The 57,671-nt window shown below is 41.0% G+C and carries 57 protein-coding genes (1 of these 57 only partly in view); 43 read left to right on the forward strand and 14 right to left on the reverse strand.

Going from position 1 to position 57,671, the window contains the following annotated elements; translation table 11 throughout:
- Positions 1 to 129: 129 nt before the first annotated feature.
- Entirely contained in the window at positions 130 to 1,641 is a 1,512-nt protein-coding gene (gene exaC, locus ACY3FQ_RS07155; protein WP_279740929.1) for an acetaldehyde dehydrogenase ExaC, read from the reverse strand.
- Positions 1,642 to 1,839: 198 nt separating this feature from the next.
- Between exaC and ACY3FQ_RS07160 the strand changes: the two genes are divergently transcribed.
- A complete protein-coding gene (locus ACY3FQ_RS07160) occupies positions 1,840 to 3,015 on the forward strand; it encodes a helix-turn-helix domain-containing protein (protein ID WP_489773763.1) in 1,176 nt (391 codons plus the stop codon).
- 29 nt (positions 3,016 to 3,044) lie between these two features.
- On the opposite strand, the gene ACY3FQ_RS07165 is transcribed toward ACY3FQ_RS07160, so the two are convergent.
- Positions 3,045 to 4,016, reverse strand: a complete 972-nt coding sequence (locus ACY3FQ_RS07165) for an alpha/beta hydrolase (protein WP_279740928.1) — start codon at positions 4,014 to 4,016, stop codon at positions 3,045 to 3,047.
- Between the two features lie 191 nt (positions 4,017 to 4,207).
- Positions 4,208 to 5,419: an iron-dependent methanol dehydrogenase gene (mdh, locus tag ACY3FQ_RS07170; RefSeq protein WP_279740925.1), complete on the reverse strand. Its 1,212-nt coding sequence runs from the start codon at positions 5,417 to 5,419 to the stop codon at positions 4,208 to 4,210.
- Between the two features lie 239 nt (positions 5,420 to 5,658).
- Between mdh and ACY3FQ_RS07175 the strand changes: the two genes are divergently transcribed.
- From ACY3FQ_RS07175 to ACY3FQ_RS07185, 3 genes are all read left to right on the forward strand, one after another.
- Complete coding sequence (locus tag ACY3FQ_RS07175) at positions 5,659 to 7,623, forward strand: hypothetical protein (protein ID WP_489773764.1); 1,965 nt, start codon at positions 5,659 to 5,661, stop codon at positions 7,621 to 7,623.
- Between the two features lie 129 nt (positions 7,624 to 7,752).
- On the forward strand, positions 7,753 to 9,468 hold the full coding sequence (locus ACY3FQ_RS07180) for an AAA family ATPase (protein WP_489773765.1): 1,716 nt from the start codon (positions 7,753 to 7,755) through the stop codon (positions 9,466 to 9,468).
- A gap of 101 nt (positions 9,469 to 9,569) precedes the next feature.
- Positions 9,570 to 10,553: an ion transporter gene (locus ACY3FQ_RS07185; RefSeq protein ID WP_062032884.1), complete on the forward strand. Its 984-nt coding sequence runs from the start codon at positions 9,570 to 9,572 to the stop codon at positions 10,551 to 10,553.
- Positions 10,554 to 10,765: 212 nt separating this feature from the next.
- Here the strand turns inward: ACY3FQ_RS07185 and ACY3FQ_RS07190 are convergent, their stop codons facing one another.
- Both ACY3FQ_RS07190 and ACY3FQ_RS07195 read right to left on the reverse strand, forming a co-directional pair.
- Entirely contained in the window at positions 10,766 to 11,986 is a 1,221-nt protein-coding gene (locus ACY3FQ_RS07190) for an MFS transporter (protein ID WP_159152502.1), read from the reverse strand.
- A 247-nt stretch (positions 11,987 to 12,233) separates the two neighbouring features.
- Complete coding sequence (locus tag ACY3FQ_RS07195) at positions 12,234 to 12,692, reverse strand: DUF441 domain-containing protein (protein ID WP_004696797.1); 459 nt, start codon at positions 12,690 to 12,692, stop codon at positions 12,234 to 12,236.
- Between the two features lie 136 nt (positions 12,693 to 12,828).
- Here ACY3FQ_RS07195 and ACY3FQ_RS07200 point away from each other — a divergent pair, with 136 nt between their 5' ends.
- Complete coding sequence (locus tag ACY3FQ_RS07200) at positions 12,829 to 13,548, forward strand: pseudouridine synthase (protein ID WP_489773766.1); 720 nt, start codon at positions 12,829 to 12,831, stop codon at positions 13,546 to 13,548.
- A gap of 29 nt (positions 13,549 to 13,577) precedes the next feature.
- Here the strand turns inward: ACY3FQ_RS07200 and ACY3FQ_RS07205 are convergent, their stop codons facing one another.
- The 3 genes from ACY3FQ_RS07205 to ACY3FQ_RS07215 all read right to left on the reverse strand — a co-directional run bounded on the left by ACY3FQ_RS07205 (position 13,578) and on the right by ACY3FQ_RS07215 (position 15,474).
- Complete coding sequence (locus tag ACY3FQ_RS07205; RefSeq protein WP_004696801.1) at positions 13,578 to 14,018, reverse strand: GNAT family N-acetyltransferase; 441 nt, start codon at positions 14,016 to 14,018, stop codon at positions 13,578 to 13,580.
- A gap of 93 nt (positions 14,019 to 14,111) precedes the next feature.
- A complete protein-coding gene (locus ACY3FQ_RS07210) occupies positions 14,112 to 14,447 on the reverse strand; it encodes a type II toxin-antitoxin system RelB/DinJ family antitoxin (protein WP_004984882.1) in 336 nt (111 codons plus the stop codon).
- Between the two features lie 112 nt (positions 14,448 to 14,559).
- Positions 14,560 to 15,474, reverse strand: a complete 915-nt coding sequence (locus ACY3FQ_RS07215) for a pseudouridine synthase (protein ID WP_348960241.1) — start codon at positions 15,472 to 15,474, stop codon at positions 14,560 to 14,562.
- A 121-nt stretch (positions 15,475 to 15,595) separates the two neighbouring features.
- Here ACY3FQ_RS07215 and tsaE point away from each other — a divergent pair, with 121 nt between their 5' ends.
- The 4 genes from tsaE (at position 15,596) to hfq (ending at position 19,565) form a co-directional block, all read left to right on the forward strand.
- Complete coding sequence (gene tsaE / locus ACY3FQ_RS07220) at positions 15,596 to 16,072, forward strand: tRNA (adenosine(37)-N6)-threonylcarbamoyltransferase complex ATPase subunit type 1 TsaE (RefSeq protein ID WP_279665940.1); 477 nt, start codon at positions 15,596 to 15,598, stop codon at positions 16,070 to 16,072.
- Entirely contained in the window at positions 16,065 to 18,005 is a 1,941-nt protein-coding gene (gene mutL / locus ACY3FQ_RS07225) for a DNA mismatch repair endonuclease MutL (protein WP_348960242.1), read from the forward strand. Before tsaE ends, mutL begins: the two co-directional genes overlap by 8 nt.
- Positions 18,006 to 18,011: 6 nt before the next feature.
- On the forward strand, positions 18,012 to 18,956 hold the full coding sequence (gene miaA, locus ACY3FQ_RS07230; protein WP_489773767.1) for a tRNA (adenosine(37)-N6)-dimethylallyltransferase MiaA: 945 nt from the start codon (positions 18,012 to 18,014) through the stop codon (positions 18,954 to 18,956).
- Between the two features lie 93 nt (positions 18,957 to 19,049).
- Positions 19,050 to 19,565 carry an RNA chaperone Hfq gene (hfq, locus tag ACY3FQ_RS07235; protein ID WP_004984873.1) on the forward strand — a complete coding sequence of 172 codons (516 nt, stop codon included), beginning with the start codon at positions 19,050 to 19,052 and terminating at the stop codon, positions 19,563 to 19,565.
- A gap of 112 nt (positions 19,566 to 19,677) precedes the next feature.
- On the opposite strand, the gene ACY3FQ_RS07240 is transcribed toward hfq, so the two are convergent.
- Together ACY3FQ_RS07240 and ACY3FQ_RS07245 are read right to left on the reverse strand one after the other, a co-directional pair.
- On the reverse strand, positions 19,678 to 20,982 hold the full coding sequence (locus ACY3FQ_RS07240; RefSeq protein ID WP_279681878.1) for a peptidylprolyl isomerase: 1,305 nt from the start codon (positions 20,980 to 20,982) through the stop codon (positions 19,678 to 19,680).
- Positions 20,982 to 23,441, reverse strand: coding sequence for an LPS-assembly protein LptD (locus ACY3FQ_RS07245; protein WP_279681880.1), 2,460 nt, complete (start codon positions 23,439 to 23,441; stop codon positions 20,982 to 20,984). Before ACY3FQ_RS07245 ends, ACY3FQ_RS07240 begins: the two co-directional genes overlap by 1 nt.
- Positions 23,442 to 23,562: 121 nt before the next feature.
- Here ACY3FQ_RS07245 and ACY3FQ_RS07250 point away from each other — a divergent pair, with 121 nt between their 5' ends.
- The 28 genes from ACY3FQ_RS07250 (at position 23,563) to pyrF (ending at position 45,648) form a co-directional block, all read left to right on the forward strand.
- Positions 23,563 to 24,579: an aminoglycoside phosphotransferase family protein gene (locus ACY3FQ_RS07250; protein WP_078425015.1), complete on the forward strand. Its 1,017-nt coding sequence runs from the start codon at positions 23,563 to 23,565 to the stop codon at positions 24,577 to 24,579.
- Positions 24,576 to 25,265, forward strand: coding sequence for an N-acetylmuramate alpha-1-phosphate uridylyltransferase MurU (gene murU / locus ACY3FQ_RS07255; protein ID WP_078425016.1), 690 nt, complete (start codon positions 24,576 to 24,578; stop codon positions 25,263 to 25,265). Before ACY3FQ_RS07250 ends, murU begins: the two co-directional genes overlap by 4 nt.
- 84 nt (positions 25,266 to 25,349) lie before the next feature.
- Positions 25,350 to 25,982 (forward strand): 16S rRNA (guanine(527)-N(7))-methyltransferase RsmG, encoded by a 633-nt coding sequence (rsmG, locus tag ACY3FQ_RS07260; protein WP_004984861.1) that lies wholly within the window; start codon positions 25,350 to 25,352, stop codon positions 25,980 to 25,982.
- A 25-nt stretch (positions 25,983 to 26,007) separates the two neighbouring features.
- Positions 26,008 to 26,790, forward strand: coding sequence for a ParA family protein (locus tag ACY3FQ_RS07265; protein WP_004696827.1), 783 nt, complete (start codon positions 26,008 to 26,010; stop codon positions 26,788 to 26,790).
- A complete protein-coding gene (locus ACY3FQ_RS07270) occupies positions 26,787 to 27,674 on the forward strand; it encodes a ParB/RepB/Spo0J family partition protein (protein ID WP_058869745.1) in 888 nt (295 codons plus the stop codon). Before ACY3FQ_RS07265 ends, ACY3FQ_RS07270 begins: the two co-directional genes overlap by 4 nt.
- 36 nt (positions 27,675 to 27,710) lie before the next feature.
- On the forward strand, positions 27,711 to 28,364 hold the full coding sequence (locus ACY3FQ_RS07275) for a MotA/TolQ/ExbB proton channel family protein (RefSeq protein WP_489773768.1): 654 nt from the start codon (positions 27,711 to 27,713) through the stop codon (positions 28,362 to 28,364).
- Between the two features lie 8 nt (positions 28,365 to 28,372).
- The gene (locus ACY3FQ_RS07280; RefSeq protein WP_004696832.1) at positions 28,373 to 28,795 is read left to right on the forward strand and encodes an ExbD/TolR family protein; all 423 of its coding nucleotides are present in this window, start codon (positions 28,373 to 28,375) and stop codon (positions 28,793 to 28,795) included.
- A complete protein-coding gene (msbA, locus tag ACY3FQ_RS07285; RefSeq protein ID WP_279740902.1) occupies positions 28,795 to 30,522 on the forward strand; it encodes a lipid A export permease/ATP-binding protein MsbA in 1,728 nt (575 codons plus the stop codon). The genes ACY3FQ_RS07280 and msbA overlap by 1 nt, the downstream gene beginning before the upstream one ends.
- 3 nt (positions 30,523 to 30,525) lie before the next feature.
- Positions 30,526 to 31,530, forward strand: a complete 1,005-nt coding sequence (gene lpxK, locus ACY3FQ_RS07290; RefSeq protein ID WP_279740900.1) for a tetraacyldisaccharide 4'-kinase — start codon at positions 30,526 to 30,528, stop codon at positions 31,528 to 31,530.
- An 8-nt stretch (positions 31,531 to 31,538) separates the two neighbouring features.
- Positions 31,539 to 32,300 carry a 3-deoxy-manno-octulosonate cytidylyltransferase gene (gene kdsB, locus ACY3FQ_RS07295; protein ID WP_279740897.1) on the forward strand — a complete coding sequence of 254 codons (762 nt, stop codon included), beginning with the start codon at positions 31,539 to 31,541 and terminating at the stop codon, positions 32,298 to 32,300.
- A 19-nt stretch (positions 32,301 to 32,319) separates the two neighbouring features.
- Positions 32,320 to 33,303, forward strand: coding sequence for a DNA polymerase III subunit delta' (locus ACY3FQ_RS07300; protein WP_279740895.1), 984 nt, complete (start codon positions 32,320 to 32,322; stop codon positions 33,301 to 33,303).
- Positions 33,304 to 33,317: 14 nt separating this feature from the next.
- A complete protein-coding gene (locus ACY3FQ_RS07305) occupies positions 33,318 to 33,659 on the forward strand; it encodes a PilZ domain-containing protein (RefSeq protein WP_058869739.1) in 342 nt (113 codons plus the stop codon).
- A gap of 26 nt (positions 33,660 to 33,685) precedes the next feature.
- Complete coding sequence (locus tag ACY3FQ_RS07310; RefSeq protein ID WP_279740891.1) at positions 33,686 to 34,459, forward strand: TatD family hydrolase; 774 nt, start codon at positions 33,686 to 33,688, stop codon at positions 34,457 to 34,459.
- A gap of 45 nt (positions 34,460 to 34,504) precedes the next feature.
- On the forward strand, positions 34,505 to 35,119 hold the full coding sequence (locus ACY3FQ_RS07315; RefSeq protein WP_004696845.1) for a TetR/AcrR family transcriptional regulator: 615 nt from the start codon (positions 34,505 to 34,507) through the stop codon (positions 35,117 to 35,119).
- 12 nt (positions 35,120 to 35,131) lie between these two features.
- The gene (locus ACY3FQ_RS07320) at positions 35,132 to 35,701 is read left to right on the forward strand and encodes a type IV pilin protein (RefSeq protein WP_489773769.1); all 570 of its coding nucleotides are present in this window, start codon (positions 35,132 to 35,134) and stop codon (positions 35,699 to 35,701) included.
- 34 nt (positions 35,702 to 35,735) lie between these two features.
- Complete coding sequence (gene gspI, locus ACY3FQ_RS07325; RefSeq protein ID WP_058952512.1) at positions 35,736 to 36,137, forward strand: type II secretion system minor pseudopilin GspI; 402 nt, start codon at positions 35,736 to 35,738, stop codon at positions 36,135 to 36,137.
- On the forward strand, positions 36,134 to 36,754 hold the full coding sequence (gspJ, locus tag ACY3FQ_RS07330; protein WP_279740885.1) for a type II secretion system minor pseudopilin GspJ: 621 nt from the start codon (positions 36,134 to 36,136) through the stop codon (positions 36,752 to 36,754). The genes gspI and gspJ overlap by 4 nt, the downstream gene beginning before the upstream one ends.
- A 78-nt stretch (positions 36,755 to 36,832) precedes the next feature.
- On the forward strand, positions 36,833 to 37,783 hold the full coding sequence (gspK, locus tag ACY3FQ_RS07335) for a type II secretion system minor pseudopilin GspK (protein WP_489773770.1): 951 nt from the start codon (positions 36,833 to 36,835) through the stop codon (positions 37,781 to 37,783).
- A 122-nt stretch (positions 37,784 to 37,905) separates the two neighbouring features.
- Complete coding sequence (locus ACY3FQ_RS07340; protein WP_004984830.1) at positions 37,906 to 38,502, forward strand: 6-pyruvoyl trahydropterin synthase family protein; 597 nt, start codon at positions 37,906 to 37,908, stop codon at positions 38,500 to 38,502.
- 41 nt (positions 38,503 to 38,543) lie between these two features.
- Positions 38,544 to 39,257 carry a uracil-DNA glycosylase gene (ung, locus tag ACY3FQ_RS07345; RefSeq protein WP_004696856.1) on the forward strand — a complete coding sequence of 238 codons (714 nt, stop codon included), beginning with the start codon at positions 38,544 to 38,546 and terminating at the stop codon, positions 39,255 to 39,257.
- Positions 39,254 to 40,375 carry an enoyl-CoA hydratase/isomerase family protein gene (locus ACY3FQ_RS07350; RefSeq protein ID WP_004984828.1) on the forward strand — a complete coding sequence of 374 codons (1,122 nt, stop codon included), beginning with the start codon at positions 39,254 to 39,256 and terminating at the stop codon, positions 40,373 to 40,375. Before ung ends, ACY3FQ_RS07350 begins: the two co-directional genes overlap by 4 nt.
- 5 nt (positions 40,376 to 40,380) lie before the next feature.
- Positions 40,381 to 40,881: a tRNA adenosine(34) deaminase TadA gene (tadA, locus tag ACY3FQ_RS07355; RefSeq protein WP_004984825.1), complete on the forward strand. Its 501-nt coding sequence runs from the start codon at positions 40,381 to 40,383 to the stop codon at positions 40,879 to 40,881.
- A 75-nt stretch (positions 40,882 to 40,956) separates the two neighbouring features.
- Positions 40,957 to 41,388: an SRPBCC family protein gene (locus tag ACY3FQ_RS07360; protein WP_004696860.1), complete on the forward strand. Its 432-nt coding sequence runs from the start codon at positions 40,957 to 40,959 to the stop codon at positions 41,386 to 41,388.
- Positions 41,389 to 41,405: 17 nt separating this feature from the next.
- The gene (cmk, locus tag ACY3FQ_RS07365; protein ID WP_236769399.1) at positions 41,406 to 42,089 is read left to right on the forward strand and encodes a (d)CMP kinase; all 684 of its coding nucleotides are present in this window, start codon (positions 41,406 to 41,408) and stop codon (positions 42,087 to 42,089) included.
- Positions 42,090 to 42,202: 113 nt separating this feature from the next.
- Positions 42,203 to 43,879 (forward strand): 30S ribosomal protein S1, encoded by a 1,677-nt coding sequence (gene rpsA / locus ACY3FQ_RS07370; protein ID WP_489773771.1) that lies wholly within the window; start codon positions 42,203 to 42,205, stop codon positions 43,877 to 43,879.
- A gap of 161 nt (positions 43,880 to 44,040) precedes the next feature.
- On the forward strand, positions 44,041 to 44,346 hold the full coding sequence (locus ACY3FQ_RS07375; protein WP_004696865.1) for an integration host factor subunit beta: 306 nt from the start codon (positions 44,041 to 44,043) through the stop codon (positions 44,344 to 44,346).
- Between the two features lie 17 nt (positions 44,347 to 44,363).
- The gene (locus ACY3FQ_RS07380; RefSeq protein ID WP_236769400.1) at positions 44,364 to 44,729 is read left to right on the forward strand and encodes a lipopolysaccharide assembly protein LapA domain-containing protein; all 366 of its coding nucleotides are present in this window, start codon (positions 44,364 to 44,366) and stop codon (positions 44,727 to 44,729) included.
- A gap of 238 nt (positions 44,730 to 44,967) precedes the next feature.
- The gene (gene pyrF / locus ACY3FQ_RS07385; RefSeq protein WP_004696869.1) at positions 44,968 to 45,648 is read left to right on the forward strand and encodes an orotidine-5'-phosphate decarboxylase; all 681 of its coding nucleotides are present in this window, start codon (positions 44,968 to 44,970) and stop codon (positions 45,646 to 45,648) included.
- A gap of 128 nt (positions 45,649 to 45,776) precedes the next feature.
- Here the strand turns inward: pyrF and ACY3FQ_RS07390 are convergent, their stop codons facing one another.
- Both ACY3FQ_RS07390 and ACY3FQ_RS07395 read right to left on the reverse strand, forming a co-directional pair.
- The gene (locus ACY3FQ_RS07390; RefSeq protein WP_489773772.1) at positions 45,777 to 46,685 is read right to left on the reverse strand and encodes a LysO family transporter; all 909 of its coding nucleotides are present in this window, start codon (positions 46,683 to 46,685) and stop codon (positions 45,777 to 45,779) included.
- Positions 46,686 to 46,730: 45 nt separating this feature from the next.
- Complete coding sequence (locus tag ACY3FQ_RS07395) at positions 46,731 to 48,236, reverse strand: flavin-containing monooxygenase (protein WP_489773773.1); 1,506 nt, start codon at positions 48,234 to 48,236, stop codon at positions 46,731 to 46,733.
- 148 nt (positions 48,237 to 48,384) lie between these two features.
- On the opposite strand from ACY3FQ_RS07395, the gene ACY3FQ_RS07400 reads away from it, so the two are divergent.
- The 4 genes from ACY3FQ_RS07400 to ACY3FQ_RS07415 all read left to right on the forward strand — a co-directional run bounded on the left by ACY3FQ_RS07400 (position 48,385) and on the right by ACY3FQ_RS07415 (position 54,077).
- On the forward strand, positions 48,385 to 49,392 hold the full coding sequence (locus ACY3FQ_RS07400; RefSeq protein ID WP_348960561.1) for an AraC family transcriptional regulator: 1,008 nt from the start codon (positions 48,385 to 48,387) through the stop codon (positions 49,390 to 49,392).
- A gap of 85 nt (positions 49,393 to 49,477) precedes the next feature.
- Positions 49,478 to 50,629, forward strand: a complete 1,152-nt coding sequence (zapE, locus tag ACY3FQ_RS07405) for a cell division protein ZapE (protein WP_279687201.1) — start codon at positions 49,478 to 49,480, stop codon at positions 50,627 to 50,629.
- 362 nt (positions 50,630 to 50,991) lie between these two features.
- Positions 50,992 to 53,154, forward strand: a complete 2,163-nt coding sequence (locus ACY3FQ_RS07410) for a malate synthase G (protein ID WP_489773774.1) — start codon at positions 50,992 to 50,994, stop codon at positions 53,152 to 53,154.
- A gap of 260 nt (positions 53,155 to 53,414) precedes the next feature.
- The gene (locus tag ACY3FQ_RS07415) at positions 53,415 to 54,077 is read left to right on the forward strand and encodes an SOS response-associated peptidase family protein (protein ID WP_236769404.1); all 663 of its coding nucleotides are present in this window, start codon (positions 53,415 to 53,417) and stop codon (positions 54,075 to 54,077) included.
- Positions 54,078 to 54,082: 5 nt separating this feature from the next.
- Here the strand turns inward: ACY3FQ_RS07415 and ACY3FQ_RS07420 are convergent, their stop codons facing one another.
- A complete protein-coding gene (locus ACY3FQ_RS07420; RefSeq protein ID WP_004696885.1) occupies positions 54,083 to 54,547 on the reverse strand; it encodes a MarR family winged helix-turn-helix transcriptional regulator in 465 nt (154 codons plus the stop codon).
- Between the two features lie 153 nt (positions 54,548 to 54,700).
- A complete protein-coding gene (locus ACY3FQ_RS07425) occupies positions 54,701 to 54,976 on the reverse strand; it encodes a hypothetical protein (RefSeq protein WP_236769405.1) in 276 nt (91 codons plus the stop codon).
- 581 nt (positions 54,977 to 55,557) lie between these two features.
- Between ACY3FQ_RS07425 and ACY3FQ_RS07430 the strand changes: the two genes are divergently transcribed.
- On the forward strand, positions 55,558 to 57,084 hold the full coding sequence (locus ACY3FQ_RS07430) for a TerC family protein (RefSeq protein WP_489773775.1): 1,527 nt from the start codon (positions 55,558 to 55,560) through the stop codon (positions 57,082 to 57,084).
- Between the two features lie 242 nt (positions 57,085 to 57,326).
- Positions 57,327 to 57,671: the 5' portion of a hypothetical protein gene (locus ACY3FQ_RS07435; protein ID WP_489773776.1), read on the forward strand. 387 nt of this gene lie beyond the right edge of the window; only the first 345 of its 732 coding nucleotides appear in the window; its start codon is at positions 57,327 to 57,329; its stop codon lies off the right edge, out of view.

The raw sequence follows: 57,671 nt of genomic DNA on the forward strand, positions 1-57,671 counted from the left end.
TTTGATGTTTGATGTTTGATGTTTGATGTTTGATGTTTGATGTTTGATGTTTGATGTTTGATCGAGAAATGTTTAGGGTAACGAATCACCCTAAACACATAGAGAACAGAATACGAATAAGCTAAGTACTTAGAAGAAGCCCATAGGCTTGGTTGCATAGCTCACAAGTAAGTTTTTAGTTTGTTGGTAATGATCAAGCATCATTTTATGGTTTTCACGACCAATCCCTGACTTTTTATAGCCACCGAAAGCGGCATGTGCAGGGTAGATGTGGTAACAGTTGGTCCAAACGCGACCCGATTGAATTGCACGACCTGCGCGGTAAGAGGTATGTGCTGAACGTGACCATACACCAGCGCCTAAACCATAAATGGTGTCGTTGGCAATTTTAATCGCATCGTCAAAGTCTTTGAATGTTGCCACTGAAAGTACAGGCCCAAAAATTTCTTCTTGGAAAATTTTCATGTCATTGGTGCCTTTGAAAATGGTTGGTTCAATATAGAAACCAGAACCCACTTCATTACGCTCACTACCACCTGTTAGTACTTGCGCACCTTCACCGCGACCTGTTGCGATACAACCCAAGATTTTCTCTTGTTGTTCAAGTGAAGCTTGCGCACCAATCATCGTTTCTGTATCGAGCGGATGACCCGTTTTAATGCGTTTTACACGTTCAACTGCCATTTCAAGGAATTTATCCGCAATGCTTTCTTGAACTAAAGCGCGCGATGGGCACGTACAGATTTCACCTTGGTTAAGCGCAAACATAGCAAAGCCTTCTAGTGCTTTGTCTAAGAACTCATCGTCTTGATCCATAATGTCTTCAAAGAAGATGTTTGGAGACTTACCACCTAATTCTAAAGTCACAGGAATGATGTTTTCAGTGGCATATTGCATGATCATTTGACCCACAGCAGTAGAGCCAGTGAATGCAATTTTAGCAATACGTGGATTGGTTGCGAGTGGACGACCCACTTCAACACCATAACCGTTGACGATGTTTAAAATACCGGGTGGGAGTAAGTCTTGAATGAGTTCAATTAAAACCAAAATGCTCGCAGGGGTTTGTTCTGCAGGTTTAAGTACAATACAGTTACCCGCAGCCAAAGCAGGAGCAATTTTCCATGTTGCCATCAAAATTGGGAAGTTCCATGGAATGATTTGTCCTACCACGCCTAATGGTTCATGGAAGTGATAGGCAATGGTATCTTCATCAATTTCAGAAATGCCACCTTCTTGCGCACGGATACAACCTGCGAAATAGCGGAAATGGTCAATGGCTAAAGGAATGTCCGCTGCAAGTGTTTCACGAATCGGTTTACCGTTATCCCATGTTTCAGCCACAGCCAATTTTTCTAGATTTTGTTCTAGACGATCTGCAATTTTAAGGAGTAAATTTGAACGTGTAGTAGGAGAAGATTTGTTCCATTGTTCTTTGGCTTTATGCGCAGCATCAAGTGCAAGTTCGATGTCTTCTACAGATGAGCGAGGGACTTTTGTAAAAACTTTACCGTCGACAGGAGAGATATTTTCAAAGTATTCACCTTTTACTGGAGCAACCCACTCGCCACCAATAAAGTTGTCATACTGTGCTTTAAATTCTACTTTAGAACCAGATTGGTTAGGGTCTACATAGCGCATATTGAAGTTCCTTTGCTTATTGATTTTTTAAAAGCATCTACAGCTTTGGTATAAGGTACATCTGTACAATATTTAAGTAGCATAACTAATATAAGGTTGGAAAAAGGTTGGAAGGAAGGAGGTTTACACGGCTTTGACAAATGTTTACAACCAAGTAATACAGTGGACGTATATCAGGAATTGTTTTGAGTATAAGGAATGATGGCAATGCAACATTTAATACAGAAAAGACAAGAAATAGAAAAGCTTAGAACCAGTAGCAGTATTTCGACGGTACAAGCTGAACAATTGGGAAAAAGTATTGCAAGTTCATGGCAGCGCTCTAACTCCGCAGAAATTCCAAAAGATCGCTTTGCTGCGCCCATTTCTGAGGGTTCCATGTCACAAGGTTCAGCGTTGCAACATGCTTTGAGTTATTGCGCAGATGAACTGAGACATATTGCACAACAGTCGTCTATGGTGGTGGCTGTAGGCGATATTGGTAGTACCATTATTTGGAGTGCGTCCAGTAGACAAATGCGTAATGCGGCAGAAAGTGTACATTTTGTTGAAGGTGGACAGTGGCGAGAGGAATTGGTGGGGACCAATGCATTGGCCTTGTCCTTAAAAACTCAACAGTCCAGTTGTGTCTTTTCAAATGAACACTATATGAGTTCCATTCATGATTGGGTTTGTTATGCTGCACCAATCATTGACCCTTACTCAAAACACGTCCTTGGGGTGATTGATTTATCCACCACATGGAAAAATCATAATAGCCTTGGTCTACTCGCAGCAGAGCGCTGTGCATCTATCATCCAAACGGCACTGTTAGAATATCAGCGCCAACAATTATATATCCGTGCTTTTGGTGTACCACAAGTACATTTTAATGGCAAAGTGATGGTCCTCACACCGCGACAAATTGAAATTTTGACCATCTTGGCGTTGTGCCCACAGGGTATGACTTTAGATACTTTGCATCAGGCCTTATATGGTGAGCGCAAGGTGAGTGTGGGAACACTTAAGGCCGAAATGTCACAACTGCGTGACTTGCTTGGTGGCATGTTGGGATCTCGTCCCTATCGAATTTTGGTGCATATTGAGGCTGATTTTTTACAAGCTGAGCAGGCCTTAGATGCGGCCTATATTGAGACCGCATTGAAGCTGTGTTCAGGGGTTTTATTACCTAAAACGGAAAGTCCATTTCTATGTGCATGGCGCGATTGTTTGGAGTCACGTTTAAGCAGTGCGATTTTTAAAGCCAATGAAACCGATATGCTGTTTAAACATGTCGCACGTTACCCAGAGGCGATTGATGCCGTTGAGCGACTCATTGAGCTGACACCGAATGGACATCCTGCGCATCAGCTACTCGAGAAATATAAAATTTAAAGATTATGAATTGTGTTAGAAAGGTGTAGTTACACTATTTTTTGCTCGAGCCACTGGAACAGCTCAGCATAGACTTCGGCACGAACTTCAGGTGCGGAGAGGACTAAGTCGTGTAAACCATTATGAATGGTCACGACAGTGACGTCACCTTGTAAATTTTTGGCCTGCTTTTCAATGTCTTTAACATCTAAAATCACATCACTGGTTTGCGCGGCTACGCCCCATTTCTTTGGGTTGAGCGTTTGATGTGAATGCATGATGAGTGTAGGGACAGAGAGCTTTAAACCACCGCGATGAATTTCTTTCTGTGCTTCATGGATTGCACGTACAAAGCTGATCCGAACCATAGAATAGCTTGGTTGTTTCCACTCCAAATCAAAGTTCCATTCACCATGCTCGTTTTGATGTAGGCTCGGTACATACCATTTATTCAGTTCACTTGGAAACTTGAGGTCAGGAAAACGCTTTGCGAGTCGACTGAGCTGCGGCACACCAAGTTTGCGCTTAATGGGATGCATATTAAAATCATAAAAAGGGCTATTGGCCCAAAGTGCTTTGATCAGCGGATGCTTAGGATTGTGTGCAGCGTATAAAGTCGTGATTAAGCCACCCGTAGAGTGTCCTGCAAGCAGCACCGTAGTATGGCCTTCATTGCCAATGATCTCTAAGGCTTGGGTAATTTCAGCATCATATTCGTTGAGATCACGGACGTTATAATATTTTTGATGGCTCAAGTGAGAACGACCATATTTTCTTAAATCGAGCGCATAAAAATCATAACCATGCTGATTAAATTGTTCAGCCATTTCGGTTTGGAAAAAGTAGTCAATAAAACCATGGATATACAGCACAGCTTTTTGAGTATTTTGCGGTGCTTTTTTGCGTACGAGGGTTGCGCATACAGCACCTTCATAATCGTCTGGAAAACTGAGTTTTAATTGTTCATAGCCTTCACCGAGGACATCAGTTGTATACGCAGGATGAGTCTGAGTTGCTGACATAATTTGCTCTGGTTGTTATTGTCATGAGTTTTCTTATCCTTGATGAAGTGCAAAACTTTGTCAACCACAAATAAAAAAGACAATTTAAGTGCACAGGTAAGCAAGGATTAGGCTTACCTGAATGAAACAGTATGGACGTCTGTTTCATTCCACTTAAATTGTCAAAGCAAACAAAAAGTTAAGAAGAGAACTTAGACCGCTGCTTTAAAATCGACCACTGAAGCACTAGATGTGAGTGCAGCTTTGAAGATGTCGACCACTTGAGCATGGTTTGCTTTACGTGGGTTCGTCAGCATGCAGGCATCTTTTTGCGCATTTTCAGACATAACACCCAAATCTTGCTCTTTCACACCCAGTTCAGACAAGCTCGATGGAATACCAATCGATGCAGATAGTTCACGAATTGCGTCAATTGCAGCATATCCAGCTTCTGTCACAGTTAAACCTGTGGTGTTAACTCCCATCAGTTCAGCAATTCGTGCATAACGGTCAGGGCAGGCAATTAAGTTGAACTCACAGACGTGTGGAAGTAGGACTGCATTACATACGCCGTGAGGTAGGTTATAGAAGCCGCCGAGTTGATGTGCCATTGCATGGACATAACCTAGAGATGCATTATTAAATGCCATACCTGCTAAATATTGTGCATAACTCATGGCATCACGTGCTTCTAAGTTTTCGCCGTTCGCAACTGCTGGACTTAACCATTCGCTAATCATTGAAATAGCTTTTTCAGCACAGGCATCAGTGATTGGGTTTGCGGCTGTTGAAACATAAGCTTCTACTGCATGGGTTAAAGCATCCATACCTGTTGCTGCTGTTAAGCTTGCAGGTTTTGCAATCATCAGTTTAGGGTCATCAATTGCAATTAGTGGAGTGCAGCGCCAGTCTACAATTGCCATTTTTACATGGGTATCTGTATTGGTAATAATACAGAAGCGTGTCATTTCTGACGCTGTACCTGCCGTGGTGTTGATGGCAATAAGAGGGGTCATTGGAACCGTACTTTTATCAATTCCTTCGTAGTCACGAATATGACCGCCGCCCGCAGTCACAAGTCCAATACCTTTAGCGCAGTCATGCGAAGAACCACCACCTAAGGACACAATAAAGTCACAACCTTGTTCGTTATACGCAGTCACGCCGTTGTGGACATTGATGTCAGTTGGGTTCGGTTCTGCACCTGGGAAGATGTGGCTATCAACACCTGCATCTTTGAGATATCCTGCAATGGTGTCGGCTACGCCAAATTTAAATAAACCTGCGTCAGTCACAATTAGTGCTTTCTTTGCACCGAGGTTTTGTGCTTTGCCACCAATTTCTTTGGCACAGCCTGGTCCAAAAAGTGAAACACAAGGGATATAAAAACCGTTCGTTTGATCTGCAATATTTTTAAAAGCCATGGTGCGATTCCTTCTACCATTATTTATGTTGTTATCGGTGCTCATTACCGTTTTTAGAGTATTGAATGATTCAAAAAACTTGTGTACCTACCAAATACCTACCATGAGTAAGGGAATGAGGAGAAATGGCTTCAACGAACAAAATGGCTATCGATAAAAGGCATAGCCTGTGGTTCGGGATTTGTTTATATTGGTTTTGAAGTTGTGGTGAAAATAGCCAAATTCAAAGAGGAAAAGCCGTGGAGCAAAACGATAAGCTTAAGCAATATCAAAGTCTTGCTATACAGTTAAGACAAGTTGTTCCGAGTATTCAGCAGCTTTATCACGAGCAGTCCGCTTTTCTCTCCACACTCAATGTGCAAAATGTTTTAAGTGTCGACGTAAAACAACAACGGATTCAAATTTTAAATCATTGTTTTCATATTCAGTTTTATACACCGATGGAACAGGCGGAGCTGTGTGTTCCACAGTTTATCTATCAAGGGCACTATGCAGAAGCACTCGAAGAGTTTTGTTTACACGACATTGTGTTTTTAGTGGGTGATCAGTCCCCACAACATTCTTTGTATTTGCGCAATAAAGTTAAACAGCTGCGTCAGCTAATTCTTCAACAAGTGTTTGTTTTGTTCGATGGACCGAGTCGCGTGCAAACAATTTTGACTGAAATACGAGAAACTCAATCAGAACTCTTTCAACAGTTATGCCAGCAAGTTGAATTCAATACAACTGATCCGACCTCTGAGCGAAGTTTGCTGGCCGAGTTGCATCGCTTATGCAATTTAGATGTAGATCAAGCGGAAGATATTTTACCCTTACAGTCGTTGATGAATAGTTATGATGAGCTGTGTTGCAGTGCCAATCAATTATTAGATCCGTATGTTTATCGCATTGTACAAACGGCATTTCCCGAACGGTTTTCTTTACAAGAGTTGATGGATCATACGCACGACATTCATTTATTGTATCCGCATGCTAAAGAGCAGCCCCATATGCTTGGCTTTGTGCGGCTTATGCATCGGGATTTTTGGACATCGCGTGATTTGTTGTCTAAGCGGCATTTTTTAAAAACTGAGACCAAGACATGGCAAAAGAAGGTCGCCAAACTCCCGATTTTTGATGAAAGCCGTACCGTAAATTGGTTATTCAAACAAAAAGCGGTGGTGACAGACTGGGTTAGTCAAAATATTCAGCACAGTAATATACGCGTTGCCGTAACGGCTTTAAGTTATCTCGATACTCAGTCTTATCATCCTGAGATTATTGTCACGACTTTAAAGTACTTCCAACATGTTGCGGCTCGCTTATTTATACAAAGTTGCTATGAGTATGCCTTACAACAGCACTGGTTTGAGCTGGAGGCTAACCAGCATGTGGTCTTAAAAAATAGACGCCAAGATATGGATGATCAGCGGATAGCGATCAGCCCGTCTATTTTGTATTTAGATGAATGGCTCGAACTGCTACGCCGTGTGGTAGAACAGCAGCCCGAATGGGGGAAACGGGTATACACAAAATTGAGTCGCGTAATGCAGGCCTATATTCAGCATCTAGATAAAATTGCGCAGAAACTCCCAGAAGACTTAGTGATTTATTTTAGCGAAGATAAGCAACAACACCGTGATTTTTATCTTCAATTAAAGCAACATAAACTGCATATTGAAAGCTTTAGACAGTTGTTTTATTTAAATCGGCCGCCTTTACGAGTTTCGGTGTTTGATGCTTATGTGCGCGATTATTTGCCTGAACATTTTGAGACGCAAAAGGAGGTTTTAAAAAATGTCACATGGAAGAGCCTATTTCATCAGGCTGTGCAGTGGCATGATCAATTGCATAGCCAAGAGTTACTCGCTGAACTGAAACGAAAGCTTGGTTGTGTGTCATGGCAACCGATCAGTCATGAAGCTTATTATTTTATTGAGAGTTGGGTGCTTGAGGAGCTCAAAGATATTGATCGTATCATTGCTGAATCACGTCGCTTTCAACATTGCTTAGCAGCCAGTTTTGCTGAGCGAATTATTGTGCGTGAATATGCTGCATTTCATATGAGTCATACCGACGCACAGCGGCACTTGACGCTCGGTTGTCACTATATTGCAGGGCAACTGTTATTTGATCAGCTTGAATATCCAAATAACCAAAAAGCACTACCTGATGATGTTGTCGTCGCTGAACAATTCATTGCCATGCTGAATCAAACCCAATAACCAAACCCTTAAAAAATTAAACAACAATGGACCTAATTTGTCGCACATCATTTACTGTGTGACGAGATCTGCTTAACTTTTTAGCAAAAACTCGGTAGGCTATAGCCGTTCATCAATGGTATAGGTCTTATGAAGCAAGAAACTGCACTCAAACTCTTAAAAGCGGGCGAAAATGTCTTTTTAACCGGTTCCGCTGGTGCAGGAAAAACCTATACGCTGAACCAATATATTAACTATTTAAAAGCCCGCAAAGTGCCTGTGGCGATTACCGCTTCTACAGGTATTGCCGCAACGCATATGAATGGCATGACTATTCATACTTGGGCTGGCATTGGAATTAAGGATGCGTTGGGGGAAGATGAACTCAAACGCATGAAAGAACGTAAATACTTAAAAGAGCATTTAGAAAATGCCCAAGTTTTAATCATCGATGAAATTTCGATGTTACATGCCAAGCAACTCAATTTGGTCAATAAAGTCCTTAAGTTCTTTAAAGAAAGTGAAGAGCCATTTGGCGGGATTCAAGTGATTGTTGCAGGTGATTTCTTCCAGTTACCGCCAGTCGGTAAAAATGAAGAGCGCAACCGCGATAAATTCTGTTTTATGTCTGATGCTTGGGTGGAAGCTCAATTCCGCGTGTGTTATTTGACCGAGCAGCACCGTCAGGGCAATGATTATCTCAATGATATTTTAAATGCCATTCGCAGTCAGAGTATTAACTCTGAGCACTTGCAGGCTTTGCAAGCTACACGTCAGCAAGATATTGGGGAAATCTTTACACGTTTATATACGCATAATATGGACGTGGACACCATCAACTTCAAACATTTGAATGAAATTGAGAATGAAGGTCGACAGTTTGAAGCAGTGTGTGATGGCAATGACAAGCTTATTGAAACGTTAAAGTCTTCTGTGCGTGCACCTGAAAATTTAACCCTCAAGAAAAATGCCAAAGTGATGTTTGTAAAGAACAACTTCGATGTGGGCTATATCAACGGTAGCTTAGGCGAAGTAGTGGGCTTTGAAGAAGATGATGACTTTGGGATCTTGCCGAAGGTCAAACTGACTGATGGTACGGTACTGGTGGTTGAGCCTGAAACTTGGTCAGTGGACAATGATGCAGGCAAAACCATTGCCAGTTTTCAGCAAATTCCATTGCGTTTGGCATGGGCCATTACTATTCATAAGTCGCAAGGGATGACTTTAGCGGCAGCGGAAATTAACCTCAGCCATACTTTTGAAAAAGGACAGGGCTATGTGGCTTTGTCGCGCTTAAAGACTTTGGATGGTTTAAGGCTACTGGGTTTTAATGAACAAGCGTTGGAGTTAGATAGTCTTGCCATTAAGGCAGACCGCCGCTTCCAAGAACTCTCCGATGAAGCCGAAACACATTTTGAGGCCATTGATCTTGAGCCACAGCACAAGGCCTTTATTCGTCACTGTGGTGGAACGCTCAATGAAATTGAGATTGAGCGTAATGAAAAGAAAATTGCCCGTAATGCAGGTAAAGCCAACTATGCTTCTGCAACACTTGATGAAACACGTGAGTTGTTTGAAGGTGGTTATGAAATTGCAGATATCGCACAAGAGCGCGGTTTGACAGCTGCAACCATTATCAACCATTTGGCAAAGTTGCATAAAGAGCAAGGCTTAGATATTTCCGTGGCACATCCTGGAGAAGAAGTAGTTGAGCAAGTGCGGAAAATTTATAAACGTTTAATGAAGCGTCAGCAAACAGAACATTTTAGTGAGGATGGTGCGATTAAGCTTCGTCCTATTGTGGAACTGACAAATCCACGTATGGGCTATGACCAAGTTCGTTTAGCGCTGTTATATATTGAATAGCCTCTTAAAACTAGGGCATTTCGCGCAGAAATTTCTTACTTACTTTGCCCGGAACTTCAGTTAAACTGAATTTTAAGGGATAAGAATAACTTAGAATCGTAATGAAATTGACAGCTTGGTACACGCTTCGCAAATTTGTTTATAACAATTTGCATAATGAGGATTATGAGACGCCCTTAAGTCGAGGGTTGAACTATTTTCTCATTGCACTGATTATGAGTAATGCAGCTGCGGTTTTGCTGGAGTCTGTACAAAAGTACTATGTGTCGTACCAAGACTTTTTCTATTATTTTGAAATCTTTTCTATTATCGTTTTTAGCGTCGAATATCTCTTACGTTTTTGGTCAATTGCTGAATCTAATAGTTTTGAGTCGGATTGGAAAAACCGTCTAAATTGGGTCAAAAGTGGTGGGGCGATTATCGACCTTTTGGCTATTCTACCTGCGTATTTAAACTTCTTTGTTCAGTTCGACTTACGATTCTTAAGAATTGTTCGTTTGCTTCGACTTCTCAAGCTCACCCGTTACTTTGTCTCTCTACAAATTTTATTACGTGTCATTGAGCGCGAAAAAGGCTCATTTCAAGCGGTTATTTTCATCTTAATGATTATGATCATTATGGCGGCTGCAGGGGTGTATTTGATTGAAAGTCAGGCACAACCTGAAGTTTTCAGCTCCATTCCAGCTTCAATGTGGTGGGCCGTGGTTACACTGACCACCGTCGGTTATGGTGATGTGACACCTATTACGCCGTTAGGACGCTTTCTTGGAGCGATTATTACCATCTTAGGGGTAGGTTTAGCGGCATTACCTGCGGGTATTTTGGCGAATGGTTTGGCCAATGAACTTGAGCAGCGTAAAGAAAAACTTGAGCTTAGATTTCGAGAATTAATCCAAAATAGTGATATTGATTTTGTCTTAGAAACAGAAAAAATTGAAGAAGTTCGTAAAGAAGTTGGGCTGACCAAAGAGCAAACACAGGATATTATTTTACAGCTCATTCGTGAACAAAAAGAAGAATCTTTAAGGCAAGAGCGTGAGCAATATGCCTATTGTCCACACTGTGGGAAGAAACTACCTGAATGATTATGCCAGTCAGTTAAGGAGTTTCGTATTTAACTTCTTAATGCGGATGACGTTATCGCGTATCGAATAAAACCTAGAGTTTAAAAAAATGCCAGTAAGATTCTTAACGGCCTGATATTAATCTGAATGATGGATTGTAAAAGCGTGCATAACAATACGATTGAATTTTTATGCACGCTTATTGTTTTTAGATAAAAGTCATTTATAGGGGGTTAACAAGCCTGATTTGCATCATTTTTACATGCGGATATCGACTTTTTCTCATGCTGAAAAGCCAACAATAAAATAATCAGCCCACCTAAACTTAGTAAAACTCCGACCCAGATTGGAGCTAGCCAACCTAAACCTTGGCTAATTAACCAGCCGCCCAGAAAAGCACCAAAAGCATTGGCAATATTAAATGCAGAATGATTCAGCGAAGCTGCTAAGCCTTGTGCATTACCAGCGACATCCATTAAGCGGGTTTGGAGTAAAGGCCCCAAGCCTGCAATACTGAAGCTGACTAAGAAGAGTGCAATAAAAGCAGTGGCAAGGTGATCCATAGATAAAGCACAAAGTACATAAGAGCAGGCATTGGAAACTAAGACCCAAATAATCGCCTTGTTTAAGTTTTTATCGGCAAAGTGTCCTGCGACAACACCGCCGACGACCAACCCGAGCCCAATACATGCCAGTGCAAACGGAATGACTTGAATGCTAGCATGGGTATATTCAGTCAAAATAGGCGATACATAACTATAGACAGAAAACAGCCCACCAAATCCAATTGCACCGACAGCAAGCGTTAGCCACATTTGTGTATTTTTAAGTCCACGCAGTTCATTTTGAATGCTGGCTGTGTGATCCAGCTGCATTTTAGGTAAGCCAAAACAAATTGCGACCACGGTCAAAAATGCGATAGATGCAGAAAATTCAAAACCTGCACGCCAACCATACAGCTGACCCAGCCATGTCGCAAAAGGCACACCAATCACGGTCGCGACATTAAGCCCCATCATGAGCATGGCGACTGCCGAAGCACGTTTTTGTTTTCCAGCAAACTCTGCAACCACCAAAGCGGCAATACCAAAGTAAGCGCCGTGAGGGAAACCTGCAATAAAACGTGAGACCAACATAGACTCATAGCTGTTTGCGAGAGCTGTACTGGCATTGGCGATACCATAAAATAGCATGAGACCAATTAAAAGCGTTTTACGCGGAACCTTTGCGGCCAAAATGGCAATCACAGGTGCGCCAATAGTCACACCTAAAGCATAGGCACTAATAAAATGCCCTGTGACAGGAATGCTGAGATTGAAACTTTGTGAGATCTCTTGGATGAGTCCCATGGCAACGAACTCAGTAGTCCCAATACAAAAACCACCGAGTGCCAATGCCAAAATAATGACAGATAAGTTGCGGGTTGGCGGGATGCTATTTTCTTGAGAGGACATAAATAGAGGAGTAAATGAAAAGTATTATACTTTCTTTATCACATGAAAATTTGGTTGTTCAAAAAAGTTATAAGTGAACGAAGCAATCGTAATATTCATATGAACTCTGAAGATTCTGCACGATGAATATTTATTCATAGCGCTATATTGAGTGGACATTCTATAAAAAGAAGTCAAATTTAAAGGCAGCAAATACAGATTAATTCGACCTAGCTTGAGAATTTGGATTGGTTTTGTATTCGTTGGGCTAGGGCTGTCCTGTACCAATGATTAGGGTAAGTAACCCAGCCGCAATGAGTGGGCCGACTGGAACGCCACGTAGTAAAGCTACCCCTGCAACGGTTCCAACCAGCAAGCCTGCAACAACATCGGGCTGGTTTGACATCAGTTTCACACCACGACCACCTAGCCATGCAACCAAAACACCAATGGCGATAGCAAGTAACGATTTAACACTTAAAAAAGATTTAAAAATACTTTCACCGCTAATTCTGCCACTTGCAATAGGCACTAAAACTGCAATGGTTAAAATGATGATCCCGATATTTAATCCATGTTGTTGGATGAGTGGAAAGTATTCACTCAGTGGTGTCATCCGCAAAATAATGAGTACTGCAGCAGCAATGGTTACCGCAGAGTTGTGACTGAAAATACCGCAAGCCAGTAGGATCAGGAGGACGATCAAGTTCAAATCTAAGTTCGGCATAGGGGGCGAGACTGGTCAAAAAAACATGTGCATTGTAACGTTTTTTTAGCCACTCTGCCGTATGAACCGAGTCCTTTGATTGATGTTCCTGTATTTCAGTATAAAATGAGCCTTTATTTAAAAATGTGGTGTGCTAATGCTGTTGGAAAAAATGTTGCAGTCGCAAGGATTTGGTTCGCGAAAGCATTGCCAACAGTTGATTAAAAATGCAGCCATTGAAATTGATGGGAAGATCATTACTGACCCTAAACATAAACTCAAATTGGATGCGCTGCACTACAAGGTACATGGCGAGAGCTTTGAATACCGTGAAAAAGTCTATATCGCCTTAAATAAACCTCAAGGCTATGAATGTTCACATCAGGCGACACATCATTTTAGTGTTTTTGATTTGTTTGACGATGAGCTCTTAAATCGTGGTATTCAGTGTGTAGGTCGTCTAGATCAAGACACCACAGGTTTATTGTTACTCACCGATGATGGTCAGTTTTTACAAGCGATGACACACCCTAAAAAGCATGTGGCAAAGGTGTATCGCATGCAAACGACCGACCCTGTTACAGATGAACAAGTTCAACAGCTGGAGCAAGGAGTGGAGCTGCGAAATGAAAAAGGAAGTTTTGCTGCAACGGATGTAAAACGCTTAGCTGAATGTGAATTGCAAATGACTGTGCATCAGGGGGTATATCATCAAGTGAAACGTATGCTTGCGGCAGTTGGAAATAAAGTTGAGAGCTTGCATCGTCAGCAAATAGGGGCGCTCGACTTAACGGGTATGCCAGATTTAGTCGAAGGGCATTGGATCTATTTAAATGCCGAACAAGTGGCTTTAGCCAAGACACGTAATGGATCTTGAGAGTAAAGGTAGTCTTTAGACGCTGAATACTATAGAAAGCAATGATAGGTCTTAAACTCATTATCCGCTACAAAGCCCATGGCTTCATATAAGCTGTGGGATTGATAATTATTCTTTTGAGTTTCAAGCGTAATACGAATGGCTTTTTCGTGTCGCGCAAACAAAATAGCGGTATCAATCAATTGTTTTGCTGAGCCATGGCGACGATGCGGTGGAGAAACGTAAACATCATCTAAAATATAGTAAGTTGCGCAGGCTACAGAAGAAAAACCTAAATACAGCAGCACAAAACCTGTAATCACATCGTCTTTGACATGAATGAAGATGACGCTTTGTTCGTTTTCAAGGCGAAGTTTAAGGAACTTTTGGGAAAGCGCTAGGTTGGAAGATGCACCATAAAATTGGCGATATTCATCAAATAATACAGCAAGTTTTTCTAAGTCTTCTAAAGTGGCACGTCTAACGATCATGTATTACTCCATGCTGTATTTATAGTATTTACATGAAGCATACCTAAGTTTTGAAAGAGATATTTCTAAAATTTGTTTAGAAATGCAACACTGTTAAGTTTTGTCACTTTCTCCCAAGATTGCAGCTAATTCTTCAAAAAGATCAATATGTTCATCGTCTGCAAATAAATCATTGGTTGCTGTTGAGTCTGCGCTAGTGATGTGTTCAACCGCTTTCTGTTCTTGCTTGAGCTTACGTAGTTTAATCAGCTGTTCAATATTGATGTTCTGGTTTTCGATTGAGAAAGGGATGGATTTGGTTAAAACCACTTGTTTGAAGAACAAACGAACGGCTTGCGCAGGCGTAATTCCCAGTTGTTTAAACACCGCAAAAGCTTGTTTCTTTTCTTGGGAATCGAGTCGAATTTGATAGACTTCTGTTTTTCTCATGATTTTTTAAATAATTTGAACGACTTAAGGGTAGAAGTTATTTTAATCAATTTCATTGTAATTTCAATATTCATACAATGGAATTTTAAATTATTTTGTAATGACAAGCAGATTACAATGTCAATTCAAAATTGGAACTAAACTGCATAAGCTGTTGAGTTATTGGGTCTTTAAATGAAAGATGCTTAGCTAAGAGCTGTAAAGGCTGACTAAGATCATCGTCGGTTTTATGTACAACTTTAGGATAGAACGGATCATTTTTAATCGGAAGACCTAAGAAGTTGAGGTGTACACGGAGTTGATGTTGCTTCCCTGTCTCGGGTTTAAGCTCATATTTTGCCCATGTTTCATCATGCTCTAAAAGCAAGATCTCAGTTTCACTGTTCGGTGCTTCGTCTAGGACTTGCATGGTGTAGAACGGTTCACCTTTTTGCATATGCAGTTTTACTATGCGTGGAAATTTGAGTTCGCGGTTAAAAGGTGCAATCGCATGATAGGTTTTTTGAACCTGTCGATCTGCAAACATTTGCTGATACAGCCCTCGACTGTGAATACATTTGGAAAACATCACTAAGCCAGCGGTTTCACGGTCAAGGCGGTGGATGGGCGTTAAATGCTCAATGCCTGTTTGTTTTTTCAGCCGCACCAATAGGGTTTGTTGAACATATTGCCCCGTGGGACTGATGGTCAGAAAGTGCGGTTTATCCACCACTAAGAAATGATCGTTTTCAAATAAAATCTCATGCTGAAATGGAACTTCAATTTCATGCGCTAAAAAACGGTAATAAAACACATGCTGATTTTCAAGATATGCCGAATCTGTATGGAGTACATTACCTTCAGCGTCATAGACCAAGCCATCATGAAAACGTTGCTGCCACTCAGATGCTTTAATATGCGGAAATTGGTCAGATAAATAAGCCAATACGGTGTGTGGTGTTGGATTTAATTTAGGCAAGAACACTTTGCTTGCGCTCACGCCATTGAGCATGGGTGGACAAAATTCAGCAGTTTTTATGTTGAGCATGATGTACAGGCAATATCTAATCGGTTGGCGCAGTTAAATACGAGATTTCAAGCTTGTAGCTTGGGCATTTTGTGAGTCCAGTGCTATCATAATTGTTCTTTTGTCACTTGTCGTGAGTATTATGCAGTATTCATTTAATTTAACGCTCAATAATGAACAAGATACCCAAAATTTAGCGCAAATTTTGGCACAGCATTTTACGACGGGTGTGGTGTATTTAATTGGGGATTTGGGTGCGGGTAAAACTACGCTAACACGCCATTATTTACAGCATTTAGGCCATCAAGGTTCCGTGAAAAGCCCAACTTATACCTTAGTTGAGCCGTATCAAGTTCAAGGGCATGATATTTTCCATTTTGACTTGTATCGTTTAAACGATCCGTATGAGCTGGAGTTAATGGGTATCCGTGACTATTTGGAAACGCCCAATGCATTGTTTTTGTTTGAATGGCCGTCTAAAGGGGGCGATGAGATCCCTGAGGCGGACTTAATTATTGATATCCAAAAATCGGAAGATGAACTGACGCGGTCTGCTACCTTAAGTTTCCATTCAGTAGCATTATTACAAGCATTAGAGAGCCAATTAAACAATGCGTGATGATTTAAAGATACGTCGTATTCATACTTTGAATCCTGCTTTAGCCAACCAAATTGCAGCAGGTGAAGTCATTGAGCGTCCAGCGTCTGTGGTCAAAGAGTTACTTGAAAACTCGATTGACGCAGGTGCGACAGAGCTGATTATTCGGGTAGAGCAAGGCGGCAGTACTTTAATTGAAATCATGGACAATGGTCGAGGGATTCACGCTGAAGATCTCCCTTTGGCGGTGATGCGCCATGCGACCAGTAAAATCCAAACCGCTGAAGATTTACATGCAATTGTCAGTTTAGGCTTTCGCGGAGAGGCATTGGCTTCTATTGCAGCGGTGTCGCGTTTAACCTTGACCAGTAGTCAAGCGGATGATGGAATTGGCTATCAAGTTGAAGTCAATGGAACTGCATTTGACCGTCAAGAGATTCAGGCTGTAGCTGCGCCGAAAGGTACGCATATTCGGGTACAAGATTTATTTTTTAATGTGCCTGCGCGTCGAAAATTTCTCAAAAAGCCTGGCACAGAGTTTGGTCATATTGAGGAAATTGTCCGACGTTTAGCGCTGACGCATTTCGATATTCGTTTTGTGCTTGAACATAATCAAAGCATCAAACTAAACTTGCCGATTGCAGATAGTGGGGAGCTACGTTTTCAGCGCGTACAGCAGTTGCTAGGGCGCGCATTTACTGAAAATGCTTATTGGATGGATGCAGATAGCATCAACATGCGTTTAACAGGTTGGTTGGGACATCCCTCCGATGCGCGGGCTCAGGCTGACTTGCAGTATGTTTATGTGAATGGTCGAATTGTTAAAGATAAAACCATCTCTCATGCGCTGCGTATGGCTTATGATGGTATTTTGCATGGACATCAGCATGCGGGTTATTTGCTTTTTCTGGAAGTAGACCCTGAAAATATTGATGTCAATGTACATCCGACCAAACATGAAATTCGCTTTTTGAATCAACGTGAAGTACATGAATTTGTACGTCATTATGCCAAAGAGACTTTATCGCAGTTTCAAACGGCAACCGCAGATTTATCTGATGCAATAAAGGTTGCAGAAAATCAAGCTTTGATGTCTGTGCAGCCTCGCTATCAAGAGCCTTTGCAGTTGCATCGTCATGTTGAGTCTGCACAAACTGGTGAGCAAGCTCCATCGGATGTGCTTACTGACTTTAGTTCGAATCAACCGCAAGGCGTCCATTATTCGGCGCAACCTTCACGCTATCAGGGCTCACAACAGCTCAATAATGCTTTGCAAAGCTATTTAGCACCTCTACGTGATACATCATCTGCTGTTGATCAAGCTCAGCCTTTGGCTGATTTTACAGTGCAAAGCCCTAAAGTCGATGAACATCCATTGGGAATTGCAATTGCACAATTGCATGGTATTTATGTGCTGGCTCAAAATACAGAAGGGCTGATTATTGTTGATATGCATGCAGCGCATGAGCGTATTCTGCTACAGCAAATGAAGTCAGCGTGGGATAAACCAGAGTTTTGGACTTCTCAGCAGTTACTTATTCCCAAAGTGATTAATATCACGCGAATGCAAGCTACGCGAGTGGAAGAGCTCAAAGATCAATTGGCGCGTTTAGGTCTTGAAATTGATCAGTATGGCGATGAGCAGGTCATTGTTCGTGGTGTGCCTGCGATTTTACATAAAGCCAACTTTGAAGCGCTGGTACCTGAATTACTGAACGATTTGGATCCAAATGATGAAGCGCAGGGCTTACTGCAAAAGCGTGATCAAATTCTAGCGGGTATGGCCTGTCATGGTGCTGTTCGCGCGCATCGTATTTTAGGTCTTTCTGAAATGAATGCTTTGCTTCGTCAAATGGAACAAACTGAATTTGCCAGCCAATGTAACCATGGTCGCCCAACTTGGCGCACGTTTCCATTGGCTCAACTAGATAAGCTTTTTGCTCGAGGAGAGTAGTTGTACATGTCAACTCAATTGCCGGTCATCAATTTAATGGGGCCAACTGCAAGTGGTAAAACTGCTTTGGCATGTCAGCTCTATGAGCAAGGAAATTTTGAACTGATATCTGTAGATTCAGCATTGGTCTTTAAAGATATGGATATTGGTACAGCAAAGCCGACCAAAGAAGAGTTACTGCAATATCCACATCACCTTATCGATATTATTAGCCCATTAGAAGTCTACTCGGCTGCAAACTTTGTTGAAGATGCATGTGTTCTAATTGATGATATGCATGCACGAGGTAAAACCCCGATTTTGGTGGGTGGAACCATGCTCTATTTCAAGGCACTTTTAGAAGGTCTTTCAAGCAATTTACCGAGCGCAGATTATGCTGTTCGTGCTGAAATAGAAGCCAAAGGTGAAACGGAGGGTTGGTCTGCGGTCTATGCTGAATTATGTAGTGTGGATCCACTGGCGGGCGAAAAATTTAAAGTGAGTGATAAACAACGGATTATTCGCGCTTTAGAAGTTTACAAATTGACAGGGCAGCCTATTACTAAACTTCAAGCTGAACAACCTAAAAACGTGCCTTATCGCTATAATTTTCATAATTATGCTTTGATGCCAGACCGTGCCGAATTGCACCAAAGAATTGCACAACGCTTGAAAATTATGTGGGACATCGGATTTTTGAATGAAGTGGAAGCACTTATGAAAAAATACGATTTAGATGAAAATTTACCGGCTATGCGCTCAGTTGGGTATCGACAAGCACTCGAATTTTTACAGAAAGGAGATAAAACTGTCGAAAAACAACGTGAAATGGAGGATAAAGCACTTTTTGCGACACGACAACTTGCTAAACGTCAATACACTTGGTTAAGATCTTTGCAAGAGGCACATAAATTTACAACGTATTCTACTATCACGCAGGCACAAGAAGACTTGCGAAACTGCTACGGATAAAGCAAAATTTAGCTACTATCTTTTTTATAATTTTTAATTGAAAAATAAAGATAGTTTTTTGCGCTGATTTTTAAATTTTTTTGGAGTTATAACATGTCTAAAGGTCAAACTTTGCAAGATCCGTTCTTAAATTCTCTCCGTAAAGAACGTATTCCTGTCTCTATCTTCCTTGTAAACGGTATTAAGTTACAAGGTCATATTGAATCTTTCGACCAATATGTTGTTTTATTAAAAAATACAGTAAGCCAAATGGTTTACAAGCATGCAATTTCTACAGTTGTTCCTGCACGTAACCCACGTCCTGCTGGTGCACCTGCTGGTGCTGGTCAACAAGGTAGCTTTGGCGGTCAACAAGGCGGCTTTGGCGGTCAACAAGGCGGCTTCGGCGGTCAACAAGGCGGCTTCGGTGGTCAACAAGGCGGCTTTGGTGGTCAACAAGGTGGCTTCGGTGGTCAAGGTGGCTTCGGTGGTCAAGGTGGTTTCGGTGGTCAAGGTGGCTTCGGTAGTCAAGGTGGCTTCGGTGGTCAAGGTGGCTTCAGTGGCCAATCGACTGGTTTTGATGGCGAATCAAAATTTGAAGACACTCAAGATGACGAAAATAATCGTTAATTGATTGTTAAAAAAGCCTCTCACATGAGAGGCTTTTTTTATGCCAAATTTTTAGTTTTCGTCCAAGCGAAAAAAGACCAGCATGAATGCTGGTCTTTTTATGTGTTCAAACTTATGACTTGTTGTTCTTACGGTCTAAGTTAGGATCTTTAATTTCGACATAAGCTCTGTTGCGTGTTTCGCGTAACCAGCTATCAAGCTCTGCATCAAATTGACGCTCACCTAAAATTTGACGTGCCATACGTTCTTGGTATTCAGCAGTCATGTCTTGTTGACGTGTTTCAGTCACTTGAAGAATATGCCAGCCAAACTGAGTTTGAAAAGGTTTACTGGTTTGACCTACCGGTGTATTTTTCATGGTTTCTTCAAACTGAGGAACCATCACACCTGGGCTGACCCAACCCAAACTCCCGCCATCACGTGCTGAACCTGTGTCATTGGAGTAGGTGGAAGCCAAAACGGCAAAGTCTTCACCTTTTTGTACGCGGTTATACAAGCTTTCGATCATTTGTTTAGCATTTTCAGGGCTAACCACTTCAGACGGTTGGATCAAAATATGGCGTGCTTTGTATTGAGGTACAATCGCTTTTTGCTCAGCTCCTTTGCGTTCAACTAATTTTAAAAGATGTACACCATCACGCACTGTAATTAAATCTGTGGTTTGTCCCACTTGGAGTGGACTCACACGTGCTGCAAGCTCGCTAGGGATGTCAGAAAGTGCTCTAAAGCCCATATCTGCACCTTCAACTTTGGTGCCAGCAGTACTGAACTTTTTAGCAATTGCAGCGACGTCATTGTCGTGTGCTAGAACAGTTTTGACTTGCTTCGCCACAGCGTCAGCATTGTCACCTGAAACACGCACATGTAGCACATGTACTTGATTGCCAAGTGCTGCTTGACCTTGTGGGGTATTTAAGAAGTTTTTAACGTCTTGGTCTGAAATCTGGATACGAGAGGTAACGATTTGCTGGCGTAAACGATTGATGGCTAAATCTTCAGCAACGCGACTACGCAAAGAAGCATAGGTTCCGGGTGCCATTTTATCGAGCTTTTGTTGGAATGCTTCTAGGCTTGTGCTACCGGATTGTTTTGCAACATTTAAAACCGCTTCATTCAAGCTTTTTTCATCAGGTTGAATGTTGTAACGTTTCACTTGCTCAAGCTGAGTCTGACGAATAATCAGTTGCTCTAATGCTTGTTGTGCCAAATATTGCTCTGGTGGAACTTGTTTTTTTTGGCTCTCAAGTTGATGTTTGAGCTCAGCCATACTTGCTTCTAAGTCACTCTTCAAAATGACACTGTTATCGACAACAGCAACAACTTCATCCGACGCATGTACAAAAGTTGGAATAGCGGTTGCGAGAGCTAAAGCCAAAGCACTCGCTTTAAAAAATTGTTTGAACTGTTTTGTCTTCATTAACGGTCTGTCCAAGTCTGATTAATATTGTTAAAGCCTAGAATACGATTTTCTAGTAATGATGAAAGTTTACTGTTGAGTCCGCCTAAGCCTTTAAGTGTAATTTCGGCCATAATTGCACGTTTAGGTTCTACACCTGCAGCATTGACGTCATCCAAGTCGTTATAGTACTCGCGACCATAAACGGAGATCCCCCAACAGCAAGACTCGTAATTGACACCAAGGAGGTATTCACGAGCGACATTGTTGTCTAAGTCATATTGAGCATGGCCCATAATACGCCAGTTGTTATGGATCGGTTGTACGAAAGATGCAACCACTTGGTCGTAATGTTCTTGACGGTCTGCAATTTCTTTACGGTAGAAATAGCCAACGTTATAGAGATTGCCTTTATCGCCCGTAAAGTAAAGTTGTAAGTCGCGTTGCGCATTATCACCATTTGCCATCCATGCTGAGTTTGCACCGAGGGTAAAGTTTTGTGAGAGCTGACTAGATACGCTGACAATCGGACCAGAGTGATTTTCTCTGTCAAAGACGTCTGCTGTTTGGTCAAGCGTTACGCGGCGGTCTTCGAAATAATAGCTTTGGCCTACACTGGCTTTTAAGCGCTCTAGACCCACCGTATCAAATAAGCTATAGCTTAAGCCCAGTGACAAGAAGTTATTGTCTTCTAGACGGTCATGGCCATAGAAGCGATTTGCACTAAATAACTGATCATAGTTGATCGATGCTGTTGCAGAGTCAAAGTTTGGTGCGCCATCTTGATTTTTATAGGGTGCGTAGGCATAGAACATGCGTGGGCTTAACGTCTGTAAGAAAGTGCCTTCTTTTTCAAAAGTTAAACCTGCATCAAAAGTCACCTGTGGCACGACATAAGATTTGTCGTTCGATGAGCGGTTGGTGTTGTCAAACTCATTGATGGTATCTTGATCGTAGAATGTGTTTACATTACGAATAGATACTTCAGGAATGGCGAAAGCCCACGGTGTACGGTAGTTATAGCGTACAGAAAAGTCATTATAGACACGGGTGCCGCTTGGTTCAAAGCTATCGTTGGTATCGCCATCGATAGTCCCAAAGTCCTTTTTAAAGTAAGCCGTATCGTTGTTGAACTCGTATTCTAAGCCCAGTGCATTACCCGCCTTATAGTTGAGTAAGAACTGTGGTAAACGCGCATACGGACGGTCAACGTAGGGTGTGGTTTCGTCTAGTGTTTGGAAGTCTTCAACTTTCAGTTGGGCTTTTAGACCAGGAATTCCATTTTTATAGTTTAACTCCCACGCACGACGCAGGTTTAAGTCTGTTTTGGTGTTTGGGTTGTTACTTAGGTCAGTAAAGTAGTCTTTGTCTGATGCATAGTTATATTCAAGGTTGGTTGAGAACTGTTCATTGATTTGCCAGTTATGTAAAAAGTGCAAATCTTTACGGTCTTCATCGTCATATTTTCGATCACCAGCTAAGTACCCCCCCCAAATTTGACCTGAACCAAAGTTTTCGGTTAGATAGCGAAACTCACCCTCAAACATTGGGCCGCGGTCGCTGATATAGCGTGGCGTAACGGTCACATCGTAGTTCGGCGCTAAGTTGAGATAAACAGGTACTGCAATCTCGACACCACCATCATTGGTGAAGCCAAAACTTGGCGTCAAAATACCGGTAGTACGACGGTCATCAATCGGGAAGTTAAAATAAGGAACAGCTAGAACGGGTATATCTTTGACATAAAGTTTTGTACCGCGTGTTTCACCACGGCCAGTTTCTTGATTTAACTTAATTTCGTCTGCTTGGATTTTCCACGTTGGCGATTGCTCTGGTGGACATGTGCTATAAGTTGCATTTTTTAGGGTGGTGGTTGTTTGTGACTCACGTAAGATTTGGTCGGCCCGCCCATGTGCATGTTGTTCTTCTGAAATATAGAAACTGTTTTTCAGATCGCCTTGCTGAGTTTTTAGGTTGTAATTAATTTGGTCGCTTTGCGCTAATAAACCACTTTGCGCCATTTGCACGCGTCCTTCAGCATTGGCAAAAGTCTGGGTCTGGTCAATGGTGATTTTATCGGCGCGGATTTGACGACCTTCTTGATCAATCAGGACATTACCTTCAAGAACAGAGTCACCTTGTGGGTTGTAGTGACCATAGTCCGCTGTAATCGTGGATGTCGCATTGGCTGCGTCAGCAGCTTTGGTTTCAGGACTTACAGGGGTTAACCATGTGCCTTGGCAATACGCGGAGCTTAAGTAACGACCTTGGCGCTGTTGAGCTTCAGGAGATGACTTATCAACGTAGTATTGTTCGAAAAACTTTTGCCCAGGATAGCTTTCTTGTAGTGCTTGTTTTAGCGATTGTTGTTCGTCTGAAATAGACGTGGTTGGTGTTGCAGCATAGCTTGTGATTGAGCTACCACAAAGAAGGGTAAATATCGCAGTCGCTAAAGGATTAAATTTAAACTGATGCTTCATGTGTCTCATTTACCAAGTATGCTTAAAACGCAATTAATTATTGTCGCATCATAGAGAAAAAGTTGATAAGTGGCTACACTTAGCACTTTAAAAACTCAGCCTGTATTAGAATTTATCGCAAATGAATACACAACGTGAACAATTGATACAAACATGGATTTCATCTGTACTTGGTTCAGATCAATTTGAAATTAACTTTTTAGCAGGCGATGCAAGTTTCCGTCGTTATGCACGAATCAAGTTGAATAATAAAACATTTATGCTGATGGATGCACCACCAGAAAAAGAAGATTGTGTGCCTTTTGTGACGATTGATGAATTTTTTGATACGAACGGTGTTCGTGTACCACATATTGTGGCGAAAGATTTGGAGCAAGGCTTCTTATTGCTTGAGGATTTTGGCGATGTGCTACTGTCTACACAGCTCGATGATAAGACTGTCGATGCGCATTATGAGCAAAGTTTTAAGCAGTTGATTCAATTGCAATCTATTGATGGTGAAGGTCATTTCCCGGCTTATTCTTATGAAAAGTTAATCACTGAAATGTCGCTATTGACAGATTGGTTATTGCCAAGTTTACAGATTCAACCCACTGATGATGAGTCTGCGCTGATTAAACGTACATTTGCAATTTTAGCCAATGCTGCTTTGGCTCAACCTCAAGTGATTGTACATCGTGATTTCCATAGTCGTAATCTCATGCTTTTGGCAGATGAGCAAGAGCAGGGGGTGATTGACTTTCAGGATGCTGTGATTGGTGCAGATACTTATGATCTGATCTCAATTACACGTGATGCGTATGTGCAATGGAATCCTGAGCGCGTTTATCGTTGGTTTAAAGTGTTTTATGACTTGTTACCTGCATCGGCAAAAGAAGGTCGTGACTTTGAACAATTTAAACAAGATGCTGACTTGATGGCGATTCAACGTCATATCAAGATTCTGGGTATTTTTGTGCGTTTATTTGAACGTGACGGAAAATCAGGTTATTTGAAAGATTTACCACGTGTGATGTGGTATTTACTTGAAGAAAGCAAACCTTATGCAGAACTACAACCTTTCATGCAATTTATTTGCGATAAAGTGATGCCGAAATTTGAAGCAAAATATGGCAAATACGAGGTTGTTGCAGCATGAAAGCAATGATTTTGGCAGCGGGGCTTGGCAACCGCATGCGTCCTTTAACACTCTATAAACCGAAACCTCTGCTTGAAGTGGGTGGCAAACCACTGATCGTTTGGCATATTGAAAAACTCAAGCAAATTGGGGTCACAGAAATTGTGATTAATTCTGCATGGTTGGCCGATGTATTGATTGGCGCGCTTGGCGATGGTTCGCAGTTTGGAGTGACTATTCGTTGGACGCGTGAAGAAGAGGGGCTTGAAACAGCAGGTGGTATTATTAATGCTCTACCACTTTTGGGGACGGAACCGTTTATTTTAGTGAATGGCGATGTGTGGACCACTTTTGATTTTGCATCATTGCTCAATGTCGATTTGGGAGAAGATTTTGCGCATCTGATATTTGTAACCAATCCGACACAACATCCCAAAGGCGACTTTATCTTAAATCAAGGGCGTGCTTATACCTTTGAACAAGAGCAGTCAGGTGAAGCACTGACTTATAGTGGTGTTGCGGTTATTCACCCACAGATGTTTAAGGGTTTAGAAGCAGGTAAGCGTCCACTGGCTCCATTGCTAAAAGAAGCGATGTCTGCTGGAAAAGTTTCTGCCGGGAAAATGCAAGCCGCATGGGTGGATGTTGGCACACCTGAGCGATTAAGTGATCTAGATCTACAGATTCGTCAAGGTATGTACGTTTAAGTGCATAATCACTAAGCGTTAGCTACTGTTCCACGGCTGAGAAATCGGTATACTTCAGTTTAATTTTATTGAGATGTCTTCTTTATGCATCCATTTTTTCAAGACTTAAAGCAAGGTAGTCAAAAGCTTGGCTTAGATTTGAGTGAAGAAGCATTAAATTTATTGCTGAAGTATCAAGACGCACTTGTGCTGTGGAACAAAGCTTACAATTTAACAGCGATTCGCGATCCTAAAGAAATGCTGGTGAAGCATTTATTAGATAGTTTAAGTATTTTAAAAGATTTGCCGAAAGGTCGTTTGCTAGATATTGGTACAGGCGGTGGTATGCCGGGCATGATTATTGCTCTATGCCAACCTGAGCGCCAATGTGTTTTGCTCGATTCCAATGGTAAAAAAATTCGTTTTTTAAAACAGTTTATCGCAGACTTAAAATTAACCAATGTAATTGCAGTTCAAACGCGTGTTGAAAATGAAGATAGCATCCATGATTTGGGTCAGTTTGACGTGATTACCAGTCGTGCATTTGCCTCTTTAACCGATTTTATCAATGCATCGAAGCCTTATATGCACCAAGACAGCATTATTGCTTCTATGAAAGGCTTGGTTCCGCATGACGAAGTTGAAGCATTCAAAAACGAATTTAGCTGTGACATTATTGCGTTAAAAGTTCCACGTTTGGACGAACAACGACACTTACTTTTATTAAAACGTATCTAAAAAAATTCAAAGGATTGGGCGGGTCATGGCACAAATTATTGCGATTGCGAACCAAAAAGGTGGTGTAGGTAAAACCACAACCGCAGTAAATTTGGCTGCATCTTTAGCAGTACTTAAAAAGCGGGTTTTATTGGTTGATATGGACTCGCAAGGCAATGCGACCATGGGTTCAGGCATTCAAAAAAATGACCTACTGTATTCAGTGACCGATGTTTTACTGGGTGAAGTACCTATAGAGACTGCGATTACCAAGGCGGAAGTGGGTTATAAGGTCTTGGGTGCAAACCGTGATTTGGCGGGAGTTGAACTTGCGATTGCTGAGCAAGAAGGGCGTGAGTTTATTCTGCGTGATGCGTTGCAAGAAATTGAACAAGCATATGACTACATCATTGTGGACTGTGCGCCAAGCTTAAGCTTGATTACGGTTAATGCACTGGCAGCAGTGGATGGTGTGATGATTCCAATGCAGTGTGAATATTATGCGTTGGAAGGCTTGGCAGATTTAACACAGACCATTGATCGTATTCAACAAGCATTGAATCCTGAGTTAAAAATTATTGGTGTTTTACGCACCATGTATGATGCACGTAATGCACTGACACGTGATGTGTCTGAAGAATTAGAACAATACTTTGGCAAAAAACTCTATGACACCGTCATTCCACGTAATGTGCGTCTAGCTGAAGCACCTGCGCATGGTTTGCCAGTGATTTATTTTGAAAAAAGCTCGAAGGGCGCAGTTGCTTATTTACATTTAGCAGCTGAAATGATTAAGAAAAGCAAAGTGAAAAAAGGAAGTAACGCATGACCGTTAAAAAACGTGGGCTGGCAAAAGGTCGTGGTTTAGATGCCTTACTCGGTTCCATTCAAAAAGAGAAATTACAACTTGAAGCACAAGCTCTTGATCACGGTCAGCTAAAACAAATTGATGTGCATCTATTACAACGTGGTGAATATCAGCCACGTCGTTTTATTAATGAGCAAGACTTGCAAGAGTTAGCGGCATCGATTGAAAAACACGGTGTAATGCAGCCGATTGTGATTCGTCCAATTGATAATGAAAAGCACCCCTATGAAATTATTGCGGGTGAGCGTCGTTGGCGTGCAGCTCAACTTGCTGGGTTAACGCAAGTTCCAGCCATTGTTCGTGATTTAACAGACCAAGTTGCAATTGCACTGGCGTTGATTGAGAACATTCAACGTCAAGACCTTAATCCGATTGATCAAGCAATGGCTTTACAGCGTTTTCATGAAGAGTTTGGTTTAAGTCATCAAGAAATTGCAGATACTGTGGGTAAAGCGCGTACCACGGTGAGTAATTTACTACGTTTATTAAGTCTAGCTGAACAAGTTAAAGACTTTATGCAGCAAGGATTGCTGGACATGGGGCATGCCCGTGCCATTTTGACTTTGAAAGGGAAAGATCAACTGAAAGTCGCAGAATTGGTGATAGAGAAGAGTTTATCTGTTCGCCAAACTGAACAATATGTCCGTGATCTCAATGCGCCTAAACAAGAAAAATCGAAAACGGAAATGGCACCAGATCTTCAACAATTGACACAGCGCTTAACAGATCGTTTTAGTGCAAATGTCAAAATTGATCATAATAAACAAGGGAAAGGCAAGCTCACGATTCATTATCATTCACTCGACGAGTTGGATGGTATTTTGAATATTTGCTTAGCTGAATAATTTTATTTTCTATTTCTAAATACTTGGGGAAGTGTTATGTGGGAATTGGTCAAAGCAGGTGGGTGGCTTATGCTGCCCCTTGTTCTCTGTTCGATCTTTACTGTTGCGATTAGTTTAGAGCGTTTTATTCGCTTGAAGAAATCCACTATTTTACCGAAAGATTTGCTATTAGGTGCAGCGCAAAGCGTACAAATGGTTTTGCCTAAACTTAAACAAAATCAGGATTTACAGGCAACGACATTGGGTCGTATTTTGGAAGTTGGTTACCAAAGTAAGGCACAAGGTGAACAGTTTGCACGTGCGCAGATGGAAGCAACTGCTTCTCAGGAAATTGGTTATCTTGAAAAAAATATCAATTTTTTAGGGACATTGAGCGCTGTCGCGCCTCTTTTAGGATTGTTGGGGACTGTATTAGGTATTATCGAGTCATTTTTAATGATTGATATTGGGAATAGTAGTAATCCAACACTGATGATTCCAGGGATTTCTAAAGCACTGATTACAACTGCAGCAGGAATGTTCATTGCGATTCCTGCATTATTTGCTTATCGTTATTTTCAGCGTTTGGTTCAAGAGTACGTTGCTGAATTAGAGCAGCAATCGACTTTGTTTCATGCGGCTTTATTTTATAAGAAAACAGAAACTGTGCTTGAAAACCATGATGATGTTGTTGTGAAACAAGCGAGCTAAGGTGAAGTATGAAATTCAAACGCTCGCAAGTTGAAGATGTTCATATTAACCTTACACCAATGATTGATTGCTTATTATTTATTTTGGTGTTTTTATTGCTGACCACTACATTCAATCAATTTAGTCGTATGAATTTAACCTTGCCTGATGCGCAAGGGGTTCCGCCGAAAACATTTGATCATAAAATCGAAGTGGTGGTAGATTCCACAGGGCATTATTCAATTAATGGTCAGTCTATCGCATCGAAAGATGTTTCAGAATTAAATACCGCAATTAAACAGATTTCCAATGACCGTCGTGATCTAATGTTTGTTATTGCTGCGGATGCAAAAGCAACCCATCAGGATGTGATCCGTGTGATGGATGTGGCCGGTCAGTTGGGATTTGTAAATATCAATATTAGTACCAAAGTGCCTTCTCGAGGTTATTAGTGAAACACGATTTTAAAGTTTATCTACGTCTACTGAGCTATTTAAAACCTTATTGGGGCGTAGCAATTCTTGTGGTGGTCGGTTTTGCTATAAATGCCGCGACAGAAGTTTCTGTTGCTAAATTACTTGAAAAAATTATTGAAGCGATTCAACACCGTGATCAAGGTTTTACAACCTTGTTCCCAATTTTGGTTGTTGTGGTAATGTTTTTCCGTGGGCTGGGTTTGTTCATGGGGGGGTATTTTACGGCTGTCATTTCTAGAAACCTGGTCTTTAATATTCGCCAAGAAGTTTTTGCAAAATTATTGCGTCTTCCTGCACAGTATTATCTGGATAATAACAGTGGTCATATCACTGCGAAGATCATGTTTAATGTGGAGCAGCTTACCGCTGCATCCTCAGAATCATTAAAAACTATTGTTCAACAAGGTCTAATCACCATTGCACTGTTGGGGTACCTGATTTATAGCAATTGGCGTCTGACCTTGTGTATTTTGATTTTTGCACCGTTGATTGGTTTACTTATCCGTAAAGCGGCAAAGCGCATGCGTAAGCTTTCTATTCAAGTCCAAGACACCATGGGTGATGTCAATCACGTGGTACAAGAGACGGTCAATGGTCACTTGGTGGTGAAAGGCTTTGGTGGTCAGGCCTATGAGCAGCAACGCTTTAAAGATACCTCTTTAGAAAATTTACGTCGCGGCCTGAAAATGGTGGTTGTGCAACAGCTCAATAGTCCAATTGTACAGTTGATTATGTCCATTGCTCTGAGTATTGTTATGTGGATCGCACTACGCCCAGAAATTCTACAAGATACCAGCGCGGGTCAATTTGTGGCGTATATTACTGCAGCAGGTATGTTGAGTAAGCCAATTAAAGCGTTGACTGACGTGAATGAAAAGATTCAACGGGGTATGGCTGCAGCACATTCAGTTTTTGAAATTTTAGATTTACCAGAAGAAAAAAATACTGGGACTTTAATTCCAGTACTGAAAGGTAATATCGACTTTAAACATGTGAATCTGGTTTATACCGATGGCCATCACGCATTGCATGATTTTAATTTAAGTGTCAAAGAAGGTGAGACGATTGCTTTAGTCGGGCGTTCTGGTGCTGGTAAAACATCTTTAGTGAATTTATTGGTGCGTTTTCAAGATACGACCTCGGGCCAAATCCTCTTTGATGGTATCGATATTCACGATATTGAAATCAATAGTCTGCGTACCCAAGTGGCAATGGTCAATCAACAAGTGGTTTTATTTAACCGCACTGTGCGTGACAATATTGCCTATGGTCAGCTTGAAAATGCCTCGGATGAAGAGGTGATTGCAGCGGCAAAAGCAGCTTATGCACATGACTTCATTATGGCTTTACCACAAGGCTACAATACCAAGTTGGGGGCACAAGGTCTCAATTTATCAGGCGGTCAACGCCAACGTATAGCCATTGCTCGTGCGATTTTGAAAAATGCGCCTGTGCTGATATTAGATGAAGCTACCAGCGCGCTTGATAATGAATCAGAGTACTTTATCCAGCGTGCTTTCGATGCTGCAATGCGAGATCGTACCACGATCGTAATTGCACATCGTCTATCTACCATTGAGAATGCAGACCGCATTGTGGTGATGGATAAAGGGCGTATAGTAGAGCAAGGTACACATGCTGAACTTATTGCAAAGCAGGGTGCTTATTATCAACTCCATCAGCGTAATTTTGAGGAAAACTAAGTCATGTCAGGTGCACAGTTTATTCAGGATGCTTGGAACTCACAGGCAAAGTGGTTAATTGTGCTTCGTCCGCTGTCTTGGTTATATCGAGGCGGTTTTCTTTTAAACCGTAAGTTGTATCGGTGCAATATTAAAAAAGCGTATACGGCTCCTGTACCTGTCATGGTGATTGGTAATATTACCGTGGGTGGGAGTGGTAAAACCCCTCTGCTCATTCACTTGGTGAGTTATTTACAAAGTAAAAATATCCGAGTTGGAGTGATCAGTCGTGGTTATGGTGCCAAGGGCCCATTTCCGACTATGGTAAATCTCAACTCATTGCCTGAAAATGTAGGTGATGAGCCAACTCTCATCGTGCAATCTACTGATGTACCGATGGCAGTGGGTCCAAATCGCCAAGAAAGTATTGAACTGCTTTTATCTCACTATCCCATTGATCTGATCATTAGTGATGATGGGCTGCAACATTGGGCATTGAGTCGCCAAATTGAATGGATTGTCCTAGATAATAATCGTGGACTAGGTAATGAAAAGTTATTGCCCGAAGGTTATTTACGAGAGCCAAAGTCTAGACTAGATCAAGGCATAGTGATCGAACATGCAGATCATCCTAGTCGTGCTATGCACATGCACTTAGAAGTTGCAGAGCCTTACCTGTTGAATAGTACTGAGGCAAAAGCTTTCAATCCGCAAGATGATTTTTATGCGGTCGTGGGGATAGGTTTTCCGCAACGCTTTTATCGTACTTTAGAGCGTATGGGAGTGCAGCAGTTCCAGTGTCATGAGTTTGCTGATCATTATGAATATGAGTTAGAGGATTTGGTCTTTGATGATGCCAATCCTATCATTACCACTGAAAAAGATGCAGTGAAAATTTTAGCGCTGCTAAAACAAAACCCTAGTTTTGCCCGCGATATTTGGGTTGTTCCTGTCGATGCAGTGTTATCGACGGCGTGTTATGACACCTTACATCAACAGCTCGCCGCTGTAGGTATTGAAATTTCTTAAGGTCTTTTATGAAGCATATTGTTATTCCTGCGCGTTTCGCAAGCACACGTTTATCTGGAAAACCACTCCTTAAAATTCATGGCCGTGAAATGATTTTACGGGTCGTTGATCAGGCGAAGAAAGTGGAAGGTTTTGATGATCTCTGCGTCGCAACGGATGATCAGCGAATTTATGATCTTTGCATGGTTGAAGGGGTGGATGTAGTGTTGACCTCAGCGGATCATCCTTCGGGAACAGACCGCCTAAGTGAGGTGGCGAAAATTAAGGGTTGGGCCAGCGAAGATATCATTGTTAATGTTCAAGGTGATGAGCCGTTATTGCCAGCGGCTTTGGTCAAGCAAGTCGCGCAACTTTTAGAGTCACAAGCAGATTGTTCAATGTCGACCTTGTGTGAACCAATTCAGCATTTAGATGAATTTAAACGTGATAGCATTGTTAAAGTGGTGATGTCGAAGTACAAGCAAGCACTTTACTTTAGTCGTGCTACTATTCCATATGACCGAGATACTGCAAAACAAGTGGAGCAAACGTTGCATGAACAAGCCTTCCGTCATTTGGGTTTGTATGCTTACCGCGTGAAATTACTTCAAGAATATGTGACATGGGATATGGGTACACTCGAAAAGCTCGAAAGCCTAGAGCAACTACGTGTTTTGGAAAATGGACATCGTATTGCCATTGATATCGCAGAAGCGAACTTGCCGCCAGGTGTGGATACACAAGAAGATTTAGATCGTTTAAATGCCATGGATGTGGCTCATTTTGCATAATAGAACTTAGGTTGTATACATGAAGCAAACGCTGCCTGAGCAAATTTATCCGTGGCATCAAAATGTTTGGGAAACTTTAACCACACGCTTTCCTAACATTGGTCATGGCTTATTGTTTTATGGTAAAAAAGGTTGTGGTAAAGAGACTTTTGCTGAGCAGTTTCTTGCTTGGGTCTTATGTGCTAAGCGGCAGCCAAATCATTTGGCCTGTGGGGAGTGTGGAAGTTGTCAGTGGTTAAAGGCGGATACACACCCCAATTATGTGCACATCACTACCGATGAAGACAATAAGAAACAAAATGCTAAGATCAAAATTGAGAAAATTCGTGATCTGCTGCCTTTTGTACAGCAAACGGTAGATGGTTGGCGCGTCATCATTATTGAACCAGCCGAAGCTTTAAATACAGCTTCAGCCAATGCTTTATTGAAAACGCTTGAAGAACCAGGTGATCGTGTTGTTATCATTTTATTGGCAGATCATTATTTAAAACTGCCTGCAACCATTCGCAGTCGTTTGCAACATTTTGCTTTGGATCGCATAAATCAACAGCAAGCAGAGCAATTTCTAAATCAGCATTTGTCCCATAGCGATTTGGCACAGCAACATTTGTTGATGAATTTGTCCAATCATATGCCGTTGCAGGCAATTACATTGTCCGAGAGTGAATGGATTCCTCAACGTGCTGAATTTTTAAAAGATTGGCAAAAGTTGGTGATGGATAAAAATATGCCGATGGTAATTGCTACCAAGTGGAATAAAGCGCTGACATTTAGTGATTTTAGTCAAATGTTTGAGTACTTGTTGTCAGATTTGATTTGTGTCAAGCTAAATCAGCAATTAAAAAACACTGACTTGGATTTCAGTGTGCTGGCAGAACGGTATTCACTTGAAACTTTGTTTTCAATTTATGCTGATTTGCAACAGTCAAAACAATATATTGAACAAAACGTACAAACTAATTTAGTGCTCGACCAATTGTGTATTCGGTTGATGGATGTTTAAAACAGGGGAATTTTATGCAACCACGTATGGGCGGAATCATTCAAGCCAATATTCCAGATAAAGCAACGTTATATGCAAGCTACATGCCTTTTGTAGTTGGTGGTGGTTTATTTATTCCATCCAAACAACCTGTAAAGATGGGAGAGGAGGTCTTTGTTTTGGCAACATTGCCAGAGCAAGCACAGAAAATTCCTCTAACAGGCAAAGTGATTTGGATTTCGCAAAAGCAAAATGGAATCAAACTCCAAGGATTTGGTATTCAACTTTCTGGGGAGAAAGGGGTTTATTACAAATCAGAAGCGGAAAAGTTGCTAGCAGGTCTTAAGTCTGAAGGGCGAACTAGTTACACTATGTAATTAAGTATATCAAGTAGGAAACGCCTGTGTTTGTAGATACGCATTGCCATTTAACCATGCTAGATTTAACGCCTTATGATGGGGATTTGGATTTAGCATTAGCGCAAGCACGTGCAGCGGGCGTCCACCGCTTTATGAGTATCTCAGTTGATCTTGATGATTATATTGAGCTAGCAAAAATTGCGGCAAGGCATGACGATGTGGGCTATAGCGTCGGGGTGCATCCTTGTGAAGATCCTGAAACCATGGCCCGCGCGACCACAGACTATTTAATTGAGTTGGCACAGCCTGAAAAAGTTTGGGCAATTGGTGAGACTGGGCTCGACTATTTTCATAGTACAGATTTCATCGTTGAGCAAAAAGACTGTTTTGCACGACATATTCATGCTTCACAAGCCTTAAAAAAACCAGTTGTTGTACATACCCGTTCTGCCAAGCACGATACTGTCGATATTATTCGTGCCGAAAAATCGACCCATGGAATTTTGCATTGTTTTACAGAAGACTGGGAAACGGCCAAAGCTGTCTTAGACTGCGGTTACTATGTGTCATTTTCAGGGATTGTATCTTTTAAAAATGCGCAAGACCTGCGTGATGTGGCGAAGCAAGTTCCTTTAGATCGCTTATTAATTGAGACGGATAGTCCTTATTTAGCACCGATGCCATATAGAGGTAAGTCGAATGAGCCAAAGTACGTTCCTTATGTAGCCAAAGCCTTGGCAGATGTATATGATAAGTCCTTAGAAGAGATGGCTTTCATTACAACACAGAACTTTGAAAACCTTCTCAACATGAAGTAAATAAATTGAAACGATAAAAGCGTATAAGAGAGTACTAGGGTGAAAATGGATCGTCAGGCTCAGTTTCGAGCAAGAGAAGCGTTAATTTTCCAAGTGGCTGAACAGTTGCTTTTAGAAAATGGCGAAGCAGGGATGACCCTTGATGCATTGGCTGCGGAATTAGATCTAGCAAAAGGTACGCTTTATAAACATTTTCAAAGTAAAGATGAACTCTATATGTTGCTCATTATTCGTAATGAGCAAATGTTGCTTGAAATGATTAAAGATACAGATAAACAGTTCCCTGAACATCTAGCTTTTTTTATGTTACATCATTTGCATCATCCTGAACGCACGGTGTTGTTTCATCAAATAGAAGAGCGATTATCCACCACGGGTGTTGGGATCTATCATTTATTTACTGAGCTTTATCAAATTCGAAAGCAACGTCTACGTTTAATTATTCGTATGACCGAGCGGTATTTGGAGTCGATAGAGAGTCAAATGACAGTTCGTGATTATTTGGCATCTATTTGGTCTTTGACGCATGGTGCCGCAGCGATTTTGAACTCTAGTTTTTATCAACGATATTTGGGCTCACGCGACACTTTACGCGTGGCCTACATCGACCAAGCTCTGGCGATGCCTAAACAAACGGGTGCAGCAGGTTATCTTGCTTAGCGGATAGGATGTATGAAACAGAAACTACCTTCAAGGATTCAAGGATTTACACTGGTTGAATTGATGGTGGTTATTGTTATTATGGCCATTATAGCGTCATTGGTGATGTTGAATATCAATGGGGTCGATCAACGTAAAGCAGCGCAAGCCCGTGATTTTTTTATCATGGATGTACAGAAAATTGCACGTGAGGCAAATGATCAAGCACGTGTTTTGGCACTAGATGTTCATCCTGCGACCGATGTGGCTGATTTTTCTTATACTGTTGTTGAATATAAAAATCCTCAATTTAGCATACCCACAGAACAACAAAATAATGCAATGCTGAATCACCAAAAATGGCAAAAATATAATGAGTTCCCGCAGCAAGTGTTAGCTAAAAATGTATCTTTTGCTGTGCAATCCTTAGACTATGATGTTTCTCAAGCCCGAAACGAGGATTTAACCCAAGAGAATGCACCTAAACTGATTTGGTTGGGGAATGGTGAAGCCAAACCTGTTCGTATTCAATTTTATTATGCCAATGAGCCTGTGGGTGCAGAAATTGAAATTGATCATTTGGGTAAAATAAATGCGAGCTAAAGCTTTAAAGAGTAGTCTGCCAGTTTGCGCTCGGATGAAACATTATTTCATTAATCCTCGCTCAGGATTTACATTGCTGGAAGTGATGGTGGCACTGGCTATTTTTGCTACAGCAGCGGTCGCTTTAACCAAAGTGGGTATGCAATATACTCAGTCTACAGCCCACGCCATCTTGCGTACCAAGGCACAATTTGTTGCCTTGAATGAAATTTCGATGATGGAAATCAATCGTGATTGGCTACAAGGCACGGCCTCTAAACAAATCACCCAACAAGGTGAAACTTGGCAAATTGATAAATCAGCGCAGGCAACGATTAGTACTAATGTGCAACGCGTCAATGTACAGGTGAGCTTGGTGAATACTGAAACTGGAAAAGTAGATTCGGGTGTTACGAGTTTAGTTTTTTTTAACCATCGTGATGGAAGCCAACCATGACAAAACGCTCAGGCTTTACTTTGGTTGAGTTGTTGGTGGCAATCGCGATTTTTGCTGTGCTTTCAGCTTTGGGTTGGAAGGTTTTTGATTATCTGATCAAGATTAAAGAGCGTAATACCCTACATGAACAGCGCTTAGGTCAGCTACAAGAAGCATATCAACAAGTATTACGTGACACTGTGCAAATTGTACCAATTACTGCCAATGTTGCGGGGCAGGTTCAACCCGCAGTCATGTTGCAAAATGGTCAGTTAACCTTTAGTAAAACTGGCGTGACTGATCCTTTAATGCAAGGCATACCGCCTGAAGAGCGAGTTGAATATATCTATAAAGCAGATGAAAAAAAATTGTACCGTTATAAATATAAAAATTTAAATCAAACCGGTAATGATCAACCTGAAACCAGTGTTTTACTTGATTCAGTTGATCAATTTCAAATTATGTTACTCAATCCCAATGAAATGGCACAATGGCCTGAGGTGGTATTGAGTGAAAATGATGTAACTCAGGCAAAAATACTACCGCGCGGTTTAAAAATAAACCTCACTGTCAATGAAGTGAGTTATGAATGGGTGTTTAGTTTATTAAATACAGACTTTTTAAAACAAAAAAATTAAGTTGCAGGATATGGAACTCACGGACTCTATGCAAAACCATTTTTCCTTAAATGTATTCGTTGTAAATAGGTGGGTGTTTTGAAGCGCTCTCAGCATGGCATTGCATTGATCACCATTTTGGTGATGGTGGCTTTAGCAACTATCCTTGCTGCTACGATTGCGAAACATCAGCGCAATACCGCAGAGAGTACGGCTTATTTAATGCGACAAAACCAAGCTCTGTTATACGCAAAAAGTGCAGAAGCTTTTTTTTCTGAGTTGTTGGTGGATGATGCTCAAAATGCAGCAGAGGTCGATCATCTACAAGAAACGTGGGCGAAGCCCATGCCTGCTTTTCCAGTGGAAGATGGTTTTGTTTCTGGGCGTTTAGAAGATGAGTCAGGAAAATTTAATTTAAATGCTTTAGTTAAGTCGGATAAAAAGCCGAATGAGGCTGCAAAACTTTGGTTTGAAAAGCTGTTGGTACGTGTGGGGTTGCCTGCGCAACTTTCAGAAGCAGTGATTGATTGGCAAGATGAAGATGATGAAGTCAGTGGGCCGATGGGTGCTGAATCTGCTTATTATCAAAGTTTAGCTCAGGGTTATCTGACATCAAATCGTGCTTTTTATAATGTTGAACAGTTGAAGTTGGTGCGTGGGTTTGAGGGGCGTAACTATCAACTGATTGCACCTTATGTGAGTGCTTTACCGAGTAATGAATTAAAGGTGAATGTAAATACTGCACCTGCGCTGGTGTTGGCCAGCATTGATCCTAAGTTGGATGTATCTGCTATTCAAAATTTACAAAAGCAAAGACAGGCCAATTTGGAGCATTTTTCCAATATGAATGAACTGTGGGAAGTTGATCCATTTAAGCAAGTGGACGAGGCTCAGCGGGCTGCTGTTAATGATTTTCTCGGAGTTCAATCGAACTATTTTAAAGCCAGAATTGAAGTGTTGCTGAGTGAGCGTAAGCGTCAGTTTAGTAGTGATTTGGTGCGAAAAGATCAAGCGGTATATGTGGCTTATCGGAGCATGTCACCGTTTTAAAGGGTAAATATAAGACTGATATGATTTACCAATTGGATTGAACAATAAAATAAATGAGCATAGGTTAACTTTTGCTTTATAATTAAAGTCAATTCTCAGAAAGTTTGATTGCATTACGGCATATGTTAATTCGTAAGTTATTTAAGTTTGAAAATGCCCATATTGTACGCAACTGTACATCGGATCGTTGTAAACGCTCCATTCATGGTCATAGTTATAAAGTTGAATTACTCCTCAAAGCATCGAAATTAGATCATGGTCAAATGGTTTATGACTTTGGCTTGCTGAAAGGGGTGATTAAAGACCTTTATGACTCTTTTGATCATGCGATTTGTTTTTGGCAAAACGATGATCCAGAATATATCCTAGCATGTAAAACCTTTAGTGCACGTTGGGTGTCGCTACCTGTTTCGCCATCGGCTGAACAATTTTCACGTATTTTCTTTTATCTTGCACAGCAAGTACTTGCGTCGACCGTGACTCAAAACGGTGAAGGCGATGTGGAAGTGTACTCGGTGATTGTGCATGAGACCGATACGGGCTATGCGCAGAGTTTTATTGAAGATATTGAAAATACACAGATGGGGCTTTTAGATTTAAGCCAGATTGAGTTTTCAGAACAAATCCAAGCGGAATGGGCGGACACTGAAATGTATACCAAATTAAAAGAAGGTATCCAATTTCACAATCCGAATGTAGAATTACAAGTCAAACTGTGAAATTTGTCACAGAATATACAGTAAGGGAATAAGGCGCAAGTATGTCTTTAACAGAACAACAGCAAACCAAGCTTGATAAAATTCAGCTGGATGCCAGTTGGAAGCATGGATTAAGTGACTTTTTGCTTAGTACTAAGATGGATGCGTTAAAGCAGTTTCTTGTTACAGAAATAAAAGCGAATAAAGTGATTTATCCGCCAAATGCGCTGATTTTTAATGCATTTAATACGACGCCTTTGGCGAATGTAAAAGTGGTAATACTCGGACAAGACCCATATCATGGGCCGAATCAGGCACATGGGCTCAGTTTCTCTGTGCAAAAGGGGCTTGCTTTACCACCATCTTTACGTAATATTTTCCATGAGTTAAATAAAGATTTAGGAATTGATATTCCTAAACATGGGGATTTAACTCGTTGGGCGCAGCAAGGCGTTTTGCTGTTGAACAGTGTATTAACCGTTGAAGCTGGTCAACCCACATCACATCAAAAACAAGGTTGGGAAGACTTTACCGATCATGTGATTGATGTTTTAAATGAACAGCGCGAGCATATTGTTTTTATTCTTTGGGGAGCATATGCGCAGCGGAAAGGACAACGGATTGATCAAGAAAAGCATTTGGTGTTAAAGGCGGCACATCCGTCACCTTTGGCAGCAAACCGTGGTGGATTCTTCGGTTGTAAAGTTTTTTCAAAATCCAATAATTATCTTAAACAACATGGCATTGAGCCTATAGATTGGCAGCTGGACGCATGACATATTCTCCCGTTTCTAAAAACTACCATCCAGATTTGATTGTAGAAGAAGCAAAAAATGGTTGGCGCATTGTTCGTCTGAATAGACCAAAATCACTTCACGCTTTAGATGAAACGATTGTTTCAGCTTTATTTGAAGTGTTTCAAGATTTTCATAGTGATGACGCAGTAAAAGCCATTTGGTTGGATTCAACCACACCAAAAGCATTCTGTGCGGGTGGTGATGTACGTAAACTTCGTCAACTGGTGATTAACGATGAAGTTGAAACAGCCAATCAGTTCTTTGAGCAAGAATATGCTTTAGATTTATTACTACACAACTATGCTAAGCCTGTCTTGGTATGGGGTGAAGGTTATGTCATGGGCGGTGGTTTAGGTCTGTTTATGGCAGCACCATTCCGTTTGGTGACGCCGCATTCACGTTTAGCGATGCCTGAAATTAATATTGGTTTGTACCCAGATGTGGGTGCAACGCGTTTCTTGGCGGACCGTGGGGCAATTGGTTTGTTCACGGGCTTAACGGGTTCAATCATGACGGCTGCGGGCGCATATGGTATTGGTTGGGCAACACACATCTGTGATGCGCAGCGTAATACGGTGCTTGAGAAAGTCATCAATATTGACTGGAGTCATTATCCAGCAGGTGATTTTAGAGCCATTGATGACACATTAAACAGTATGCATCGTCCGGTAGGTCCAGGCCCATTACAGAACTCTTTGGATGTCATTCATAGTGTATGTCGTGGTGTGAACTTCGAGCTTGATTATGATGCTATTGTTGGTTTAAGTGATGCGCGTAGCGATTGGCTTCGTCAAGCCAGTGAGAACTTACAAAAAGGCTCACCAACAACGGCTGCATTAACATGGTTGCTATGGCAGTGGGGCAAGCAGGTTCATTCTTGGAATGAAGTGTTTGAGCTTGAAACGCAAATTTCGGACTGGAAAATTCGTCATGCAGACTTTGTTGAGGGTGTGCGTGCGCGTTTAGTGGATAAAGACTTGTCACCAGCATGGAAACAAGGGGTCAATAACAGCTTAAAGGGTATTTTCGCTGGTAATCCACCAACAACGAGTATTGAAAGCTGGAATGAACTCCTTAAACATTATGATGTAATCTAATCTTTATGACTGATGTTTTAAAAACAGATAGTGAATGGATGCAGCTTGCTTTAGAGCAGGCTGCTATTGCAGCGTCAAAAGGTGAAGTCCCGGTCGGGGCAGTCATTGTGAGTCAAAATAAAATTATTGGTTCGGGCTTTAATGCGCCTATTACGCTAAATGACCCTACCGCGCATGCTGAGGTTCAAGCACTTCGCGATGCTTGCCAAAATACACAAAATTATCGTTTACCTGATGATGCGGTCATGTATGTGACGCTTGAGCCTTGTACCATGTGTGTAGGTGCTTTGGTGCATGCACGCGTTTCAAAAGTGGTATTTGGTGCGACAGAGCCGAAAGCGGGCTCTCTTATAAGTGCACGTAAATTATTTGAAACGGGCTATTATAATCATCAGTTCTTGGTTGAGTCGGGTTGTTTACATGAGCAATGCTCACAGCAGCTCAGTCACTTTTTTAAAATGCGCCGCGAACAAAAGCGACTATCCCGTCTACAAGAAAAGGGATGAATGAATTCGTAAAATAATAATTTCATGTAAAATGAAATGACAATAATTATTGTCAAATAAGGCGTTGGAACCACCATGAATAATATTCAGATTAAAAAAGAATTTAATGCACCCGTAGAGCAGGTATTTGATTTACTTTCTAAACACTCAACCTATAACGTCGCTTTTGCACCAGTTCAAGTGGTGCGAGTGAAAGATTCAGCAGATCCAGAACGTCCAGATGGACTTGGTTCTGTACGTCGTATGGGTTTTGGTCCAATTAAGCCACTGCAAGAGCAAATCACATTAATGAATGTGAATGAGCGCATTGAATACAAGATTATTAAAAATCCACTCATCAAACATCATTTGGGTATTATTGAGTTTGAGCCGATTGACTCGAATAAAACTTTAGTGACCTATACGATTGAATTACAGGCACGTGCACCTTTTGTAAGTAAATTAATCCTTGCACAGCTTAAATCTGCGATTAAACTAGGTTTTTCAAAACTCGCTAAATCTGTATAACAAACTTTGGGTAAGCAATGACAGTTCAAATAATCACAATTGATGGTCCAAGTGGTTCGGGTAAGGGCACACTGGCTGCAAAAATAGCAGCTCATTATCAATTTCATTTACTTGATTCGGGAGCGTTATATCGCTTGTTGGGCCTGTCATTGCATCAACAGGATTTGTTGGATGCTTTGTCAGGCGAACTGAGTCAGTGTGTCGAAATTGCTAAACATTTAGACATACAATTTTTAAGTTCTGCACAAGGCACACAAGTCTTGCTTAATGGTGAAGATGTTAGTCAAACCATTCGAACTGAACGAATTGGTGAGTTTGCATCAAAAGTTGCAACAATTCCTGAGCTTAGAGCTGCGCTGGTCGATCGCCAGCATGCTTTCGCACAAGCACCGGGCTTGGTTGCAGATGGCCGAGATATGGCAACATCCATCTTTCCAGAGGCTCAAGCCAAGATTTATTTAACCGCTTCAGCCCAATCTCGTGCTGAACGCAGAGTAAAGCAGTTGCAGGGTATGGGGCTGGATGCTAAAATAAACGATATTTTAGCTAATATTGAGGCGCGTGATAAACGTGACATGGGGCGCGAAGTTGCTCCACTCAGACCAGCAGCTGATGCCTACATCATTGATAGTTCTGAATTGAACATTGATGAGGTATTTCAGCTTATGACGGCTTATATCGATAAGCAATTAGCAAACTAACGAATTTTTATATTCAGCAGAAGCATAGCTTGATCAGTTCAAAATGGACTATGTAGACGCTTAACTAAACCGGCCTTGTCTGATCCAAGACCGCTGACTTTATCAGGTATATCATGACCGAATCTTTTGCAGCCCTCTTTGAAGAAAGCGAATTAAACCTCAACATTGAAAAGGGTGCTGTCATCCAAGGCGTTGTAGTAAACATCGATTCTGATTGGGTAACAGTTGACACTGGCCTTAAATCAGAAGGTATTGTTGACCGCGCTGAATTCTTAAATGAACAACGCGAACTTGAAGTTCAAGTTGGCGACACTGTTGATGTTGTTGTTGAAGCACTTGACAACGGCATGGGTCAAACAGTTTTATCACGTGAAAAAGCGAAACGTGCTGAAACTTGGACTAAACTTGAAAAAATCTTTGAAGACGGCGAAATCGTTACTGGTGTTATCTCTGGTAAAGTTAAAGGCGGTTTCACTGTTGACATCGGTCCAGTTCGTGCGTTCCTTCCAGGTTCTTTAGTTGATACTCGTCCTATTCGTGATACTACTCACTTAGAAGGTAAAGAGTTAGAATTTAAAGTAATCAAACTTGATGCTAAACGTAACAACGTTGTTGTATCTCGTCGTGCTGTTATGGAAGCTGAATCTTCAGCTGACCGTGAAGCTCTTCTTGCTCAGCTTGAAGAAGGTCAAACAGTTACTGGTACTATCAAAAATCTTACTGACTACGGCGCATTCGTTGACCTTGGCGGTATTGATGGTCTTCTTCACATCACTGACATGGCTTGGAAGCGTATCAAGCACCCATCAGAAGTTGTTGAAGTTGGTCAAGAAGTTACTGTTAAAGTACTTAAGTTTGACAAAGAACGTAACCGCGTATCTTTAGGTCTTAAGCAATTAGGCGAAGATCCATGGTTAGCGATCATGAACCGTTACCCTAAAGGTTCAATCGTTAAAGCTCGCGTAACTAACTTAACTGACTACGGCTGTTTCGCAGAAATCGCTGAAGGCGTTGAAGGTTTAGTGCACGTTTCTGAAATGGATCACACTAACAAAAACATCCACCCATCTAAAGTTGTTCAGATTGGTGATGAAGTTGATGTTATGGTTCTTGAAGTTGATGAAGAACGTCGTCGTATTTCTCTTGGTATCAAACAAACTCGTGCTAACCCATGGGAAGAGTTTGCTAAGAATCACGACAAAGGTGAAAAAGTTTCAGGTACTATCAAGTCAATCACTGACTTCGGTATCTTCATCGGTTTACCAGGCGGTATCGATGGTCTAGTTCACTTGTCTGATATTTCTTGGAACGAACAAGGCGAAGAAGCTATCCGTCGTTACAAGAAAGGTGACACAGTTGAAGCGGTTATCTTGTCTGTAGACGCTGAAGGCAACCGTATCAGCCTTGGCATCAAGCAAATGAACAGCGATCCGTTCAACGATTTCTTAGCTGCTAACGAACGCGGTGCACTTGTAAAAGGTACTGTAACTGCTGTTGACGCTCGTGGCGCAACACTTAAGTTAGCTGACGAAGTTGAAGCGACTCTTAAAGCATCTGAAATCAATCGCGACCGCGTTGAAGATGCAACTAAGTTCCTTGAAGTTGGTCAAGAAGTTGAAGCGAAAATCATAAACGTAGATCGTAAATCTCGCTCTATCAACTTGTCTATCAAAGCGAAAGACGAAGCTGAAGAGAAAGAAGCAGTTGCTAACTTGAAGACAGCAACTACTGGTCAAGACAATGGTCCTAAGACTATTGGTGATTTGATCAAAGCTCAAATGGGCAACTAAGTAGATGTTTGAATTGTATTGTTAATGTAAGTTAACTAATACTTTTTACACAAATACAATAAACGGTAGCGTAGTATTCACTTATTACGCTACCGTTTTGTATTTAAACAGGTTATTATCAATCTATCTACAAGGTAGCTTGATAATTAAAGAGGTCGCAGATGACTACTGAAGCACTTAATAAGTCTGACTTAATAGAGCGTATTTCTCTTAAAAACCCGCACTTAGCAGAGCCATTAGTGGAAGAAGCTGTTAAGATTATGATTGATCAAATGATTGCATCTTTGTCTTCTGATAATCGTATTGAAATTCGTGGTTTTGGTAGTTTTGCACTCCATCACCGTGAGCCTCGTGTTGGGCGTAATCCTAAAACAGGTAAGTCGGTAGAAGTGGCTGCTAAAGCTGTTCCACATTTCAAACCAGGTAAAGCATTACGTGATGCAGTAAACGAGACTGCAGGCGAATAAAATTTATTGGGGTGCTTATGCGTTACGTATTATTCGCATTATTAATTGTAGTGTTTGGCTACTGCCTAGCTTTGGTACTACAAAACGGAACTGAGCTAACCGTTGATCTGTTGTTTATACAGGTTCCAGCAATGCGTTTAGGTCTATTGTTATTATTGACAATGGCTTTAGGGATTGTGTTGGGTTTATTAATTGGTGTTCAGGTATTTCGTGTATTCCAGAAAGGTTGGGAAATTAAGCGACTACGTAAAGACATTGATCACCTTCGTAAAGAGCAGATTCAATCCGCTCAGCTGGCTGCTGCTGAAGCTGCAGCACATACAAGACATGAAAAAACGGTGTTAGATATCAATCCTAATGATCGTCCATCTACACCGCTTTAAGCCACAATATGCAGTAAGATTTTTATCTTAGAAGTATTGAAGCCAGTTTGATTTAAACGCCTTTGGATATATAGCCAAAGGCGTTTTTTATTGTGCTTTAAAATATTGATAACTATATAAAAAGTATATGAATAAAGAACTTAGTTTGAATTTTAAATGGTTTTTAGAAAAATAGTCTTGGTCGTTTTAGGCTTAATCCGTATAATGCCATAATTTTGTGAGTTTGAAGGGTCTCCCCATGAGTATTATTGTTGCCTTAGATGCAAAAAGTCATTATGACGCAATGACGATTGCTGGGCAATTAGACCCTCAATTATGCCGTGTAAAAGTCGGTAAAGAATTATTTACCCATGAAGGCTCATCTATTGTTAAAGCTTTACATGGTGAAGGCTTTGAAGTCTTTCTAGATCTAAAATTTCACGATATTCCAAATACGACTGCGCAAGCGGTATGTGCTGCTGCAGATATGGGGGTTTGGATGGTAAACGTCCATGCTTCAGGTGGCCGTAAAATGATGGAAACTTGCGTTGAGCGCTTAAAGGCGGGTAACTATAACACTCAGCTGATTGCGGTAACGGTGTTAACCTCGATGGGCCGTGAAGATTTAGCCGATATTGGTCTGGATATTGAACCATTTGAGCAAGTCAAACGTTTAGCAAAACTGACTAAAGACAGTGGTTTAGATGGTGTAGTATGTTCAGCGCAAGAAGCAAAAATGCTGCGTGAGACTTTAGGTTCTGAGTTTGCATTGGTGACACCGGGCATCCGCCCTGAGGGTTCAAGTGCGGATGACCAAAAGCGTATCGTAACGCCAAAACAAGCAATGTTAGACGGTGCAACACATCTAGTGATTGGTCGACCAATTACGCAGTCTGCAAACCCGTGTCAGATGCTCAAAGATATTTTAGCGACGCTTTAAGCGACTAGAAATCTAAAAAGCCTTTCATTCGAAAGGCTTTTTTTATGGATTAAATTTTAAAAAGAATTGTTGGTGAGCGAAGTGGCAATAGCAAAATAAAAAGACAGCACTGAATAGAGCGCTATGCTTTACAGAGCAGCCAAGACACTGACGATAATTGGCGCCAAAACTGACAGGATGAAACCACTCACCATAGCATGTGGAATAAATTCATTCCCACAGGCTTGTTTGACCATCGGTAGGGTAACATCCATTGCTGTAGCTCCTGCGGATGAAATCGCAGAGCGGGGGTAACGCCAGCCAATGATATACATGAACACAATCGCAAAGATTTCTCTGAACAAATCGTTCATCAGTGCAATACTGCCTAAATGTGCATTCTTTAACTCTGTGACCACAATGCCAGTCATGGAGTAGAAACCATAACCTTGAGACAACATAATCAAGTCTTTTAGTTGAATGCTCGGCACAAAATAGGCCGTTACAAACGCCCCAATAATTGAACCTAAAATACAACCAAGGGGAACGAGCAGTATTTGCCAGTTCAACCATGAACGATCTAGTGGCGAATAGACTAAATCAAGCCCGATCAGGAACATGAAAACCAGTAACAAGTTCCATGTACTGATATGAAGGGTATAGCCGAAACCTGATGATAGCTCTGCCAAGCCAAAACCCAAGGCCAGTGCGATAAATGCATAACTGATATTGATTAATGACTTGCTCACAAGTCTCATGGACACTTTGCCATGACTCGGTTGGTAGCCCAAAAGTTTAAATAATATATAACAACAGACGAAAGCACCGATACTGGTCATAACTGCTAAAAGCGCTGCATGATTGAGTATCTGCCAGGGTTCGGCAATGCTATGCAAAGTCGTTGAAAATTCAATCGCAATTGCGATTAAGAGAATATACGTAAAATAGGGCAGGATTTGAAAGGCAAGTCGCTCAAGCCATTTGGGTAAACGACGCGCCAAAACAAATCCAAGTGCTAAACAAATAAGAAGCTGAAAAATCAACCAAAACGATTGCATGTCAAATAAAGTGTGAATAAATACTAACTTATTATGACCGCGATCTTAATTTATTGCTTGACTATCTTGCTTAGAATTTAAAAAACGATAGTCTGCAGGATTGGCTTTTCGTGTTTTTAGCCAATACTTCCATGTATAGCTGGGCCATAAAGAGAAATTTTTCCCGTCCGCTTGTTGATACCAGCTGACGCAGCCAGATTGCCAAATGGTATCTGTAAATTGACTTTGTAAATGGTGATTAAATTGGTCTTGAATATCTGCTTTCACAACGATTGCTTGAGATTGGGTTTTTTGTGCCATCTCGATGAGCTGTAGAATGTAATTTACTTGTGACTCAATCATAAAAATAACTGAGTTATGACCTAAGACTGTATTGGGCCCTAAAAGCTGAAATAAGTTTGGGAAACCTTTGGTGCTAATTCCATAGTAACTTTCGGCCCCATCTTGCCATGCGTCTGTAAGCTCAACATGATTCAGCCCTGTACAGCTAAAGGATTTAAGATAAATACGTGGGTCAGTCACAAAACCTGTGCCATAGATGAGGCAGTCAATTGCACGCTTCTTCCCATCTTTGGTGATGATACTGTCCTCAGTTAATTCCCAAATATCATTGGTAACCAACTCCACATTTTTACGGTTAAAGCTTGGATAATATTTGTTGGAGACCAAGATGCGTTTACAACCCATAATATAGTTGGGAATTAACTTATCTGCGGTTACAGGGTCTTTGACTTGATGGCGAATATAGGCTTCTGCTAGTTTTTGTGCGTATTTCATAACCTGTGGTTTCATAATGGGAACTACACGAGATTCATTTGTCCAATACAGACGAGCTCGATGAAGTTTTCGAAACCAATCAAATCGATTAAACAGTGCTTTTTCAATGGGTAAGTAACGACGTTCATCCCGAGGAATAACCCATGCAGCTGTCCTTTGTAGTACGTAGAGTTGCTTCACTTTTTCTGCAATTTCAGGAATATATTGAATCGCGCTTCCCCCAGTGCCAATAGAGGCAACATTTTTATTGCTGAGGTCATAGTTATGATGCCACTGTGATGAATGGAAAACTTTGCCTTTAAACTTCTCGATACCCGCAATACGCGGAATTTGTGGTACATGCAGCGGACCAGATGCGAAAATAACAAATTGAGCGGTTAGTGTTTCATTTTGATTGAGAGTAAGTTGCCATAAACACAGATTTTCTAAGTAATGTGCAGCACTGACTTCAGTATTAAAGCGGATATAAGGCTGCAATTGATGTTCAGCGGTAAGTGTTTGGATGTATTGATAAATTTCAGGTGCTTCAGCATAACGTTTAGACCAGTCGGTCTTGGGTGAAAAAGACAAGGAATAGAGATGTGACTGTACATCACAAGCAGCGCCCGGATATTGGTTTTCACGCCATGTGCCACCTATTACACTGGCTTTTTCCAAAATTACAAAATCACGAATATTGTTTTGTAAAAGGCGAATAGCCATAGCTAAACCGCCAAAGCCTGCACCAATAATGGCGATTTTTACCTGAGGGGTTGTTGAATTTGCTGCCTGCATTTGTTTTTCCTTTTTGTTTTACTTTATTGTAGAGCAACTATCCAGAAGGTCTATGATAGCCCTGACAAGAAAATTGATAGATTCGGCAATTGTTGTGCGCTAGGCGGCTGTAGTAAAACATAGGCCAATATTTTGCTTTTAATTGATTATGAAACGTTCTGTACTTGGCTTGATGTATTTGATTCAAGGAATGCGTAAAGCAGGAGTCGCAGTCGATCAAAAGTTACAAAGCATTGGCTTACGTGTGGAGTCGCTTGATCCGAATGCGATCATTCATCCTGCTCTAGAGTGGGATATTTTCAAAATCATTGCAGAGGATATTGAACCTGAGCAAGGCTTGTTTATTGGTCAGCATTATGTTTTGGCAGGATATGGCCCCTTACTGATGTTATTGATGACCAGTCCAACGACACACACCGCTTTAGAGCAAGGTATTCGTTATCAAAGTTTGACGCATTTGAGTGGCTTATTGGGTTTGAAAAAACAAAATGATCAAGTCGCACTGTGTTATCTACCGAGAGACTTGCAAACCCCTGTGGGACAGTTGCGTGCACATTCTGAAATAGCGGGAACCTATAAGTTTTTACAAGATATTTATAAGATGATTGGGCTGGAGATGCCTGAGATTCGAATTACATTACCGATTGCACGACCTGAAGATGCGAAAAAACTGGTGCTCTATCAGCAGGTTTATGGTCAGCAAGTGAGTTTTGGTACGCAGCAAGCTGAATTTTGGTTTGATGAGTGGGTTTTAAATGTACCAATTCCTTCAGCAGATTTGATGACATTTAACGTTTATGCAGGAAAATGTCAGGCGGAATTACAACGTTTGGAAGAAACGGCAGAGCAACCGAGTCTGATTCAGCGGGTACAGGATTATTTGGAGTTACAACGCGGTTTACTGCCGACCATGGCTGAAACTGCACAAGCGTTGAATTTGCCAGAGCGAACCTTAAGACACCAGTTGCAACAGTTAAATAGCAGTTATAAACAAATTCGTGAGCAATTAATGAAAGACCGTGCACTACATTTGATGGAATATCAGGAATATTCCATTGAAATGATTGCAGAGTTATTGGGTTACTCGGAGCCTGCAGCCTTTAATCATGCATTTAAACGGTGGTTTGGTTACAGTCCACGACAATATGGGAAATAGCCTAAGCATAATTATGCCAAAGTGTTATATATTAACTTTTCCACTCCGCTATAATTGATATAGCCTAAAAACAGTATTAAATGATATGTCAGATTTTAATTCACCTACCGCATTCAGTCCTTTATCTCCTGCAGAGCGTTATGCTCAAGCCTTAGCATCTGGGCAGTTCATGTCTGATGAGGCACAAGCTCAGGCCGTTCATGAGTTGGATCGCGTTTGGCATGAATTAATTCAACGTTTTAAGGCATCTAAAAAAGCATTCCGTCGTTTCCGCCGTCAAACTTCTCCCCGTGGTGTATATATGTGGGGTGGTGTAGGTCGGGGTAAAACATGGTTGATGGATCAGTTTTATGACTCAATTCCATTTCGTCGTAAAACACGGATGCACTTTCACCATTTTATGCAACATGTACATCGTGAGCTCAACAAGCTTTCAGGTCAGCGTAACCCTTTAGATGCAGTTGCGGATCAAATTTATAAAGAAGCAGTGGTTATTTGTTTCGATGAATTCTTCGTCTCGAATGTGACGGATGCCATGATTCTCAGTGATTTGTTCCAAAAGCTTTTTGCACGTGGCATTACCTTGGTGGCAACCTCAAACATTGCGCCAGATGGTTTGTATAAAAATGGTATTCACCGTGATCGTTTCATTCCAACCATTGAAATGGTGAAACAGCAGTGTGTGATTTTAAATGTAGATGCAGGCGTGGACTATCGTTTGCGTGTTTTAAAGCAAGCGCAACTCTTTAAATCTCCTTTAACACATGAGCACCAACGCTGGATCGCACAGCGTTTTAGCGCATTGACCCAAACCCAAACCATTTCAGATGAGCCGATTATTATTAATAATCGTATTGTAGAAACGATCGGACATACCGAAGATGTCTTATGGTGTGAATATTCAGAGTTGTGTTTAAAACCACGTAGTCCTGCTGACTTTATCGAAATTGCAAATATTTATAATACTGTGTTGGTGAGTAATGTTCCGCATTTGACCGATTATCTTTCTGAAGGGACACGTCGTTTTATTTATCTGGTCGATGAGTTTTATGACCGTGGGGTAAAACTGATTTTAACCTCAGAAGATACAATTATTGATTTGTACTCTGGTGATAAATTAGCCTTTGAAATTGAACGCACGCGTTCACGTTTATTGGAAATGCAATCAGATGATTACTTGAATGAAGCGCATCGACAAATACAAGCTGAAGCAAGTAAACAACAAGAAGAAATTTAAAAATATAAGCACCCAAAAGGGTGCTTTTTTTATGTGCATTTTCATCGATTAATTTATCGACTTTTTTGAATAATCATGGCTTAATCAGGATTGAAAATAGGGAGAATATTGGTTTTAAGTGTAAAAAATATACAAAACTGCACTTAAGTCTAATTTCGGCATTTCAAAAACTTAATAAACTACTAAAGAGCATTTTATAAATTGATAATGCTTGTGCCTTGAGCAGTATTTTATTTGGTAGTTTGTATACTTTATTAAATAAAAAATGATCACTATTTCGCACGGTGATATTACTATTCAGCCAAGTTTAAATCGGTATACTAGAATCTCTTGTATAAAAAGTAGCAATATCAGGAAAGACAATGACTGCACGTATTCAAAAAGGCAAGTTAGCGATTGCTAAAGAACTTTACGATTTCATCGAAAATGAAGCACTTCCAGGTTCAGGTTTGGACAGTGAAACTTACTGGAAAAACTTTGAACAAGTCGTTGTCGATCTTAGCCCAAAGAACAAAGCACTATTGGCTAAGCGTGACGACATTCAAGCGAAGATCGATGAATGGCACCGCAACAACAAATTTGAACTTGGAGCTTACAAAGCTTTCCTTACTGAAATTGGCTACTTAGTACCAGAAGTAGAAGATTTCCAAATCAGCACAGAAAATGTAGATGAAGAAATCGCATTATTGGCTGGTGCGCAATTGGTAGTACCTGTGCGTAATGCACGTTACTGCTTAAATGCTGCAAACGCGCGTTGGGGCTCTTTATACGACGCACTTTACGGTTTTGACGTGATCCCTGAAGACGGTGGCGCGGAAAAAGGTAAAGGCTATAACCCTGTACGTGGCGACAAAGTTATTGCATTTGCTAAAAACTTCTTAAATGAAACCTTCCCATTAGCGAATGGTTCGCATGCTGATGCGACAAAATATGCAGTTGAAGGCAAAAAGTTAGTTGTGACGTTAAAAGACGGTTCGACATCGACTTTGGCTAAAGAAGCACAATTTGTTGGTTTTAATGGCGAAGAATCGGCTCCAACAGAAATCGTACTTTTAAACAACGGCCTACACGTTGTAATTGAAATTGATGCGAACAGCCCAATTGGTAAAACAGATGCCGCTGGTGTAAAAGATTTAGTTCTTGAAGCTGCTGTAACGACTATTCAAGACTTAGAAGATTCGATCGCTGCTGTAGATGCAGAAGAGAAAGTTGAAGGCTACCGTAACTGGTTAGGTTTGATGAAGGGTACGCTTTCAGAGTCTATCGAGAAAAATGGTAAAACTGTTACGCGTACTTTGAATAAAGACCGTACGCACAAAAACTTGATTGGCGGTGAAACAAAACTTCATGGTCGTTCATTGATGCTTCTTCGTAACGTGGGTCATCTTATGACCAACCCTGCGATTCTTGTAGATGGTGCTGAAATCTACGAAGGTATCATGGATGCATTAATCACTCCGCTTTTGTCTTTTGCAGACATTAAAGGTGAAAACGAAAACAAGAACTCTCGCAAAGGTTCAATGTACATCGTAAAACCTAAAATGCATGGCCCTGAAGAAGTTGCTTTTGCGGTTGAGCTGTTTGAGCGTTCAGAACAAGCGCTTGGCTTGCCTGCAAAAACTTTAAAAATCGGTATCATGGATGAAGAGCGTCGCACTTCTGTAAACTTGAAAAACTGTATTGCGCAAGCGAAAGACCGTACGATCTTCATTAACACAGGTTTTATGGACCGTACTGGTGATGAAATCCATACCTTTATGGAAGCAGGTCCATTCGTTCGTAAGGGCGAAGTGAAATCACAAATTTGGTTCCCAGCATATGAAAACCGTAACGTGATGATCGGTCTTCAAGCGGGATTACGTGGTAAAGCGCAAATTGGTAAAGGCATGTGGCCAAAACCAGACATGCTTTTAGACATGTACAACACTAAGATTGAACATCCAGAAGCGGGCGCAAGCTGTGCATGGGTTCCATCTCCATCTGGTGCTGTTATTCACGCGATTCACTATCACCAATGCAACGTGTCTGAGCGTCAAAAAGAATTATTGAATACAGAGCCTTTATCTTTAGATGATTTGTTAACACCACCTTTAGCGACAGATACCAACTGGACTGAAGAAGAGAAAACCAAAGAGCTTGAAAATAACCTTCAAGGGATCTTGGGTTATGTTGTGCGTTGGGTTGACTTGGGTGTAGGTTGTTCGAAAGTTCCAGACATCAACAACGTTGGTTTAATGGAAGACCGTGCAACTTTACGTATTTCATCTCAACACGTTGCAAACTGGTTGCGTCACGGCATCGTATCTGCGGCGCAAGTTGAAGAAGTGATGCAGCGTATGGCGAAAATCGTAGATGAGCAAAACGCAAACGATCCGCTTTACACCCCTATGGCGCCAAGCTTCGATGGTTATGCATACAAAGCAGCTTATGACCTTGTGTTTAAAGGTGGTGAGCAGCCATCAGGTTATACAGAGCCACTTCTGCATGCTGCACGTTTGAAGTTAAAAGGTTATACAGGTGACTAATCTGTAAAGCTAAAAAAGCCTCTTCGGAGGCTTTTTTATTGGCTGAAATAAGTCGCACTATGTCTATGGAGGAAAACAATAAGACTGATTTAATTTTGGGTAATAGTGATCTATAGATTGGCGCTTGCTTAGAGCTATGAATGGGTTTAAGCATAGGGCTAAACAAGTATTTCAGCTAGACGCTGCGGATAAAAGCCTTATACAATTCATTATATAAAGCTCGTCATACTATTGTTAACCATCAAGTTGGATGAAAATCCATGTGCGCTAATTTTAAACCTCTAACCCTTGCTCAAGTACAACAGTTTGGTCTACCTGAAATTCCGTTTGATTATGTTGAAGAGGTCTATCCCGGTTATGAGTTGCCTTTATTGTTCAAATCAAATTTAGGTTTTGAGTGGCGTAAGGTACATTTTGGCTTAATACCAAAATGGGCAGAAGATAAGAGTATTGCAACGAAAACCTATAATGCTCGAAGTGAGACACTCTTGCAAAAGGCCAGTTTTATTGAGGCCACTTCCAAATATCAGTTTGGGGTGATTCCCGTTTTTGAATTTTATGAGTCAAAATATATAGAACAAAAACCGCAGAGATGGGGTGTAAGACGACAGGATGGTCAAGTGATATTTGTTGCTGCACTTTATGAAATCTGTCGTATAGCAGGCGAGGTAGTGCGTTCAGCCACTATGCTTACAATGGATGCTATAGACCACCCAATGATGCGGGAGTTTCATGAGCCGGGGAATGTGAAACGCTCAGTGGTCGTGATTCCACATGAACGCTTAGAGGAGTGGCTCAGCTGGAAATCACCAAATATTCAATCCTTTGTACAAGGCTTTCCTGTTGAAGAGTTTGAATGTTCACATGTGCCAAAAATAAAAGTCGAAAAAGAGAGTCCCCAACTCAACTTTTTCGACTTTTAAACGGTTTAGCGAGCTAAATTTTTAAAAACGTGTTTTAAGCTTTCCATCATTTTTTCAATTTGCAAAGGTGTTAAGCCTTCAAATGATTGCTCAAGTACAACACTGGTGAGATCATTGATCTTATTGGTCATTTCAACACCTTTTTCGGTGAGAAGGACACGGGTGATGCGGGCATCATCTTCACAAGAATAAGTTTCAACCAATCCTTCATCTTTTAAACGATAAACAATTTTGGTGGTTGTCGACATTTTAGAGACCACCATGTCAGACAAATCAGAAACACTGGCATGTGGCTTTGAATCTAGAGCCAGTAAAATACGACGACGTGAGTTATCTAAACCATACTTTTTTAAAGCGTGATCGACATTGAGTACATACTGTGCATGTACTTGTGTTACCCAGTAAAATGGAAAACTTTCTAAAGAAAAATCTTCAGAACCTGGTAGGAACTTACTGTACTTTTTGGTCATGTGACGGATTCCCCGTGAATCGTATTTTTATTTTATAGATCATTTGAACACATTTTATGTGAACACTCATACACTTATCAATACAAAATTACTGGATTTATCATCATAAAGGAAATCTGTTAAAGGATAGCCTTTGCCAGTAATCAAGAAAAGTTAAGCGTGGTTGTTTAGAAGAGACAGGGTATAGCCGTCTTTATCTTGATGGAAGTTCACAATACTTTGTGCAAATTGTACAACTTCATCTTCGACTTCAGCATTCTGGTGAGAATCTAAAGAGAGTTTAGCCATGGGAACACCGTCCTGTAGAACGATAGGCAAGTGCATGTCAAACTTTTGGTTATTATGCGAAACCACAACTTTAACTTGATGCAGATCAAATGAGGAGTCTAAATGCAGATATGCGCCTTCATAGCTAGTATTGGCAAGCATTTTTGACGTCTTATTGAAGGTCAATGCTTTTTCATTGTTCATAGCGATGAATCCTGTCTTCGATTACTTTGATCGGATTGTCAATCCGTGCATCCTTGGTTTGGGTAATTGACCACTTTTACAACAATGCTGGTCGTGTTTCATTTTAGTGAAAAAAATGGATTTGTGAACTAGTGTTTTTAACAAAAAGTGTCATTCGTGGAAATCATAAATGTAGTGAATTGATATTTTTTAACTATTATTAAAATAAATAATTAAATAAAAACAATTATTTGGTTTTTATTTGCGATGGTTTTAATTAGAAAAACTAAAAAATGACCGTGGCGTCTAATCTTTATAGAATGCGACAATTGGCATTAAGTGACAAAATTTCAAACAGTGATTTCGATATTTTTATGTATTTTTTGCATAATAAGTGGTCGAATATTAAAATTTTGTTAAAAACCATAAAAAAATTATTACAAGCCAAACATCTCAGGCATAATTATTTCATCTTTAGTTGAACAGGTCACAAATATGGATCCGTCGCCGTGCAGGTCTATGCTTTTAAAACAGAAACATAATTCTGGGGTAATGAAATAATGGAATTTTTATTAGATCCGGGAATATGGGTAAGTTTACTTACGCTTATTATATTAGAAATTGTTTTAGGTATTGATAACCTAGTCTTTATTGCCATTTTGGCTGAAAAACTTCCTCCTGAGCAACGCGATAAAGCACGTGTCATTGGTCTTTCGCTTGCACTTTTAATGCGCTTGGGCTTGCTGTTTATCATCACTTGGTTAGTCACGTTGACTCGACCGCTGATTACTGTCTTAGATTGGACATTCTCTGGGCGAGACCTGATTCTTTTATTTGGTGGCTTATTCCTAGTTTATAAAGCCGTTACCGAATTGCATGAAAAAATTGAAGGTAAGCCCGAAGTTAAGCTGACCACCAATGTAGTCTACGCGGGTTTCACCGCAGTTGTGGCACAGATTGTGATCCTTGATGCGGTGTTCTCATTGGATTCGGTGATTACCGCGATTGGTATGGTCGACAACATTAATGTGATGATGGTGGCTATGGTCGTTGCCATGGTGGTCATGCTGTTGGCGTCGAAACCATTAATGACTTTTGTAAACCGTCATCCGACTGTGGTCATCTTGTGTTTAAGCTTCTTACTGTTGATTGGTATCAGCCTAATTGCGGAAGGTTTCGGCTTCCACATTCCTAAAGGTTATATCTATTCGGGTATTGGTGTTGCCATTGCGATTGAAGCCTTTAACCAATTTGGTGAGCGCAATGCGGCAAAACATGAAGCGAAAATTCCACTGCGACATCGTACTGCGGATTCTATTTTGAAACTCATGGGTGGCAAGCTCCAAGCTGAAGATCCTGATCAGCTTCAAGCGCAAGAAACTTTTGCGGATGAAGAGCGTTATATGATTGGTGGTGTACTGACGTTGGCTGAACGTTCAGTCGCGTCGATCATGACACCGCGCAGTCAAATTTCGTGGGTCAATCTTGATGATTCACCTGAGAAAATTCGTGAACAGGTATTGTCTGTACCGCACAGTTTATTTCCAGTGTGCCGCGGTAGCTTGGATAAAGTGATCAGTATTGCGCGCGCCAAAGAATTGCTTGATGTCTTAGATGATGAAGAGCAATTGAAAGACTTGATCAAACGTCATCGTCCAATTTACATTTTTGAAAAAATGAAAGTCATTGATGCGATTAATACGTTAAGAACGTCTAAAGGTTCACTGGTTTTGGTGAGCGATGAGTTTGGTAATGTGCAAGGCCTTGTTTCACCGCTTGACGTATTTGAAGCGATTGCTGGTGAATTTCCCGATGCCGATGAGCAACTTGATTTGATGAAGATAGATGATCAGACGTGGAAGGCGACAGGCATGCTGGATTTATACCAGCTTGAACTGGAACTTGGCATGATCGATTTGGTTGAAGAAGATGCAGGCTATATCAGTGTTGCTGGTTTAATCCTAGATAAAACTCATGGTGATGTACACGTTGGAACTCAACTGGACTACCGTGGTGTTCACTTTGAAGTGCTTGAGTTGGATTCAAATCGAATTAAGACCGTAAATATTACTTATCGTACTGCTTAATCATTGCAAAAATAGATTGTGAGAAAAATGTCAGCCTCGTGCTGGCATTTTTCTGCTTATAAAATAAGCGCTATGCACTTAAATAAAAAGCAGTTATTCTATGCCCGCAATTTGGCTGTCGTATTTGGTCCTTGACGTTATCGGTTTGGTGAAGACCTTTTTTCTATACCTGTGGTCGTCAAAGCATTGCATTTAGAGCATGACAGTAAAACAAATGATTAAAATAAGAATGGAAACACTTCATGCAACTTTTGGAAAATGTCGTTGATTTTAATAAGCTTTCAGTAGAGAAAAAACAATTTCTATTTGAAGAGCTTGAAACTTTTGATCGACAAATTTTCCCAAATGCAATCCCAGCAGAACTGCATCAATTGTTGTATAACCCTGATGTAGTGGCATTACCAATTATTCGTTTTTATCATCGCGGAAAAATAGTTGGGCAAAATATTATTGCCATCTTGAAGCTTAAGACAGCGCATCAACCCTTATATATTCTTAGCTCGCGTGCAGCTTTTTTACCTGATTACCGAAATCAAAACAGAACACTTTTATCTGCAATTCGAGTGACCTTAGGTTATCGTTTAAAA

The sequence above is a fragment of the Acinetobacter sp. AB03 genome (genome assembly GCF_058107045.1).

Bases quoted from the DNA above. Each gene is read 5' to 3' on its own strand.
- ACY3FQ_RS07210 (WP_004984882.1), bottom strand. From the start codon at position 14,447: ATGAGAAAAACAGAAGTCTATCAAATTCGACTCGATTCCCAAGAAAAG.
- exaC (WP_279740929.1), bottom strand. From the start codon at position 1,641: ATGCGCTATGTAGACCCTAACCAATCTGGTTCTAAAGTAGAATTTAAA.
- ACY3FQ_RS07305 (WP_058869739.1), top strand. From the start codon at position 33,318: ATGCAACCACGTATGGGCGGAATCATTCAAGCCAATATTCCAGATAAA.
- ACY3FQ_RS07280 (WP_004696832.1), top strand. From the start codon at position 28,373: ATGAAATTCAAACGCTCGCAAGTTGAAGATGTTCATATTAACCTTACA.
- mdh (WP_279740925.1), bottom strand. From the start codon at position 5,419: ATGGCTTTTAAAAATATTGCAGATCAAACGAACGGTTTTTATATCCCT.
- ACY3FQ_RS07195 (WP_004696797.1), bottom strand. From the start codon at position 12,692: ATGCCGAACTTAGATTTGAACTTGATCGTCCTCCTGATCCTACTGGCT.
- murU (WP_078425016.1), top strand. From the start codon at position 24,576: ATGAAAGCAATGATTTTGGCAGCGGGGCTTGGCAACCGCATGCGTCCT.
- ACY3FQ_RS07375 (WP_004696865.1), top strand. From the start codon at position 44,041: ATGACTACTGAAGCACTTAATAAGTCTGACTTAATAGAGCGTATTTCT.
- tsaE (WP_279665940.1), top strand. From the start codon at position 15,596: ATGCAGTATTCATTTAATTTAACGCTCAATAATGAACAAGATACCCAA.
- ACY3FQ_RS07165 (WP_279740928.1), bottom strand. From the start codon at position 4,016: ATGTCAGCAACTCAGACTCATCCTGCGTATACAACTGATGTCCTCGGT.
- ACY3FQ_RS07320 (WP_489773769.1), top strand. From the start codon at position 35,132: ATGAAACAGAAACTACCTTCAAGGATTCAAGGATTTACACTGGTTGAA.
- ACY3FQ_RS07420 (WP_004696885.1), bottom strand. From the start codon at position 54,547: ATGACCAAAAAGTACAGTAAGTTCCTACCAGGTTCTGAAGATTTTTCT.
- ACY3FQ_RS07250 (WP_078425015.1), top strand. From the start codon at position 23,563: ATGAATACACAACGTGAACAATTGATACAAACATGGATTTCATCTGTA.
- rsmG (WP_004984861.1), top strand. From the start codon at position 25,350: ATGCATCCATTTTTTCAAGACTTAAAGCAAGGTAGTCAAAAGCTTGGC.
- cmk (WP_236769399.1), top strand. From the start codon at position 41,406: ATGACAGTTCAAATAATCACAATTGATGGTCCAAGTGGTTCGGGTAAG.
- gspI (WP_058952512.1), top strand. From the start codon at position 35,736: ATGAAACATTATTTCATTAATCCTCGCTCAGGATTTACATTGCTGGAA.
- zapE (WP_279687201.1), top strand. From the start codon at position 49,478: ATGTCAGATTTTAATTCACCTACCGCATTCAGTCCTTTATCTCCTGCA.
- ACY3FQ_RS07245 (WP_279681880.1), bottom strand. From the start codon at position 23,441: ATGAAGCATCAGTTTAAATTTAATCCTTTAGCGACTGCGATATTTACC.
- ung (WP_004696856.1), top strand. From the start codon at position 38,544: ATGTCTTTAACAGAACAACAGCAAACCAAGCTTGATAAAATTCAGCTG.
- ACY3FQ_RS07205 (WP_004696801.1), bottom strand. From the start codon at position 14,018: ATGATCGTTAGACGTGCCACTTTAGAAGACTTAGAAAAACTTGCTGTA.
- ACY3FQ_RS07395 (WP_489773773.1), bottom strand. From the start codon at position 48,236: ATGCAGGCAGCAAATTCAACAACCCCTCAGGTAAAAATCGCCATTATT.
- ACY3FQ_RS07300 (WP_279740895.1), top strand. From the start codon at position 32,320: ATGAAGCAAACGCTGCCTGAGCAAATTTATCCGTGGCATCAAAATGTT.
- mutL (WP_348960242.1), top strand. From the start codon at position 16,065: ATGCGTGATGATTTAAAGATACGTCGTATTCATACTTTGAATCCTGCT.
- ACY3FQ_RS07180 (WP_489773765.1), top strand. From the start codon at position 7,753: ATGAAGCAAGAAACTGCACTCAAACTCTTAAAAGCGGGCGAAAATGTC.
- lpxK (WP_279740900.1), top strand. From the start codon at position 30,526: ATGTCAGGTGCACAGTTTATTCAGGATGCTTGGAACTCACAGGCAAAG.
- ACY3FQ_RS07390 (WP_489773772.1), bottom strand. From the start codon at position 46,685: ATGCAATCGTTTTGGTTGATTTTTCAGCTTCTTATTTGTTTAGCACTT.
- pyrF (WP_004696869.1), top strand. From the start codon at position 44,968: ATGAGTATTATTGTTGCCTTAGATGCAAAAAGTCATTATGACGCAATG.
- ACY3FQ_RS07350 (WP_004984828.1), top strand. From the start codon at position 39,254: ATGACATATTCTCCCGTTTCTAAAAACTACCATCCAGATTTGATTGTA.
- ACY3FQ_RS07215 (WP_348960241.1), bottom strand. From the start codon at position 15,474: ATGCTCAACATAAAAACTGCTGAATTTTGTCCACCCATGCTCAATGGC.
- ACY3FQ_RS07430 (WP_489773775.1), top strand. From the start codon at position 55,558: ATGGAATTTTTATTAGATCCGGGAATATGGGTAAGTTTACTTACGCTT.
- ACY3FQ_RS07400 (WP_348960561.1), top strand. From the start codon at position 48,385: ATGAAACGTTCTGTACTTGGCTTGATGTATTTGATTCAAGGAATGCGT.
- ACY3FQ_RS07200 (WP_489773766.1), top strand. From the start codon at position 12,829: ATGCTGTTGGAAAAAATGTTGCAGTCGCAAGGATTTGGTTCGCGAAAG.
- miaA (WP_489773767.1), top strand. From the start codon at position 18,012: ATGTCAACTCAATTGCCGGTCATCAATTTAATGGGGCCAACTGCAAGT.
- ACY3FQ_RS07185 (WP_062032884.1), top strand. From the start codon at position 9,570: ATGAAATTGACAGCTTGGTACACGCTTCGCAAATTTGTTTATAACAAT.
- gspJ (WP_279740885.1), top strand. From the start codon at position 36,134: ATGACAAAACGCTCAGGCTTTACTTTGGTTGAGTTGTTGGTGGCAATC.
- tadA (WP_004984825.1), top strand. From the start codon at position 40,381: ATGACTGATGTTTTAAAAACAGATAGTGAATGGATGCAGCTTGCTTTA.
- ACY3FQ_RS07270 (WP_058869745.1), top strand. From the start codon at position 26,787: ATGACCGTTAAAAAACGTGGGCTGGCAAAAGGTCGTGGTTTAGATGCC.
- hfq (WP_004984873.1), top strand. From the start codon at position 19,050: ATGTCTAAAGGTCAAACTTTGCAAGATCCGTTCTTAAATTCTCTCCGT.
- ACY3FQ_RS07275 (WP_489773768.1), top strand. From the start codon at position 27,711: ATGTGGGAATTGGTCAAAGCAGGTGGGTGGCTTATGCTGCCCCTTGTT.
- ACY3FQ_RS07315 (WP_004696845.1), top strand. From the start codon at position 34,505: ATGGATCGTCAGGCTCAGTTTCGAGCAAGAGAAGCGTTAATTTTCCAA.
- ACY3FQ_RS07415 (WP_236769404.1), top strand. From the start codon at position 53,415: ATGTGCGCTAATTTTAAACCTCTAACCCTTGCTCAAGTACAACAGTTT.
- ACY3FQ_RS07190 (WP_159152502.1), bottom strand. From the start codon at position 11,986: ATGTCCTCTCAAGAAAATAGCATCCCGCCAACCCGCAACTTATCTGTC.
- ACY3FQ_RS07425 (WP_236769405.1), bottom strand. From the start codon at position 54,976: ATGCTTGCCAATACTAGCTATGAAGGCGCATATCTGCATTTAGACTCC.
- ACY3FQ_RS07380 (WP_236769400.1), top strand. From the start codon at position 44,364: ATGCGTTACGTATTATTCGCATTATTAATTGTAGTGTTTGGCTACTGC.
- rpsA (WP_489773771.1), top strand. From the start codon at position 42,203: ATGACCGAATCTTTTGCAGCCCTCTTTGAAGAAAGCGAATTAAACCTC.
- ACY3FQ_RS07410 (WP_489773774.1), top strand. From the start codon at position 50,992: ATGACTGCACGTATTCAAAAAGGCAAGTTAGCGATTGCTAAAGAACTT.
- ACY3FQ_RS07340 (WP_004984830.1), top strand. From the start codon at position 37,906: ATGTTAATTCGTAAGTTATTTAAGTTTGAAAATGCCCATATTGTACGC.
- kdsB (WP_279740897.1), top strand. From the start codon at position 31,539: ATGAAGCATATTGTTATTCCTGCGCGTTTCGCAAGCACACGTTTATCT.
- ACY3FQ_RS07265 (WP_004696827.1), top strand. From the start codon at position 26,008: ATGGCACAAATTATTGCGATTGCGAACCAAAAAGGTGGTGTAGGTAAA.
- ACY3FQ_RS07360 (WP_004696860.1), top strand. From the start codon at position 40,957: ATGAATAATATTCAGATTAAAAAAGAATTTAATGCACCCGTAGAGCAG.
- ACY3FQ_RS07160 (WP_489773763.1), top strand. From the start codon at position 1,840: ATGATGGCAATGCAACATTTAATACAGAAAAGACAAGAAATAGAAAAG.
- ACY3FQ_RS07240 (WP_279681878.1), bottom strand. From the start codon at position 20,982: ATGAAGACAAAACAGTTCAAACAATTTTTTAAAGCGAGTGCTTTGGCT.